Below are 57,015 nucleotides of genomic sequence, written 5' to 3'. Positions count from 1 at the left end.
CGTCAAGGACGGGCGCCGAGATGGTGGCAACCCGGAGCGCATCGCGTGCGCCGTCGCCGGATAGCAGGTTCGCCGATATGAATTCGATGCGCAATTGGTCGACGACGGAGCGCAAGTTGTGGGGCACTGTCTCGGTAGACAGCGTCTCGATCGCATGAGCCGCCTGCGCCAGCGCGGGAGTCATCCAATCGACGTCATAACCGCGGTCGCGCGTCTGAGCCAACACTGCGCGAAGGCGCTCCGCCAGCGACGTGTCTCCGGCCGCGCCGCGCTGAATCCACGATTCCTGTTGGGTTGGGATATCCCATGCGGCGCAGGCGATCCCAAACGGCGGTGCATAGGGGATCCGCTCGAGGGAAGCGACCGGTGCGTTAGACCCGTCGGGACTTTCGAACGCGGTGATCACCAGTTCGTCTCCACTGCGCTCGACCACCGAGGCCGGCGCACCGGTTGCCTCAGTGAGACGGTGGATGGCTTCGCGAGCGACAGCCAGAAGTGGGCGCGCTGCTTCGAACCTCTCCGCGATGAGGGCAATAGTGGGACCAAGATCAAACTTCTTGGAAATGGGATCACGCGTCGCCCAACCGCGGTCACACAACGTCTTGAGTATGGAGTGCGCCGTGGCCTGAGAAAGGCCAAGTTCGCGAGCGACGTCGGAGAAGCGGTGCCCGCCATCCTCCGGCCTGCTGAGAAACTCAACGACATCGAGGACACGCTCGGCCGGTGCTGACGTGACTCCGCGCATCTTGACTCCTCTCGCGCCGCATTCTACGGTCGACTCAGTATTTAGATGAATTATTCTCTAATAGTAGAGAATATCGCATGAGGATGTGGGTGCCGGTGCGTGCCGTAGTGCTGCGAGGCGGGGAGCTTACGGTCCGCGAGACTGCCGATCCCGTTCCCGGGCAGGGCGATTTGCTGCTCAAGACCCTCAGCACCGCGATCTGTGCGTCCGACGTGCACTACATGGACCATCCCGAATTGGCGATCGACGATCCGACGGGTCGGTCGCTCTACGACCCCGACCGCGACGTTGTCCTGGGGCACGAGTTCGTGGGTGAAGTGATCGGCCACGGCCCTGGATGCGGCGAGGCCTTCCCGATCGGGGCCAGGGTGACGTCGATGCCGATCCGGTTGGTCGACGGCGGCGCTGGGGGTCTACGCATTATCGGACAGCACCCCGAGGCGCAGGGCAGTTTCGGAGAGTTGCTTGTGGTACCCGAGGCGACCGCAAGGGTGATAGAGGGCTCGGTGTCCAGCGATGCGGTCGCCGTGGTCGACGCCTTCGCGGTCGGCGAGTTTTATGTCCGCGCCTCGAATCTGCAGCCCGGCGAGATCCCGATCGTCGTCGGCGCGGGCGCAATCGGGCTGTCGGCGGTCGCTGCGCTCAGCGCGCGGGGGGTTGATCCGATCATCGTGTCCGACTTCAGCGCCGACCGCCGCGAACTGGCCCAGTCCGGGTTCGGCGCGCATGTTCTGGTCGATCCGGCACAGCGGTCGGTGTTCGACGCCTTCCGCACGTTGCGCGCCGAACGCCACATGAACGGCTCCGCCGTGGTGTTCGAATGCGTTGGCGCTGCGGGTCTCATCGACAGCATCGTCGCGGAGGCGGAGTTCTCATCGCGCATTTACTGCGCGGGTGGCTGGTACACCGGCGACACCCTCGACATCACCAAAGCCACCCGAAACGGCCTGACTCTCCAGTTCGGTGGAGGACCGCTCCCGCAGGACTGGTACGGCGTTCTGGATGCGGTCGTCGGGGGGAAGCTGAACCCACTGCCCAGCGTCGGCAAGATCATCGGCCTCGACGAGGTGCCCGCGGCGCTGGCGGCGGCGCGGCGATCCGAAGGCCCACCCCGCGTCGTGATCCACCCGAACGGTGACTTCTGATGTCGGACCGCGACGACATTTTCGACCTCACAGTCCGGTATGCAACGGCAATCGACAGCCGGCAATACCGGCTTCTCACGACAGTCTTCGCCGAGGATGCGCGCATCGACTACGGTGTGGTCGGCCAGTGGACCGGTGGCGCAGAGGTTGCGCGGTTCATGGAGGCAGCGCACGTCGGCGCGGCGCACACGATCCATCGAATGACCAACCAGGCCATCTCAATAGACACCGACACCGCGACGATCCGCACCTACGTCGACGCACTGATCCTGATGGAGGACGGCTCGGGCGCGAACCCCGTCGGTTACTACGACGACCACGCCGTACGGACGCCGGACGGTTGGCGGATCGACCGCCGTACCTACACCTCGGTTCGGCTCGCTGCGGTGCCGGGCGCCCATGGGTGACATCGCACGGAGGTACGGACCGTGGGCGGTGATCGTCGGCGCGTCCGACGGATGCGGCGCCTTGTTCGCCGAGAGGTTGGCGCAGGAAGGAGTGAACGTTGCGCTGGTCGCTCGTCGCCGACGCGTGCTCGACACGGTAGCCGAGGCGATTCACGAGCGCACCGGTGTCAAAACCCGGACGCTCGCCATCGATCTCACCGAGCCCGACGCTGCCCAGTCCATCATCGACGCCACCGCAGACCTCGAGGTCGGCATGCTGGTGTACTGCGCCGGCGGGGATCCGAACTACCAGCCTTTTCTTGCCAATCCGGTATCGACAGCCGAAGCCCTGCTGCAACGCAACTGCCTGGTGCTGATGCGGTTGTGTCACCACTTCTCGGGCCTCATGGTCGACCGAGGACGCGGCGGCATCGTGAACTTCACTTCTGGTGCTGCGCTAGCCGGTGGCCGAAACATGGTGGCATACGGAGGAACCAAAGCCTTCGACATGGTTTTCACTGAGGGGCTGTGGGCGGAGTTGCACGACAAGGGCGTGGACGTCCTGGGTCTGGTCCTCGGCATGACCGATACACCGGCTCTGCGGCAACTGGAATTCGAGCGCGGCCGACTGAAATCCGTCGACGAGGTTCCCCAGGGTGCGGTGACAGCCGCGAGCGTGGTGGACGAGGCGTTCGCCAACCTCGGCAACGGACCGACGATCGCCACGGGCGATGACGTCCGGATGGCATTTGAACTTTTCAAGTCCATGACACGCAACGAAGTGGTTCGAATGATCATGCAGGCCAGCGCCGAAGTCATGGGTTCCGACGCACGGCAGCCCGGTTAGCAGCGACCGTGTTCACCCTTCGCTTCGACATGCGAGCGCCCACCATCGGAGCGCCGGCCACCGAGTTATACGCCGCCGCCAGCGAGATGTCGGCATGGGCCGAGCAGCATGGCTGTATCGCCGTCGTGCTCTGCGAACACCACTGCGCGGACGACGGTTATCTGCCGTCGCCGTTACTGCTCGGTGCGGCCATTGCCGCTCGCACGAAGCAACTCTTGGTGAACCTGACAATTCTGCTGCCCTTCTACGATCCGGCACGGCTGGCCGAGGACATCGCCGTGCTGGATCACATCAGCGCGGGCAGAGCCACCTACGTCTTCGGAATCGGATATCGCGCTGAGGAATACGCTCACTTCGGACTCTCGATGTCCGACCGCGGCAGGCTGGCGGACGAGAAGCTCGGCGTGTTACGCCGCCTCCTCGCCGGCGAAGAGATCGAACACGGCGGCAGACGAATGAAAGTCACCCCGCGGCCGCGCACGCCGGAAGGCCCCATGATGAGCTGGGGCGGCGCCAGCCTGGCGGCCGCGCGGCGCGCTGGACGTAACGGTCTCGGCTTGCTCGCCAACGGCGGGGTGCCAGGAATGCGGGAAGCTTACGAAAAAGCATGTCGCGACAACGGCTTCGAGCCCGGCTTTGTCGTCATCCCCGAGCGTGACGCGGCCACCAACTGCTTCGTGGCCGACGATGTCGACGCGGCGTGGGACGAGATCGGCAAGTACCTCCTGCACGATGCAATCGCCTACTCGGAATGGAATCCCGACAACGCGGTATCCGCCAACATCACCACCGCCAGGACCATCGACGAGCTGCGCAACACGTCGTCACACGTGATCCTCTCGGTCGACGAAGCGCGGAAGCGCATCGCAGCAGGTGAAATGTTCAACATTTCGCCACTGTGCGGCGGGATACCGCCCGCGATCGCATGGCCCTACTTGAAGAGATTCGCCGAGCTGCAGTAGTCGAAAGGACACGAGATGAGCCTTGACGGGGGCGCGGCGGAAGTAGGCACGTCTTTGGGATCCGTTCACTTCGACCCCTTCTCGGATGAATTCTTCAACGATCCGTTCGAGATTTACCGCCAACTACGCGATCGGGCGCCGGTCTACCACAGCACGCAGTACGACTTCTGGGCCCTTTCCCGCTATGAGGATGTCGCGAGCGCGATGCGCGATCACGAAAGGTATTCCTCGGCGAAGGGTGTGACGCTCGATCATTTCATCGATCCCGACGCGATGATCCCGCACGGAGTGATCATCATGATGGACCCTCCGCAGCACACCAGAATGCGGTCGCTGGTAAACAAGGTTTTCACCCCGCGTGCGATCGCCAAGCTCGAGCCGATGATCCGGAAGGTGATCGACACAATCGCGCAAACCATCGATGTGACGTCGTTCGACATAGTCGAGGACTTCTCGGCGCTGTTCCCCGTCGAGATCATCACCACGATGTTGGGGGTGCCGCCGGACGGTCGCCAGCAGATCCGGCACTGGCTCGACGCACTGCTGGAACGCGAGCCGGGAAACATCAGCACGACGCCGCACGGCCGCGAGGCGGCGGTGACCATGTGGAGGTACTACTACGACCTTGTCGTCGAGAAACGCGCCAACCCACAGGACGACATGATTTCGCGGCTCACCCAGGTCGAGGTCGAACGCGACGACGGCACCATGACTCGCCTCGACGACACGGAGATTTCGGCCTTTGCGTCGATGCTCGGCGGTGCGGGCGCCGAGACGGTGACCAAGCTGGTCGCAAGCGCCGCAGTGGTGTTTGCGCGACACCAGGACCAATGGCAGGCACTGAGGCGAGACCGAAGCCTCATTCCCGCCGCCTTCGAAGAGCTGCTGCGTTACGAGGGGCCATCGCAATACGACATCCGTTGGAGCAAGGTCGATGTAGAACTTCATGGCACGGTGATACCCAAGCACAATCCGGTGATGCTCATCAATGGTTCGGCCACCAGGGATGAGCGAGCGTTCGTCGATGCAGATCGCTTCGACATCAATCGTCGGCACTCCGGCCACAACCTCGGATTCGGCTACGGAATACACAGCTGTCTTGGCGCGGCACTGGCGCGCATGGAGGGACGCATTGCCATCGATGCCCTGTTGGACTTGATCCCCGAGTTCGAGGTAGACGTCGCGGGCCTGCAACGGGTCAAGATGCCGAATGTCTTCGGATGGGGACGCGTGCCCGTACGTGCGGTAGCGCAATGATCCGTCCTCACGACGAACTCGCTGCTCTCATCGGTGCGCGAAGCGGGTGGAGACGCAAGCCGCGGTCCGGCGCTCTTAGGAAAACGCACATAGGAGATTGAGCAATGGCAACTGAGAAATCCAGAAAGTATCGGGTTGTTCACGTGGGCACGGGATTGACCGGTAAGGAGGCACTCCGGGCAGTCCTCGGTGATCCGGCACTGGAACTCGTCGGAGTCAAAGTGTCCACGCCCGAGAAGGCCGGAGTTGACGCGGGTCGCCTTTGTGGCGAACCGGAGGTCGGTATACCGGCAACCGACGATCTCGACGCGGTGCTGGCTCTGCGGCCCGACTGTGTCACCTACTGTGCCACCGCCGTCCGGCGCGAGAATGACGCGATCACCGACATCATCACTTACCTCGAGGCGGGGATCAACGTCGTGACGATCTCGACGATCCCAATGGTCTACCCGCCTGCGGCGCCACCGGAGTGGCGCGCGGCCGTCGAAGCCGCGGCGGCGAATGGCAATTCGACCTTCTACGCCACCGGCGCCGAGCCGGGCTTCATTAGTCTCAACGTCCCCACCGCCCTGCTTGCCGGCGCCGGAACCGTCGATTCCTACCGGATGGACGAATATGCGATCGACCTGGACAAGTCCTATCCCATTTGGGAGGTGCTGCACGAATCCATGGGCTTTGGAAAGCCGAACGGGCACGTGCCCGCCCGAATCGCATCGGGCAAGGTCACCCACGACTGGGAGACCGTGGTGCGCTACATCGCCGACACCCTAGGCCTGGAACTCGATGGAGTCGAACTGGATTGGGAAACACTTCTCGCGCCAACGGATTTGCAGACTGCCCTCGGCACGATTGCTGAAGGGACGATTTGCGCGCACCGCTGGCAGCTGGCCGGCGTCATCGATGGGCGGTCAGTGGTCGCGGTGCAGTATTTCGCGACGGTGAGTTCCACACCCTGGCCGCAGCGTTGGCCGCGGCCGTCGAGGGAAAACCAAGGCGGCATGGTCATCCGGGTCGAGGGACGGCCCAGTATGTCCCTGGAGCTGTACTTCGAGCAATCGCCCTCGGATCGGGTCAATCCGGGTGTAGCGGTGACAGCGCTGGCCGCGGTCAACTCCATACCCGCGGTCGTGGACGCGGCGCCTGGCGTGCTTGGCTCTCCCTTGGCGGGTCCGGCGATAGTGAGCAGGCAATCGCGAACGCGCCCTGTTTAGTGACCCGCTTGCGCGAATCAGCCTGCCGGCGCGCGAGCGCGCTGTGGTCAATTGCGCCGCAAAACCCGGCGCGATCAGAATCTGGGTCGCGGGTTGCTTTGCGATGAAGGGCATCTCACTTCACCCACACCCGTGACCGAAGCAGCGAAGGACGCGTTGCGCGAGCCTCTCGATGCGCTGACCGGCGAACCGATCAGTTCTGGACAGCCGGTCAAGGCGCCAAACCTCAACCTACAATGCTGCCTTCACGCAGGAAGTTCTCTGTGTACGCCTGATACGTCAGGCTGTCGCGATCGAGGCCGATGAGATCGAGGAAGGGGTGCCACTCCCGGGAATCGACAAACCAGTCCCAACGAGTGATGTGGCCCTCGTCATTGGTCCATACGTAATCCCATTCGTGAAGCTGCAGAACGGTCCCGTCGGCCAGCGTTCCCGCATAGGTGTCGCGGACCGCAAACCCCCAATCGGCGGGCCTGCAGTCGAACGGGGTAACGATTCGAAAGTCGGGCATGTGCTTCCACCACATGCGGAATTCGCAGGTAAGCATGTCACCGTCGGGCGCGTAGCGTTGCATGGCCGCGAGCACCTCCTCGGAGGCGAGGTCGGCCATCACATGATCGGCGCCGCCGTTGAACAGGGGGCACACCATTACGGCGTCTGGCGAGTAGATCCACTCATCGCCGTATGTGATTTTTTTCGTCTCCGGGGCTCTTGCGTACGTCTCCCATTTTGCGCGGGCCAGCCTGTGGTGCAGGGCAACTCGATCGGAGGTCATGCTCCGCGCGTCCTGTGTACGGGCACATTGGACCACCCACAAACATTCGCCATCGCCACCCGCCGCAGTCCACCGCGGTCGACTTCATAGTCAGGGAGGAGATCGAGCAGCGCCTCGAGCGCGATGCGGCTCTCCATCCTTGCCAGCGCCGCCCCCAGACAACTGTGCACGCCATACCCGAAGGCGAGGTTGAAGCCCATTCTGCGCTCCCGGTCGATGTCCAGCCGGTCGGGATCGGGGAACATCCGTTCGTCGCGGGTCGCCGAGCCCGTGACGAGCAGGACTGCGCTGCCCGCGGGAATGGTGCTGCCGTGCAAGGTCACATCGCGGGTGGCGGTGCGTACCTGGTACTGCGAGGGCGCCTCATAGCGCAACAATTCTTCGACGGCGGCGGGCACCTTGCTGCGGTCCTTCCGCAGCTTCTGCCACTGATCCGGAAAGTCGGCGAAGGCGACCACGGCGTTGCCGACGAGTTTCGTCACCGTCTCGGCGCCAGCTCCCCCAAGCATGGTCGCGAATCCGGTGATATCGACGTCGGTGAGCTTCTCCACCTGACCGTCCCGCTCGATCTCGGTTTCGATGAGCCTGCTGATCATGTCGTCACGAGGTTCGGCGCGGCGCTGCTGCACGAGGTCGTAGTAGTAGAGACCGGTTTTCATCGACGCTTCCCGCCCTGCGGCGGTGGTGGCGATCCCACCCGGGTGGCGTTCGAGGAGCAGATCCAGCCAAATGCGGATCTGGTCGCGGTCCTGCTTGGGCACTCCGAGCATGGTGGTGATGACCTCATTCGGGAACAGCGCCGAGAAATCGGCCACCACATCGAACGAGGAGGGGTCGAGCGCGTCGATGCGTTCGTAGACTTTCTCGCGCACCATGTCTTCCAACGCCGCGATGGCACGCGGCGTGAACACGTTGCTCACCAGCCTGCGCATCTTCTGGTGCTCGGGTGGGTCCATCGAGATGATCACTTTGGGCACTGGTATCGCGTCGTCGTGCGCCTGAACCATGTCCAGCGTCGCACCCTTTGCCGACGAATAGGTTTCGTGGTCCTTGGTAGCGGGCGCCACGTCGTCGTAGCGGGTCAGTGCCCAGAAATCCCACTTCGGGTTGTAGTAGACGGGGGCACTGTCGCGCAGGCGTCTGTACGTGTCGTACGCCCCGTTGAAGAAATCTTCAGAGAATGGATCGAATTCGACGTTACCTTCTGAGACCTGCAACGGCGTAGTAGGAGTCATAGAATCGCTCCGGCCTCTTTGTAGGCTTCGATGGTGTCCCAGTCCAGGCCCGCTTCCATCAGCACCTCCTCGGTGTGCTGGCCGTGCTCGGGCGCCCCCGAAGGGGTGACGGCCGTCTCGTCGAATTGGACGGGGTTGGTGGGCAACGAGTAAGGCGCTCCGCTCATCGTCGCGGTCTTCGCGACATAGCCGTTCGCGGTCACCGCCGGGTCGTGGCAGACCTCCCCCGGTGTCTGCACCACACCCCAGGCGCCGGAGAGGTCTGCGAGCGCCTCACGCCATTCGACGAGTGTGCGTTGGGCAAACGCTTCGTCCATCAGCGAGATGAGTTCCGCCCGGTTGGCGAATCGCGTTGCCGCCTCGGCAAATCGCGCATCATCGACGAGTTCGGGTAGGCCGATCACGCGCATCGCTTCCGCATAGAACTTGTCCAGTTGCAACATCATCAGCTGGACGTGGCGATCGTCTTTTGTGCGGTAGGTCCCGACCAAAGGGTTGGGCGCGTCGGCGTGGCGCCAGCTCGGAACCGCGCCGCCGCCATGAATCTGGCTCACTGCGATGTCGGGGCTGAGGTTCCAAGCCGCAAGCCCGAGGAGGGAGACATCCACCACCGATCCCTGACCGGTGGTCGCCTTCCGGTACAGCGCTGCCGCGATACCCCCAGCGATCGTCATTCCGCCGAGCAGGTCGCCGAACGCGGGTCGTGAACGCACCAATTCCTCAGCGTCCTCGGTGAGCATGGCGGCGATGCCGCCGCGCGCCCAGTAAGAGACGCCGTCATAGCCGGGCTTGTCGGCGTCGGGTCCCTTCGGGCCGTGGCCCGACCCGCGTACGTAGACGATGTTGGGGTTGACGGCCCTGATGTCGTCGACGTCGATGCCCATCTTCTTGCGGCGGCTTGGTAGGTAGCTGGTGAGGAACACGTCGCAGGTGGCCGCGACTTTGCGGATGACGTCTTGGCCGCCGGGAGTGCTCAGATCGACGCCGATCGACTTCTTGCCCCGATTCGGTATCTCGATCATGTAGTTGACGGCGCCACCACCCTCGTCGACGATGCCCATCGTCACGAGGCCGCGTTGCGGGTCGCCTCCCTCGCGCGGCTCGACCTTGATGACCTCGGCACCCCATTCCGCCAACACGGCGCCGGCCGACGGTACGAAGGTCCACGCGGCAACCTCCAGCACGCGAACACCGCTGAGTACTTTGTCGACGGAAATGACGGCCTCCATGGGTCACGGCAGTACGGGTGCGAGCGCACCAACAGTTGGGAAACGGCGGTAATGCTCGTTTACACGTTCCGAGAATGTCAGTTTCGAGGGAGTTTGTAAACCGCGGCGGCGCCAACGGGGCAGCGCCGAAGTGCTTACGGACGCGCCGACAGCCGTCCCGGCAAGCCCGGATCACCGTCGGCCCAAAAGGCCCGCCAGGTCGGCATCCGTTGGGGCATAGCCGCACGCAACCGAACGTCGGTCGGCCATCGCATGAACTCGGGACCGGGGCGCTCGGTGACATCGACGGAATACCAGGGATGCTCCCGCCGCTTGACGAAGCACCACTGGCCGTCGCGGCGCTCATAGACGTCGTCGTAGCGCATCGTGATCACATACCATCCGTCGCCGTCCTCGTGTTCGGCGCGGCAGTAAATCGCTCCGGTCGCATGATCGGCGTCGACGAAGTCGAACTGGTGACCGCAGATCAGGTGGATGCTGCGGTAGAACCGTCGGAGCACGCGGTCATACCAGCGCCTCAACGCATCCCTGCCGCGCCCCTCGGCGCCCGCGTCGACATCGTCGACGAACAACGCCACCAATGCATCGAGATCACGGGCATCGAGGGCCATTGCATACTTGCCGGGTAACTGGCTAATCGCGAGGCTCGACTCCACTCGGTCCAACCGGTCATCGCCGGTCGAACCCTTCAATCCTGTGGCCATCGCGGTATTGTAGGCTCACACCGCCTAATGAGAACCGCTGTTCTCGGTTTCGGAAAGGCTACTATTCTGCGCTCATGCCCTTTCCGACGATCTTGCCCACGATCCCTGCACTGGTGAGGTTTTGCGCAGCCCGTTTCGGCGACAGGCCGTTCCTCATCGCCGACGGGCGGAGATTGTCCTACGCCGATCTCGACCGCCGTTCGGCCGCCCTGGCCGCCGCCCTGTTGGCGCAGGGCATCAGCAAGGGCGACCACGTCGGAATCCTGATGCCCAACAGCGTCGACTGGGCACTGGCGTGGTTTGCCACCACACGCATCGGTGCGGTCGCTGTTCCGCTCAACACCTTCTATAAGGCCTCCGAACTGGCCTGGACCGCCCGCCATGCGGACCTGAACGCAATCTTGGCGTGGCCGCGGTTCCGCAATCACGACTTTTTGACCCGGCTGGAAGATGCACTGCCGGGTCTCGCCGGTCAGGACCGGCCAGGGCGCATCATGGTCCGCAAGGCCCCCTTCCTACGGACTGTCGCGGTGTGGGGACCGTCTGATCGGGCCTGGACGACGAGGATCCACGCCGACGGCGCGCTGCCGGCCGCCGACGCCGACTTCCTCGTCGACGTGGAGTCGTGCGTGACCCCGGCCGACGAGGTGATGATCATCTACACCTCGGGCAGCACCGGTGACCCGAAAGGGCCCGTGCACACCCAGGGAACGCTGGTCCGCCACACCTACAACCTCACCTTCATGTACGCCGTCACCCACGACGACGTGATGTTCACGTCCATGCCCTTCTTCTGGGTGGGCGGGCTGATCACCGGATTGCACGCGGTGATCCACCACGGCGCGACGCTGATCACTCAGCCCGCGTTCGATGCAGCAGAGGCGTTGGAGCTGATGGAGCGACACCGCGCGACCATCGCGCTGGGCTGGCCGCAGCAGGGTAAGACGCTGTCCGAGCATCCCGACTTCTCAGCACGCGATCTGAGTTCGGTGCACCGCACCAGCATGCCCGCGATGGTGCCACCCCGGCATCAACCCAAGGGCTCCAGCGGCCTGGGAATGACCGAGCTGTGCGGCAACCACCTCGGCGTCGATCCCTATCTGCCGCAAACGCCCGATCGGTCCGAAACCGGCGGCCCACCAATCGAAGGGCTGCACCACCTGATCGTCGACCCCGACACGGGACAGCCGGCGCCCATTGGCACGCCCGGCGAAATATGGGTTCGCGGATACTCGTTGATGCAGCGGCTGCACAAGTGCGAGCGCGAGGACGTGTTCACGTCGGACGGCTACTACCGAACGGGCGACTGCGGCATCGAGTACGACGACGGTTGGATCAAGTTCACCGGACGGTTGGGCGACCTGATCAAGACCGGTGGGGGCACCAACGTCACACCCAGCGAAGTCGAACTGGCACTGGCCGACTGCGACGGCGTGCTCGAGGCATATGTGGTCGGAGCGGAGAGCGCTGAACACGGAACGGTAGTCGCGGCTGCGGTGGTGCCGCGCGGCGAATCCGCACTCGACGCCGAGTCTTTGCGAGCGCAACTGCGCGACCGGCTGTCGGCGTACAAGGTTCCCAAGCACATTTGGGTCACCGCCAAGCGAGACCTTCCGTTCACCGCGACCGGCAAAGTCAAGAAGCCGGAGCTGGCGCGGCAACTCAGCGAACAGTTGCGCTCGGCTACGAGCTAACCGGTTGCCCGTCGGGCATATTCGTGGTCATCAGGGTCAACGGGATGCCGAACAACGGCTCCAATTTGACTTCGGTCAGTTCGAATCCGTCGCCTTCGTGCCGCTGCCGGAAGTCGGACTTCACGCCGTACCTCGCGGCGATGTCCTCGCCCGCGGCACAATCCGCGGTGCGTACGATGACGGAGAACAGCCCGTCACCGTTGCGCGCGAGAAAGTCCGCCGCGGTACCGGCATCCGTTGGTGCCGCGGCGGTCGGGGCGATGAGCTCGAACCCGCGGTCCCAGTCGAGGCGAACCTGCAGACCAAGGCGCTCTAACTCGAAAGCCTGGAACTGAAAGCCCAAAGCGCTCAGGTAGTCGGCAGCGCGGTCGAGGCGCTCAAGAGCGACGGCGAACACAACGTGGTGCAACTGCGGCAGCTGGGGTGACATGCCAAAGACTCTACGAGCGCATAAAGAGAGATTTCAATTATCGGAAATATCGATTCTCGTTGCGGTAGATTCGCGGCTGCACACCCACACGTCCTGGCGGAGAGGCGCTTTGTGGCACTCGAGCAGTTCAACCTAGACGGTCAAGTGGCGATTGTCACCGGCGCCGGGCGCGGCGTCGGCGAGGGTATCGCCAAGGTCCTTGCGGAAGCGGGCGCCACGGTGGTCGGTACGGCGCGTACGACGTCCGAGGTGGAGCGGACGGTCACGGACATCGAAGAATCGGGCGGCAAAGGACTCGCAATCACCGCCGACGCGCTACAACGCTCCGACAGCGAGCGCGTGGTCCAGACCGCGGTCGACAAGTTCGGCCGCATCGACATCCTGGTCAACAACGTCGGTTTCGCAACTTACGGCCCATTTCTGCGCCTGACCGACGACAACCTCCGGGAAACCTTCGATTATTGCGTCACTTCCGCTTTCATCATGAGCCAGTTGGTCGTGCCGCACATGCTGGCGGTGGGCCGGGGCTCGATCGTGAACATCTCGTCGGGAGCGGGCCGATTCGGGATCCGGGGATTACTGCCCTATTCCGTGGCCAAGGGTGGACTCGAAGCCCTGACCCGCGCCATGGCCCAGGAGCTCGCCCCCAAGATCCGCGTCAATGCGATCGCCCTGGGCGCATTCATGACCACCGGGCTGCAGTCCAGCTTCGACCTGATGCCTGGGTCCGAGGAGAAACTGAAGGAGCTGACGCCGCTGCATCGTATCGGTGACGTCGCGGACCTCGGCCGGCTGACGTTGTACCTGTGCACCCGCGATTGCTATGCGACGAACTCGACCTTCATTGTCGACGGCGGCCTCCAGGGTCCGAATTCCTCTCTGCCCATCCCCGATCTGTAGCCAGACGCAGCCGACAAAGGAGTAACCAGCATGGCAGAGAAGGTTTTACGCGTCGCCGTAATATCGACGGGCGGCGTCGGAAGCATCGCGTTGCGGGCCATCCACCGGCGCGCACACCTCGATCTGGTCGGCGTATGGGTGCACAGCGCCGAAAAGACGGGTCGCGATGCCGGCGACGTTGTCGGGCTGGGCCCTATCGGTGTGACGACCACTGCCGACCTGGACGACATCATCAGACTCAAGCCCGACTGCGTGGTCTACGCGGCTTTGGGGGCCGACATGGATGCGGCCGCGGTGCCCGACTATGTCCGATTTCTGAAGGCCGGCATCAATGTCGTTACGACCAACACACCGGGGATGATGTTTCCCGACAGATGGATTCCCGACCTGGCCGACCAAGTACGAGCGGCGGCGCTCGCCGGCGGCGTCACCATCTACACCTCGGGTATCGAACCGGGATTCGCCGGTGATCAGTTCGCCGTCATGCTGTCGACCTTGTCCAACACCATCCGGTCGGTCCGCGCGCAGGAGATCTTCGACTACTCGGCCTACCCCAACGAGTACTCGATGTTCGACGCGATGGGCTTTGGCCGTCCGCTGGACTTCAGGCCACTGCTCGAACTGGAGGGCGCACAGCGGTTCGCCTGGGGACCACCTATCGGTCTGGTGGCACGAGCTCTTGGCGTCGAGCTCGACGAAGTGACAGAACGCTACGAGCGCGTGCTCACACCACGCGACCTCCACGTCGCGTGCGGGTTGATCCCGGCAGGCACCTGTGGGGCGGTGCGGGCCGAGACGACCGGAATCGTCAACGGCCACCCGGTGATCACCATCGAACACATCAACCGCATGGCGCCCGATCTGGCACCCGAGTGGGCGTCGGCACCGCACGGGACGTACCGCGTCGTCATCGAGGGCGAGCCGCACATCCACTGCGATCTTCGGTTCGGTACCGAACCGACGGCGCAGTCAGCGAACGACGATGCCATGCAGGCGACGGCCATGCGGGTGGTCAACGCAATCCCGTACGTCATCGATGCGGCACCGGGCATCGCCACGTCGTTGGATCTGCCGATCACCGCGCCCCGCAACGCGGTGGATGTGAGCTAGACGGTGAACATCGGCCCGCGGGGAGCGCCCCTTACCTCGTTGCCGCCGTCGATCGCAAAGCTCTGCCCGGTCATCCAACTCGACTCGGGTCCCGCCAGGTAACGGACGCCCGGGGCGATATCGTCAGACACCCCGAGGCGGCCCAACGGGACGCGTTCGAGGAAGCTGCTGGTCAGCTCTTCCAGGTGGATGTAGCCCTGCGTGGTGGCCGCCTCGGTCAGGCCGGGCCGGACGGCATTGACACGAATTCCCCTAGGGCCCAACTCTGATGCCGCGACCCGGATCATCATCTCGAGTGCGGCCTTGCCCGCCGAGTAGTGCCCAAGGCCCTCCATCGGGATCTTCGACGACGTCGAAGAGATGAACACGATCGACCCGCCGTTCGTCATCAGCGGTGCCGAGTAGCGCAGCGCCAAGAAGTTTGACCGCAGATTGCCCATCACGAAGTTGGTGAAGGTCTCGAGATCGAGCCCAGTCAGTGGTCCGGTGCCGCCGGTGGCCACCGTGCCCACGACGATGTCCAGCCGACCCTTGAGGTCATGGGCCGCCTCGGCGGCCGCCGCGACGGTCCCCTCGTCTTCGGGATCGCCCTTCTTGACGACAATTTCGGCATCCGGGACCGCGGCGAGGATGCCGTCGCGGGCCGCGTCCAGGCGCTTGCTCGATCTCCCCAAAAGGTACAGCGCCGCACCGTCAGCGGCGAGCAGCTTGGCGCTCGCCTGGGCAATTCCGGCTGACGCCCCCAGGATGAATGCCGTCTGACCGTCAAGTACGCCCATGCGACCCCGCCTCCATTTATGTATCGGCAGCAGAATACTAATTCTCCTTAATGAGTAAAGGAAGTTCTCAGAACCAGCGCGGTGATGTAACGTACCCGTGTGGCAGACATGAGCGGCAAGGTTGTACTAATCACCGGTGCCGCCCGTGGCCAGGGCCGAGCGCACGCCGCCAGGTTGAGCGCCGACGGCGCCGACACCATCCTCGTCGATATCGCCGGACCGCTGCCGCCGAGCGTCCCCTACGACTCGGCCACTCCCGATGATCTGGCGCAAACCGCCGACCTCGTGGTGGCGAATGGCAGACGTGCCGTCACGGCGATCGTCGACACCCGCGACCATGACGCCCTCTGTGCCGCCGTCGATAAGGCTGTTGCCGAACTCGGCAGGCTTGACGTGATCGTCGCCAATGCCGGCATCTGTTGTCCGGCTCCCTGGGACCGCGTCTCCCCCAGCGATTTTCAGGACACGGTCAACGTCAACCTGGTCGGGACCTGGAACACGGTCATGGCCGGAGCGAAGCACATCATCGCCGGCGGACGTGGCGGGTCGATCATTCTGATCGGATCGGTGGCGGGGGTGAAAGTGGAGCCCTTCATGGTGGCGTACACGGCGAGCAAGCACGGCGTTACCGGCCTCGCCCGCTCATTCGCGGTCGAACTCGGCCGTTACGACATCCGGGTGAACAGCCTCCATCCCGGATCGGTCGCGACACCCATGGGTAGCGGGCGGATGATCGAAGCGATGCAGGAGGCGGCGGAGTCGTATTCGCATCCCCAGTACGGCTTCAGCAAGCAACTCATCCCCACTGCCGTGACGATGCCTGAGGACATCGCGAACGCCGTTGCTTGGCTGGCCTCAGACGAATCGCGGTTCGTCACGGCTTCGGCGATTTCCGTCGATGTCGGGGTCGCTCAGGCTTAGCAGGACGGCGCTCAGTTCGGCCGGTCGGGCGAAAAACGGTGAGTGGCCACCGTCCAACTCGAAGACCCGAGCGCCGATCCGGCCGGCCGCATTGCGCCGGGCCCAGGACCCGCCGACCGCGCGATCATCGCGCATGAGCACGTAGTCCGAGGGCGTGTCGGGCCAGCGGTCGATCGGACAACGTTCGATTAACACCGTAAAGGATTGGTGTCGCAACTCATTGAACGCTTTGCGCCCCAGCGCTTCTGGGCAGTCATGATAGAAGCCTTCCCGCACCGCCTCCCAAGACAGGCCGAACGGTCCCTCACCCTGTTCTTGCGGCTCAGGAAAAGAGATCGCATCGGGGTTGGCGGCCAGGTGGTCGGCGAACGACTCTCCGGGCACGGGCAGGAGGCCACCGACGAACACCATTCTTTGCACCGGGTGGAGCGTGGCGATGACCGGTGCGCACAGCCCCGACAGCGAATGTGCCACAACGACGACGTCCTCGACCATGTCGGGGGACGCGGCACCGACTCGGGCTCCCTCGATCGCGTCGATCGCCACCCGCGCCCATTCCAGGGCACCCGCCGACTCATCATCGACCGGCAGATCCGGCGCAACGACCCGGTGACCACGCCGCGCGAGCTCCACGGCGACCCCGTCCCAGCACGAGCCATCATGCAGCCCGCCGTGCAGCAGCGCGAACAGCGTCATGCTCGGGTCCGCGAGATCCGGGTGGCGAGCTCTGGGCCGGCCAACGGCAACCCGATGACGCGTGTTCGAACTACTTGTTCGGTGTGGCTCACTGGTAGAAGGGTCCCCGTTTGCCCGACCTCTCGAGATGCCCGTAGGGATCGTAGACCTTGATGTTCGGGTACGGGTTCTGTTCGTACGCAGGCTTGGACAGTCCGGCGGTCCGCAGCCCCGCCAGTACCACCAGCGGGACGGCGAACGATACGAGCCCCACCGAGGCCGACACGAGGAGCCGGCGCGTCAGCGCCAGCATGTCGCGGCGCGGTCGCGCCGGTAGCCGGCGGGCGATCCGGTTTATCAGCACCAGCTCGCCGCCTTGGTCCCGGACGCACATCACCGCCACCATCGCGAATATGAACGAGTCATACACCGCCATGATGAGCGGGAAATGAATGTGGCCGATCTGCAGCGTCGGTCCGACCGCCTCGGTGTAGTAGAAGATGCCGAACCTCATCCAGGTGAACTGGACGACTCCGTTGAGCGGCAAGGCGATCACGAACGAGCCGACAAAGACCGCGGCAAGCCGATGGCGCGCCAGCCAACCCATGGGCCGAATCAGGGGCTCGAGGAATCGATTGTGCAGCTGCAGAATCCCCAGACCGGTCAACAAGTAGTACGCCGCGTAACCCCCGAGGAACGACAGCGCGGGTTCCAGGTTCGGCGAGATGTTCACGTACGGCCACGACAACGGGAAGTGCAACATCCGCGGGTCGAAGATCGCGAACGTCGCCCAGTTGGCCAACGGGTCCAGGGCGCCGGTGATCAGCCCCGCGAACGCGATCACCACCGTCCAATGCACCTTGCGTTGTCTTACCGAGAGCCACACCAACGTGGCGATCAGCCCGATGGCCATGGGGACGGAGCTCAGGGCGACCACCAGCGGCCAGTCGTCGAACCCGAGGAACGGCGGATACGGTGCCGGCCCCGGGTATGGGTTGGTGGTGCGCGGATCCCCGTGCGTACCCGATTGCATCGTCGCGACGGTCACGATCGCGAATACCAGGTACCCGGCTATGAACAACGCCCATCCGGCACGGGACAGCGGCGGCGAACTGCCGACCCGAATGGGCCGAGAGGACCCGGAATCGGGGCTGGTGTCCACGACGTCCGTCATGCCAAACCCCGATGTTCCTTTCAACCTCTACAGCCCGGCCCCATGAGAATATGCGTTATCGACAGCGACAAAAAGACTTCGGGACGACTTGGTCCATCTTCAGCCCGCCGCCTCGGCGGGTGTTGCGCTGTTGCCCTTGATGACGGGCATGTTCGTCCACGCGCCACGGTCGTCGCGATACCACCCCGCGGCGGCCAACGCACCGCCATCGGCATGCACCACAGTCCCCGATACCCATGCGGCCAGCGGGCTCGCGAGAAACAAGACGCAGCCCGCGATGTCCTGTGGGGTTCCGAAGCGGCCCAGCGGAATCCAGCGCGGAATATTGTGCCGCTGTGATTGGTGGATCATGCGGTCCAGCGGGACCTGGGCGCTATCCGTGGTTTCCGGCGCCACGGCATTCACCCGGATGCCCTCCGGGCCAAGCTCGAGGGCGAGGCTCATGGTAAAGCCGGTCACCGCCGCCTTGAAGGCTCCGTATACCGCGAAGTGCGGTATACCCCGGAAGCCCTCGATCGACGAGACGTTCGTGATGCTCGCGCCGCCGGCGGCGGCACGCAGCAGCGGCAGCATGGCCCGGCTGACCAGAAAGATGTGCTTGAGATTCACCCGATATATGTCGTCGATCTGCTCGTCGGTGAGCCGCTCGAAAGGTGTCGGCCGCGTCATGAAGTGACCGACGTTGTTCACCAGCGCGTCGAGGCGCCCGTAGCGGCTGCCGATGGCATCGGCGAGCGCCGACACGTCGGCCGCGACGGTCGCATCGCCCGTCACCACGAGCGCCCGATCGCCGAGTTCGCTGCGCAGGTCCTGCGACCGCGCCGGGTCGACCTCGAGTACGACGACCGACGCACCCAGGCCGGCAAAGGCCAGCGCCGTGGCGCGCCCGATGCCCGCGCCACCGCCGGTGACAAGCACCACCTTGTCGTTGAAGTCGATCATTCCGCCTCCTGTTTTGCGTCGCCGAAGCGCAAATGATCCGGCCGCGACGAGAATATCGATTCTCGCATGCGAGAATAGCGGCTAACCTTCAGTTACGGATTCGGCCAGAGGAAAGCGGGCTATGAGCGACCGGCACTCCAACATCGCGGGGACGCGGATGCTGATCATCGGGGCGTCCTCCGGCATTGGACAGGCGTTGGCAATTGCCGCCCACTCCAGGGGGGCTCGCGTCGCGCTCGCCGCACGGCGGGTGGAGCTGCTGTCGGACCTGGCCGATCGGCTGCACGGATCGGCCCACGAGTTGGACGTTTCGGACCCGCGCGCGGTGGAGACCGTCGTCGCCGAGGTCGCCGCGAACCTGGGCAAGCTCGACGCGGTGGTGTTCACCAGCGCCGTGGTGCCCTTCGTGCTGATCGAAGACACCGATGTGGAAACCTGGCTGCATTCCTACGCCGTCAATGCCGTCGGCGCCTCCCACGTGCTTCGGGCGGCCCTTCCCCACTTGACCGACGACGCCACGGTCATCGTCGCATCCAGCCATGACGTCGGTCGCCCCCGCGCCGGCGTGGCCGCCTACCACGCGAGCAAGGCCGCGCTAGACGAGATCTTGCGATCCTGGCGCGCCGAGCATCCCGAACTGGCCGTGATCCGGGTTAGCGTTGGCCCGACCTGTGACACCGAGATCCTGCGCGGCGCCGACCGGGATCTGCTGGCCGATCTATACCGGGCCTGGGCGCGGGCGGGCCAGATTCCTGAGGAAATGTCCACGGTGGACGACGTGGCCAACGCCATGCTGTCCCTGATCGCCATCTCACGCGCGAACCCCACCGTCGTCAGCGAGATCGTGCATCTTGCCCCGCGGATCACCAAGACTCGGTGATACTACGAACCGCGAAGGGCGGATGACTGAATGGATCTTGGTTTTGAGGGCGCGACGGCGGTCGTAACCGGCGGCAGTAAGGGAATGGGGCTGGCGATCGCCGAGAGTCTCGCGGCGGAAGGCGCCTCCGTGGCGATCATGGCGCGCGGTCGGGCGGCGCTGGATTCGGCCGCCAGGCGAATCCGCGCCGCGGGGGCACCCGAAGTACTCACCGTCAGCGTCGACATGTCCGATGGCGATTCCATCACTTCGGGCTTTGCCTGCATTGGTCATTCGTGGGACACCCTGAACGTCCTGGTGCACACCGTGGGTCCGAACGCGGGCGCGTTCGACGATCTGAACGACGACGACTGGCACGCCGCATTCGATCTCGGCACCCTGTCCGCGGTGCGATCCGTGCGGGCCGCGCTGCCGATGCTGCGATCAGCCGAGTGGGCCCGCATCGTCACCCTCTCCGCACACTCCATCCAGCGACAGAGCCCGCGGCTGGTCGCCTACACGGCAGCGAAATCGGCGCTGTCCAGCTTCACCAAGAACTTGTCGAAAAGCCTTGGAGCCGAGGGCATTCTTGTGAACTGCGTCTGTCCGGGAACCATTGTGACGGCAAGCTTTACCGAGGTTCTGCAGGATGCGCTCGCGGCAGACGGGCTCGACTCGTCGGATCCCAGGGACGTGATGAGCTGGGTCGAGAAGACCTTCGGCCATCCGTGCGATATCGGTCGCGCCGGGCTGCCGGAGGAGATCGCCTCCATCACCACGTATCTGGCGTCGCGACGCAACGGCTATGTGACGGGTGCGACCGTCAACGTCGACGGCGGATCGGACTTCATCTGACCCTCCTCGCCCATCCATCCGGCTCTGAAGGGAGTGGAGACTTGACCGTGAATTCCCGGCGTCTTCGAGTCATTCAGTGGGCAACCGGTGCCGTAGGCACCGAGATGATCAAGACCATCCTCGACTACCGGGCCGACCTCGAGCTGGTGGGAGCGCGGGTCTACTCCGATTCAAAGAACGGCGTCGACGTCGGGACGCTGGTGGGCCGGAACCCAGTCGGCGTCAACGCAACCACCGATGTCGCGGACATTCTCGCGATCGAGGCCGATCTCGTGCTCTACGCGCCGTCGTTCACCAGTCTCGACGACGTGTGCGCGCTGCTGGAGAGCGGCAAGAACGTTGCGACCGTCTCGTTCCTTTTCCACCCGCAGCGCATCGGCGATGCGGACCGTCGACGGCTGCTGGCGGCCTGCCGCAAGGGCAACAGCACGATCCACGCGAGCGGTCTCAACCCGGGCAACCTATCTGGCGTTTTGCCGCTCGCGCTGTCGGGTATGAGTCGCTCGATTGACAGGTTCAGTCTGCAGGAGCGCGCAGACTGGTCGCTCTGGGAGAGCACCGAAATAACCTTCGACGGAATGTGGTTCGGACGACCGACCGAGGACATCACCCCGACGGCCAACGAGTTCCTGACATTCAACACCGCCCTGTTCACCCAGCAGACCTGGTTCATCGCCGACACGTTGAACGCTGCCATCGACGATGTCACAGTCACTGTTGACGCAGTGCCCGCCACCAAGGACTTCGAGATCTTCGACCACCGGGTTCGCGCCGGCACGACAGCCGGTCAGCGGTGGAACTTCGTCGGGAACCGTCGCGGCGAGCCGATCATCGAATTCGAGACGCTGTGGACCGTCGGCGGCGAGTATCCGGAGCACTGGCCCACACCGGATGACGGCTGGACCCTCACGCTCGAAGGCGACCCGTCCATGCGCGTGCACTTCTTCTGCCTGGCCAGCTACTCGCGGCCGGCGTCGGTCGCCGAACACGTCCGGGCGGGTCTTGTCGCGGTTGCGCTACAGGTCGTCAACGCCATACCGGCGATATGTGCCGCCCCCGCGGGTTTCGCCACCATGGCGGACCTGCCGCTGATACGCAGTTACACCGGTTTCGGTGATGGACCCACAGTCATCAAGGATTGACATCGGGCCGGCCCGGCGCAGCCGCACACCAAAGATCATTGCGCCAAGGCATCGGTTCGGTCAGGAATTCGGCTGCGACTCAGAAGGAACCGTCGCGAAAACATATTCCATTTCGTCGAAGATACTGCCGGGCACGAAGATATCTGATGGGTCGAGGATACGGTCGAGATTGGCCGCCACGCCCTCGGCGTCGAAGGCACCGTCGGCGGCGAACCAGCCACGGGTCACACCGATCTGCAAAGCGGCCACCCGTCCACGGAAAGCGCTCAGGACCTTTTGTGTCAGGATGCAGCTCTCGCTCGCGAGGTAGGCAACGACCGGTGCCACTTGATCGAGCCGCAGCGTCTGCAGGAAGGCCCGAGCATCGGCCGTGCGGCCGGCCTCCCCCATCAGTGCCATGGCCATTCGCGTGTCGCCCATCGGCATGATGGCGTTGGCGTGTATGCCGTGCGCCGCACCCTCGAGCGCCGCGACGTTCATCAACCCGAGCATCCCCGTCTTGGCCGTGGCGTATCCGGTCAAGCCCGGCTGCCCGAAAACCCCCGCTGCGGAGGAAACGAACACCAGTCGCCCGTATCCGGCGTCCCGCATCACCGCGAAACCCGGTCGGATGACGTGAAAGGCGGCCAACACGTGGTGCCGCAGCAGCGCCTCGAAGCGTTCGGTCGGCCATTCCGGCAACGCGTCGTCGTGGATGATGCCGGCGTTGGCGACGATCGCGTCCAATCGTCCGAATTCGCTGACGGCCAGGTCGACGGCGTCCTGCCCCCCTTCTTCGGCGCTGGCGTCCGAGGCGCACGCCACCGCCCGTCCCCCCGCGGCGCAGATCGCGGCGGCGACGTCATTAGCCGGTTTCGGGTCGCCTCCACTTCCGTCGGTTTCGGCGCCGTTGTCGTGGACCACCAAGGCGGCTCCGCGACGGGCCATTTCATGGCAATACGCCTCGCCGAGGCCGCGGGCACCGCCGGTCACCAGGACGACCCGATCGGTGAACGAGACCAATTTCAGCCTCCCGCAGGCGGCGACGCGGCGGACGCGGCACCACGCTCGGTCCAGTGGGCGACGAACGGGGTGATCGTCGAAAGGTCGTAGAGCCCAGGCTCGGCCGCGACCACGGCCGGGATGGCGTTGACGGCGTGCATGGCGGTGGCCAGGCAGCCTTGCTCGGCGTGATCCTCCTCATGCGAGCCGATCACGAGATGAAGACTCATGTTGGGCTTGCCCTCGAAGGCCACCTGATAGCCAATCTCCGTCGGCCATTCGGGCGCCAGGTCGTCGGCCATCCTGGTGAGATGCTCCACGGCGAGGGTGGTCTCACCGCAGTCGACCACGACGCCGAAGCGCATCGCCCCGACCGTGCCCGCGGGGATCTCTCCAGCCGCCACCGTCAGGGGTCGCGGCGTTGTGGCGACTTCGCGGAAACCCTCGACGGACCGAATCTCGAGCCCGAGGGCCTGCGCCAGGATTGTCGCGCTGCCGATCCACGCGCTTGCCGCGTAGTCGGTGTTCGTCAGCAGCGGGGTGGTGTCGTCCGGCGCATGCCCGAAGCCCATCGCGTTGAAGATCAGGTCGTGGCTGGCGTAGGTCGAGTAGTTCAGCACCTCTCGTACGTTGATCCGGTCGGTGCGCTCGGTGAGGCGGGACAGAATGGGCACCAGCGACTCGCCGACGAAGCCCGGGTAGAGGCCGAGCCCAAGGAATGACGAATCGCCCGCACGACAGGCCTTCTCGATTGCGTCGGCCAGCGATTCGTGCAGCGATCGGGGATGCACGAACCGGCTACCGGTGGCCACCACGTTCTTGCCCGACGCCAAAAGATCGCAGACGTCGGCGAAGCAGCCGGGCGTGTCGGTTTCCACCTTGCCCATGTAGAGAACCACGTCGGCGTCGGTGCCGATCACGGCATCCCGATCCTCGCAAGTGAGCACCCCCGTTTCGGAGGCCCCGCACAGGGCGCCCGCATCGACGCCGGCTTTCGCCGGGTCGTAGACGCGCACCGCGACGAGTTCCAGGTCTGGGCGGCCCAGCACATGGCGAAGCGCCATCATTCCGGTCACCCCGGTCGCCCATTGGATCACGCGAGTCATGTCAGTCGGGTCCGTTCAATCCCAGACCACGTCGAGACGGGGCGGTGAACGGAACATCGTGCCGCTCACATAGGGCGGCGGGGCGTCGGGGTCGAGCCGCAACCCCGGCAATTCGTCGAAGAGCGCGTTGAAGAACTTGGTGCTCTCCAACCGGGCCAGATGCATCCCCAGGCACAAGTGCGCACCGTGGCCAAACCCGATGTGCGGCTTGCGTTCCCGGAAGATATTGAAGGTTTCGGGGTCCGGCCAGCGCGTCTCGTCGTGATTGGCGCTGCCCAGGTTCACCATCATCGTCGATCCCCTCGGGATGTCGAGCCCGAAGAACTCGGTGTCAGTGGTGACCTCCCGGATGAAATTCAGCAGCGGCGTCTCCCACCGGATGCCCTCCTCGATCGCCTGGGGCAACAGGGTGCGGTCGGCGCGAACCGCGTCGAGTTGGTCGGTGTGGGTCAACAGGGCCAGCGCGAGGCTCGCTGTCGATCGCGACGTGGTCTCCGCTCCGGCGGGCAGGAGATTGCGCATGAATCCGTAGATTTGCTCGTCCGACATTTTGACGCCGTCGATCTCGGCCCGCGACAGGATCGTCACCATATCGTCCTTCGGCGACTTGCGCCGGTCGGCCAGCACGCCGATGAAGTACTCCTTCATCTCCGCCGACGCCTTCATGGCGGTCTCCATGTCGGCGCGAAAGCCGAGCAGGTCGATGGCCAGCCGGTGAAACTCCCCGATGTCGGACTCGGGCAACCCGAGAAGGGCCGCGATGATCCGGACCGGGATCGGCATGAACACCGCGGCCACCAGATCGGCACGCTTGCCATCACGAATCTTCGCGATCGTGCGATCCACGAGGGGCCCGACGAGTTCGGTGCCCCAGCGCTTCATCGAGGACTTCGCGAAGGCGAATTCGTGCAACCTGCGGTACGTCGCGTGCTCGGGTTCCTGCATCTCCAGAATCGTCGGACCCTGCAGTGGCCGCACCATATCCTCGTAGACGCGGGTGCTGAACGTGACGTTGTCGGTGAACACGGCCTTGACGGCGTCGAACGAGTACGCGGTGAAGGTCTTCTTGCCGCCGGGTCCGTCACACGGAACCCCCATCTCCGGCCAGCCCGGGTGAACGGGCGCCTTCTGCCGCAGTTCGCGCAGCAGCGGGTACGGGGTCGCGTCGCCGTCGGCGCCCATGCCGGCGTTGAACTTCTCCTGCGCCTCGCGGATGCGCTGCTCGATGTCGTCGTCAACCCTCGACTCCACCACGTGCCACCTCATAAGCCCATCAACCTACATATTGTCGGTTGCAAACCTACATGATGTAGGTTGAATGAACCAGAAGGCTTACATCGCGAAACCGCAACCTGGAGCGTCCGATTGGTTATTCGAGTCGTGCAGTGGGCGACCGGCGCCGTGGGCCGGGCCGCGCTCCGAGAGCTCATCGAGAATCCCCGTTATCAGCTGGTGGGGGTGCTGGTCTACGACCCGGCGAAGACAGGGCTCGATGCGGGCGCGCTGTGTGGTCTCCCGCCGACGACCGGCGTGATCGCGACGGCGGACAAGGACGCGATCGTCGCGCTGGGCGCCGACGTCGTCGTGCACACGGCCAGCAAAGCACACGCGATCGAAACGAACGCCGAGGACATCTGCCGCCTACTCGCCTCGGGTAGCACCGTCATCACTACGACGTCGTATAACCATTTGCCGACCTATGGGGCGGAAACGGAGTCCGCGTTCGTCGAGGCGTGCCGACAAGGTGAGTCGCGTTTCCATGCTGCCGGCGAGAACCCCGGGTTCATGTTCGAGCGACTGGTCGCCACGGTGACGGGGCTGAGCAAGACGATCGACCGGATCGACCTCTATGAGGCCACTGACGTTTCGGCCGTGGACAGCCGGCCGATGCTGGTCGACCTGATGGGCATGGGGAGACCGCCGGAAGACGTCAGCATCGATTCCCCGATCATCAAGAAGCTCGATATGGCGTACCGCCAGGCGCTCAACGCCACGGCCGACGTCCTCGGGATCACCCTGTCGCGCATCGACGTGGCGGTCGACGCCACCACCCTGCCGCACGACATCGAGGTACCCGCCGGCACTATCGAGGCGGGAACGGTTGTCGGGCAGAGGTTTTCCTGGGTCGGGCACTGGTCGGGCCGTCCGCTGCTGGCCATTCACGAGGAGTGGGTCCTCACCCGCGACCTCCCCCAGTGGGGCATGGCGCCGCTGGCGCCCGGCGAGAAGGCGCCCCTCATCCGCGCGGTCATCAAAGGCGAGCCGAGCTTCGAACTCCAGCTCGACGTGGGATTCGACGGCACGGCGCAACCCGGTCAGCACGCCATGCCGGGCCACCTGATGATCGCGATGGGCGCGATTCGCGCGATTCCGTATGTGCTCGCCCAACCGCCCGGCATCGTGACCGCGGCGGTATTCGGCGCGATCCAACTAGCGTGAGGCGCGCGCGACCGCGCGGGCAATGTGGTCGCTCGGCGCCGCGTGGAAGACATGCGCACTGCCGTCCGGCAGCACCCTGCGGGCAATGAGATAGTCGGATCCCATCCAGCCCTGCCGGATGAACCGACCGAACCGCAGGAACGTCCCGGGAGCGCCGCTGGCCGACGGGATCAGCTTGACCTGCTCGAGCCCGTTCTTCACTCCCTCCCCGGTGAGCGGGCGTGCCGCCGCGAGGCCGCGCACGATCACGGTCGCCGCGTCGTGCGACAGGCCCGGCATCGAATGACCAGGCCGACGACCGTATCTGGCTTCAAAGCGGTCCAGGAAGGCCTGACCGACGGTGTTGCGCTCGTCGTAGCTGTCCAGGCCGATCCAGCCGGACAACTGCCGCCTCCATTCCGCGTTGATGTGCGCCATTTCGAAGGCCGTCGTCGTGTACCGCGGGGGGTCCCAGCCGGCGGCCAGCAGCGCGTCCGTGAACCCCCACAGGCCATGTCCGAACCCGACGTGCACCAACGCGTCGGGCTCCGACGCACTCAGCGCGGCGACCGCTTTGGCCTTGTCGGCCTCCACCTGCGGAATTGCCACGGTCGCAACGACCTTCAAGCCGGCGGCGTCGTAGGCTCGTTCGGCGAAGGCGAGGTACTCCTTTCCGATCAGTGACGACTCATAGGCGATCGCGATCCTCGACCGCCCGTCCCCGATCATCACCGCCGCCAGCATCACCGGCTCCTCGGCCATCGAGCCGTTGTTCAGCGCAAAGCACCACTCTCCGAGCGCACCCTCGGACCCCGACAGGGTGACGATCGGAACGCGAGCCGTGGCCTCGACATGGGAGCGCAGCGGCACCACGTTGTCCGATACCCACGGCCCGTAGATGGCCAGACATCCCTCCGCGACCAGCTCGTCGAAGGCACGTTCGACCGCGAGGTAGGTGCCGTTCGGCAAGCCCACCACGTTTCGGGTGACGAGTTCGATCGGCCGGTCGATCAGCCCGGAGGACAACGCTTCATCCATCACCAGCCGCAGGGCGTCGATGCTGTCGTTGTCCGTGTCGCCGGAAGTCGGATAATCGTTGAGCAAGCCGACTTTCAGGGGAGCGACCGAACCGTACGCGCGAACGCCGTCGTCTGCCATAGCGGCAACATACCGGATGAAGGTTGTGTAATCGCCACCATACGGAAACAATGATTCGCGAAACTGCATATTCGGCTTCCGGAGTGCTCGCTCCCATCTGGCCTCACGCGAAGGGGACACCATGACGCTCACATCACCACTGGAATCGAGCGTGTCGGCGGCCGAGAAGAAATATCGCGTGATCCAGTGGGGCATGGGCAATGTCGGGACCTTGGCGCTGCGCCACTTCGCCCACAATCCCCTCTATGAGGTGGTCGGAGTGCTCTGCAACCGCCCGGAGAAAGTTGGCAAGGATGCGGGCGAGCTGGTCGGGGTGGGGCCGATCGGCGTGCTCGCAACCACGGACAAGGCCACCCTGGAGGGCCTTGACGCAGACTGCGTGTTCTACGCGCCCCTCTGGTCGGACGTCGACGAGATCTGCCGACTGCTGCGCGGCGGAAAGAGCGTCGTCGCCTCGGGTGGGGCCTGGTGGCATCGGACCGAAACCAACAGCGCCGACATCGACAAAATCGAGGCGGCGTGCCAAGACGGTGGAACGTCGTTCCACGGAGGCGGCATCCACCCCGGCTACGCGGCGGACCTGCTCGTCCTGACGCTGGCCCGGATCGTCGGCAAGACCGACCACATCCACATCTACGAGGCGGTGAACTTCAACAAGGACACGCTGAAGTACTTGGACGAGATGGGATTCGGAAAGACACCGGACGAGTTCGCCAAGGGCAATCTCTTTCAAGATGCATGGTCGTTGTTCGCGCAATCGCTGACGATGGTGGTCGAAGGTTTGGGCAAGAGTGTCGACAAGTTCACGACAGATGTCGAACTGGGCCTGGCCACCCGCGACATCCCGTACGAGGGCACTGCGGACATGGACATGCCCGGCCTGCGAGGTGTGATCAAGACGGGCACCGTCGCATCCCAACATCACCTCTGGACAGCGTGGGTGGACGGCAGGCCGTTCATCACCTTGCACGAGCTCTACTCGTTCATCGAGCACGACGCCATCGACCCGAGGCCCGATTGGGAACCGTATTACCACTACCGCGTGGTGATCGAGGGTGACCCCGGCACCGAGCTCATCCTGCGCGGCAGCCCGCAGGCGCGCGAGCACGCGAAGCCCGGTTACATAGGCTACGCATGGACCGCGATGGAGCCCGTGAACTCCATCCCCGCCATCTGCGATGCGCCGCCGGGTTTCAAGTCGCACGCCGATCTTGGACTCATGACGGTTCGCGGGATCGTGCGCTGAGGCGGCCCGTCCCGACGCTCAACATTCAAACTGAAGGTTGCTACGATCGTCGGCATGGCGAAGCGTGGCGGGGCGGACGAGGATCGACGCGCCCGGGGCGAGCAGACCCGTCGCGACCTGATCGACGCGGGTCGCGAGCTGTTCGTTGAACACGGATTCTTCAACACGAGCATCAGCGACATCGTGACGAGGTCGGGCGTCGGAACGCGCGGCGCCTTCTACCACCACTTCAAGGACAAAGCCGAGCTCTTTCGAGCGGTATTCGAAGATGTCGAAAACGATCTCACCCTCCGGTCCATTGCCGCTCCCCCGCCGGGCGCGGACGCCTGGGAACGGCTCACGCGTGGATTGCACGGATTCCTTGAAGCCGCAATGGAACCCGCGGTGCAGCGGGTGATACTTGTCGACGGACCGGTGGTGCTGGGCTGGCAGACCCTGCGCGAAATCCAGAATGGCAACAGCATCGCCCTGATCAACGAGGTGGTCCGCGAGGCGATCGCCGAGGGCACCATCGACGATCAACCCGTCGGGGAACTGACGCACATGCTCATCGCCGCGCTCGAGGAGGCCTCGCTGCTCGTCGCGCACTCCGCAAACCCCAAGAGCGCGCGTCGCCGGGCCGCCAGGATCCTGGACCGGCTACTGCTCTCGTTTGCCGTCGAGCCGCACGCGACGCCGCGGCGCTGAGCGTTGCCGAAGTGTGGAGGCCACGTCCGTCACCAGTGGAAATGAATATTTCCGGAAATCGAAATAGTTACTCTGCCTATCTGATAGCCTCGTTCTCAACCTCTGTGCAAGGAGACTCATGCAGCCCGAAGACATGATCTTGGTCAGCGTCGACGATCACCTGGTGGAGCCGCCGAACCTGTTCGAGGGCAGGCTAGCAAGCAAGTACGCGGACGCGGCGCCCCGGGTCATCCGCCGGCCCGACGGCTCGGAGGTGTGGACTTTCAACGACGCCATCATTCCCAACATCGGGCTCAACGCTGTGGCGGGACGCCCACGCGAGGAGTATGGCGTCGAGCCGACCGCTTTCGACGAAATGCGGCCCGGGTGCTACGACATTCATGAGCGGATCAAAGACATGGATGCGGGCGGCGTGCTGGGATCGATGTGCTTCCCGTCCTTCCCCGGCTTCGCGGGCCGGCTGTTCGCCACCCACACCGACAAGGACCTCGCCCTCGCCGTCACCCAGGCATACAACGACTGGCACATCGACGAATGGTGCGGCTCGTATCCCGGGCGCTTCCTGCCCATGGGGCTGCCCGTGCTGTGGGATCCCGAATTGTGCGCCAAAGAGATCCGCCGCAACGCCGCCAAAGGCTGCCACTCAGTCACCTTCACCGAAAACCCCGCGACGCTCGGCTTCCCGAGCTTCCACGACGAGTATTGGGATCCGATGTGGCGGGCTCTGTCGGACACCAACACGGTGCTCTCGGTCCACCTGGGGTCCTCCGGCAAGATCACGATGACCGCCGACAACGCGCCCGTCGACGTAATGATCACCCTGCAACCGATGAACATCTGCTCGGCGGCCGCCGACCTGCTGTGGTCCCGCGTCATCAAGGAGTTTCCCGACGTCCGCTTCGCACTGTCCGAGGGTGGCACCGGCTGGATTCCCTATTTCATCGACCGCCTCGACCGAACCTACGAAATGCATCACCTGTGGACCGGCCAGGACTTCGGAAACAAACTGCCCAGCGAGGTGTTCCGGGAGCGCTTCCTGACCTGCTTCATCGCGGACCCGATTGGCGTCAAACTGCGCCATGACATCGGCATCGACAACATCGCCTGGGAGTGTGACTACCCGCACTCGGACTCGTCGTGGCCCGCGGCAGCCGAGGAGCTTGCCTTGGTCATGGTTGACCTCCCCGACGACGAGATCAACAAGATCACGTATGAGAACGCATGCCGTTGGTACTCATTCGACCCGTTCCAGCACCGCACCCGAGAACGATGCACGGTCGGCGCCCTGCGCGCCGAAGCCGGTGACCACGATGTCGAGATCCGTAGCTTCGACCACGGCCGGTTCGAACGCACCGCGGGCGCGACCCTCGGCACTATGAGCGCCAAGCTCGATGTCTGACAACGGACAAAGCCCGCTGCGGGTCGCTGTCGTCGGTGCCTCCGCCGGCCTCGGACGATGCATCGGCATAGGGCTTGCCCAGCGAGGCGCACATGTCGCGCTGCTGGCGCGGCGATACGACAGGCTGGTCGATGCCGCCGGGGAAGCCGGCAACGGCGCGGTGGCCGTCGCCTGCGACGTCACCGTCGCCGACAATTGCCAGGCGGCGATGTCCGAGGTGGTCGGCGCGCTCGGCGGGCTCGACGCCCTGGTCTACACGACCGGCATGGGTGTGCTCGCGCCGCTGCGCGAGGTGACCGCGGAACAGTGGGCGCAACTGTTCGCCACCAACGTCACCGGCGCCTCACTCGTCACCGCCGCGGCCGCGCCCCATTTGGCCGCGGCGGCGGGCGGTGCCGTTTACCTCTCGTCGCTCAGCGCGTCGTACACGACGCCGTGGCCGCTGCTCGGCGCATACGCGGTGTCCAAGGCGGCGCTGGACAAGCTTGTCGAGGCCTGGCGCATCGAGCATCCGGAGATCGGCTTCACCCGTCTGGCCGTCGGCGACAGCCTGGGCGGCACCGGCGACGCGCAGACTGAGTTCAACAAGGCGTGGGACCCCGACGCCCTGGAAGCGGCTATCAGATACTGGATGGATAACAAATACATGCTCGGCGGCCTCGTCGACGTCGAGCACCTGGTTGACGTTGTCGATTCCGTTATCCGTTGCGGCAAAAGCAGTTTCATCCCACATCTGACTCTGGCCCCACGCGCCTCTGATGCAGTGAAGGAGCTTCGGAATTGGTGAACCACGAACCGCGCATGCTCATCGACGGCAAGCTCGTCGAGTCCGTATCCGGGCGGCGATTCGACAACGTCAATCCGGCGACCGAGGAGGTGCTCGGCACCACCTGCGACGGCACCCACGCCGACATGGAACGCGCCATCGCCGCGGCACGGCACGCGTTCGACAACGCGGCGTGGTCACGCGATGGCGAGGCGCGAGCCGCCGGCCTGCGGCAGCTGCAGGCGGCGCTGGAAGCCGAACGTGAGGACTTACGCGGCGAGCTCGTCGCGGAGGTCGGCTGCCCCGTGCTGTCCACCTACGGACCGCAGCTCGACGTCCCCCTCCGCGAAGCGCTTACCTGGCCTGCGGACATGATCGGTGAATTCGCTTGGGAACGGCCGCTTCCCGACAAGGACGCCTTCGGCCTGGGCAGCCTGACGGCCCGCGAAGTCTGGAAGGAGCCGATCGGAGTCGTCGGTGTGATCACGCCCTGGAATTTTCCTTTCGAGATCATCCTGAACAAGATCGGCCCCATCCTGGCGATGGGTAACACCTGCGTGCTCAAGCCCGCCCCGGACACACCGTGGAACGCCACCAGAATCGGCCGCATCATCGCCGAACACACCGACATCCCGCCCGGGGTCATCAACATCGTCCCGTCGTCCGATCATTCCGTCGGAGAGGTGATTTCGACCTCGCCACTGGTAGACATGGTGGCGTTCACCGGCTCGACCGCTACCGGCAGGCGCATCATGGCGGCGGCCGCCGAGACCATCAAGTCCACCTTCCTCGAACTCGGGGGCAAGTCCGTGTACCTCGTCCTCGACGAGGAGGGAGACATCGGCGGCGCGGTCGGCGGCAGCGCCTTCATCTGCATGCACGCCGGGCAGGGCTGCGCGATGCCCACCCGACTGCTGGTCCCCAACTCGCGCTACGACGAAGCGGTCGAAATCGTCAAGACAGCGATGGAGAACAACAAATACGGTGACCCCACGGACCCGTCGGTGCTGCAGGGTCCACTTGTCTCCAAAAGGCAGCATGACCGCGTGCTCGGCTACATCGAGAAGGGTAAGCAGGAAGGCGCCCGACTGGTCACCGGCGGCGGGGTGCCCAAGCATCTCCCCAAGGGCTATTACGTCGAGCCAACGGTATTCGCCGACGTCGACAACAAGATGACGATCGCCCAGGAGGAGATCTTCGGGCCGGTGCTGTCGGTCATCGGGTTCGACGGCGACGACGACGCCGTGCGCATCGCCAACGATTCGATCTATGGCCTGTCGGGCGTGGTGTTCGCCGCTGATCTAGATCGCGCGAAATCCGTCGCACGCCGGATCAGAACCGGCACCCTGGGCATCAACGGCGGACTCTGGTACGGCGCCGACGCGCCGTTCGGCGGCTACAAGCAGTCCGGTGTCGGACGACAATGCGGCATCGAGGGGCTCGAAATCTTCACCGAGACAAAGACCGTCGGCTGGCCTGCCGCCTGACTCCCAACTGAAAGAAGCGACAATGAAGTCCAAAGCAGCGGTGTTACGCGGCGTCGGTATCGATTGGGAAGTCACCGACGTCGAGCTCGATCCTCCGCACGCCGGCGAGGTTCTGGTCAAGATGGCCTACGCCGGCATCTGCCATTCTGACGAGCACTTCTACACCGGCGACAGTGTGCCGACGGCCGAGATGGAAGAAATGATGCGGGCGTCCGGCATTCCGGTACCCGAATGGTTCCCGATGCTCGGCGGCCACGAGGGCTCGGGTGTCGTTGAAGAGGTCGGTCCCGAGGTGAAGACACTCAAACCTGGCGACCATGTGGCGATCTCGTTCCTGCCTGCTTGCGGTAGCTGCCGATGGTGCGCCACCGGGCACACGTACCTGTGCGACATTGGCTCCGACATTTACAGCAAGGCAATGACCACCGACGGCACCCGGCGACGCCACCTCGGCGACGAGGATCTGATGGCGATGATGCAGGTCGGCACGTTCTCCGAGTACGTGGTGGCGTCCGAGCGTTCGCTGGTGAAGGTGAATGACTGGATCCCCTTGGAGGCCGCATCCCTGGTGTCCTGTGGTGTGACAACGGGATTCGGCTCGGGATCCGTCGCGGCAGGCACGGGAGCGGGTGACACCGTCGTGGTGATTGGTGTCGGCGGGATCGGCATGAACGCGGTGCAGGGCGCGAAGGTCGCGGGCGCCAAGCACATCGTCGCCGTCGACCCCAACGAATTCAAACGTCAGATCGCGCCGACGTTCGGCGCAACCCACACCGCCGTCGATGCCGGTGCGGCGGTCGAACTTGTCAAGGAGATCACCTGGGGAGTCATGGCCGACCGCGTCGTTCTCACCCCCGGGGTGGTGCCGGCCGACCTGATCTTTACGGCGATGATGTTGTTGCGCAAGGGCGGAACCTGTGTGCTGACCGGGATGGCCAAGATCACCGACATGATGGTCCCGATGATGCTCGGCGACATGGTCAACTCGTGCAAGACCTTCAAAGGGGCGCTCTACGGCGAGATGAACCCGCGCGAAGCGATGCCCAAGCTGCTATCGATGTACGAGGCGGGCCTGATCAAGCTCGACGAGTTGGTCACGCAGAAGTACAAGCTCGACGACATCAACGAGGCCATGAAAGACCTTCGCGCCGGCAAGAACATCCGGGGCGTCATCGCTTTCGAGTAGTTGGACGGCGACGGGGAGCCGATGGGCCCGCGCATGCCGCGCGTTGCGAAGCAAGCACCCGACCCCTAAAAGCTGCCATTGACTAATGTCACCATTTGGTATTGACTTCCCGGCATGGCGGACGGTGTTCCGACCCGCGGGTCATTGCGGTCCCGCGGCGCGGCAGCGGTAAGTGCTTACACCCTGCGGCCCGTCACCGGCCTGCTACCGCCCGAGCGGGCGTGGGGCCTGTGGCTGTCGCGCCAAATCGTCGCCCGGATCATGGGCACCTTCGGGCCCTCACTGGCGGGCACCCGAGTCGAACACGTCGACACGAGGCTGCCGGACGGTCGCCGGGTCAAGGGCGAATGGGTTTACGGGCCCCGCACGCCGACAAGCGATACCGCGCGGTCGTCCACCTCCGCGGGCGCCGTCTACTACGTGCACGGCAGCGGCTTCGCCGTGTGCTCGGCCAAGACGCACCGCCGGTTGACATCCTGGCTGTCGTCACTGACCGGTCTGCCGGTGTTCGGCATCGATTATCGACTCGCGCCCCGCCACCGCTTCCCCACCGCGGCCGACGACGTGCGCTCGGGCTGGGACTGGCTGGTGGACTCGTGCGGTTTGTCGCCGAAAGGGCTTGTCGTCGCCGCGGATTCGGCGGGCGGCCATCTGGCCGTCGACATGTTGCTGCAACCCGAGGTGGTGGCCGATCACCCCGCCGCACTGACGTTGTTCTCCCCGCTGTACGACCTCAGCTTCGAGTTGTGCCTCGCCCGAGAACGACTGCGCCGCGATCCCGCGATCCGGGCGGCCGACGCGGCCCGCCTGGTCGGCATGTATCACGCCGGCGTCGATCCCGCGCACCAGCGGTTGACGCTCAACGTCGCCGGCGGCCCTCCGCTTCCCCCGACATTGATCCACGCCGGGGGCGCGGAGATGCTGCAAGACGACGCCCGTCAGCTCGCCGCCGACATCGAAACCGCCGGCGGCCGTTGCGAATTGCAGATCTGGCCACACCAGGTGCACGTCTTTCAGGCGCTGCCCCGGATGACGCCCGAAGCCGCCGCGGCCATGGGCTACGTCGCGCGCTTCGTCACCCACGCGTTGCAGGATGCACGCGTCACAACGCAGGAGGTGCGCTGAGCGATGCTGGACAGACTGCTGGGCAGGCCGAAGACCAGCCGCGGTGCGTCCGCGGTGGTGACCGGCGCCGGAAGCGGCATCGGGGCGGCCTTCGCCATCGAACTCGGCCGCCGTGGCGGCAGGGTCGTCTGCAGCGACATCGACGAAGCGGCCGCCCAACGGACGGCCGACGCGATCACCCAACTGGGCGCCAGTGCGACGGCGATCCGCTGCGACGTCTCGCACTTCGAGGACGTGCGGGCGCTGGCCGGGCAATCACAGGCCTGGTTTTCCGGATGCCCGACGCTGGTGATCAACAACGCCGGCGTCGGCGCCGGCGGCGCGGCCATCGGTGATACGCCCCTGGACGATTGGGCATGGACCATCGGAATCAACCTGTGGGGCCCCATTCACGGCTGCCACGTCTTCGCACCGATCCTCCGGGAGCCGTCGCCCGCCCCCCGCGGCATCATCAACGTCGCGTCGGCGGCGGCGTTCGGCGCGGCGCCGGGAATGGCCCCCTACAACGTCAGCAAGGCCGGCGTGCTGTCACTGTCCGAGACCCTGGCCGCCGAATTGGCAGGCACCGGCGTGCGAGTAACCGTGCTGTGTCCGACCTTCGTCAAGACCAACATCGTCGAATCCGGCCGCATCAGCGAGGAATCCAGCGAACTGGCCAACAAGCTGATGCGCTGGACCGGATTCTCGGCGGACAAAGTCGCGCGGATCTGCCTGGACGCGCACGACCGCGGCGACCTCTACTGCATGCCACAGCTCGACGCCAAAATCGGCTGGAGCATCAAACGCCTGGCACCACACGCCTATACACGTGCGGCCGGTCTGGCCTCGCGGATCAACCTGCCCTGACCAAAGCAAAGGAGCTCCCAGTGGCCATCGACATGGAAGCCATGCTCGCCAAGATCAAGGACCGCCAATGGGCGCTCGCCGACATCGATTGGGACGCGCCCGGCGCCGACACCATCCGGGAGGAATTCCGGCCCAAGCTCAAGGCTTTCATGGCCGACCTGTGCTGGATCGAGAACGTGGGCGCCCGCGGATTCGCGGCCCTGGCCAAGAAGGCGCCCAACCCGACACTGGCCGAGATCTACCGGTACTTCCACGCCGAGGAGCAACGGCACGCCAACGCCGAGATGGCGCTGATGAAGCGCTGGGGCATGCTCGACGACGGCGAAGTTCCCAAGCCGAACGTCAACATCCGGCTCGCCATCCAGTGGCTCGACGCCTACTCCGACGACATGCCGTTGTCCGTGCTGGGCACCGTGATACCGATGCTGGAGGTCGCCCTCGACGGCGCGTTGCTGAAGTTCTTGCTCGACACCGTTGCAGACCCGGTGTGCCATCAAGTCTTCGAGAAAATCAACAACGACGAATCACGCCACATCGCCGTCGATTTCGCGGTGCTCGACATGATCGGCCACGCGAGGGCCCGCAAACTTGCCATCGAATTCGTCGGGACAGTCGCGTCGCCGGGCGTGATCGTCGGCACCCTGATGTATATCCCGCTGCTCAATCGCGTCCGCAACGAGATGGCCGGCATGGGCATGGAGCCCGAGCGCCTCTACAACGCGGTCAAACGCTTCAAGCAGCTCGGCGAGCGGGGTGAGCGCACCTCGCGGGTGCCGGCATACCAACTGCTCAAGCGACACGCCGCGATGGTCGTCAACCCCGCCCACCCCTACCACCTGCTGGCCAATTCGATGGTGTGGCTGTCGGACCGCTATCCCAAGCCGTTGCTCAAACCCGTGCCCAGCTGGTTCAAGGAACTCACCTACCGGCCGGCCGCGTGATGATGGCCGCCGACCGCGCCCACGCGGTGCTCGTCATCGGAGCCGGCTTCACCGGACTGGGAGCGGCGATCCGGTTGGCCGACGCCGGGGTCGACGACGTCGTGATCCTGGAACGCGGCGACCGGGTGGGCGGAACCTGGCGCGACACCACCTATCCCGGCGCCAGCTGTGACGTGCCCTCGCTGCTGTATTCGTATTCGTTCGTCAAGAACCCGAGCTGGTCGCGGACGTACTCCCCCGCCCCGGAGATCTGCCGCCATCTCGAGGACATGGCGACCAGATTCGACATCCGTCGCCACATTCGATTCGGCCAGGAGGTCAGCGGTCTGGCCTTCGACGAGAACAGCGGGGTGTGGACGGCAACCACCAAAGGCCGCAAGCGATTCCGCGCGCGCACCGTCGTGCTGGCCTCCGGACCGCTGTCGGACGTCAGGTTCCCCGACATTCGCGGCCTGGACAGTTACCGCGGACACAAGATTCACAGCGCCCGCTGGGACCACGACTACGACTTCTCGGGCAAACGGGTCGCCGTCATCGGTACCGGCGCCAGCGCCATTCAGATCATCCCCGAGCTGGCGAAGCGGGCCGGGTTGGTCAAGGTGTTCCAACGCACGCCATGCTGGGTGTTGCCGCGCCTGGACGTCGCCACCCCGCCCGCCCTGCAGACCCTCTTCGCCAAAGTGCCCGCCGCCCAGCAACTTGCGCGGCAGGCGTTGTTCTGGGGCCACGAGGCCAGCGCCACGGCCCTGGTGTGGGACACGCCGCTGACCTCGTTGGCCGCCCGGCTGGGGCGGGCGCATCTGCGCGCTCAGGTGAGGGACCCGTGGCTGCGCCGCCAGCTGACGCCGGACTTCCGCCCGGGCTGCAAGCGCATGCTGGTCTCCAGCGACTACTACCCCGCCCTTCAGCGCGAGAACTGCAAGCTCATCGACTGGCCGATCGCCACCCTGAGCCCGGTCGGCATCCGCACCAGCGACGGCATCGAACATCACCTGGACTGCATCGTGTTCGCCACCGGCTACGACGTCCATCTGACCGGACCGCCCTTCCCGGTCACCGGCCTGCGCGGCCGCTCGCTGGGTGACGAATGGGCCGATGGCGCACAGGCTTACAAGAGCATCAGCGTGCACGGATATCCGAATCTGTTCGTCATGACCGGGCCCAACTCCGGGCCTGGCCACAACTCGCTGCTGGTCTACATCGAGGGTCAGCTCGAGTACGCGGTTCGCGGCATCACCGCCATTCTCGACAACGACCTGCGTTATCTCGATGTGCGCGAAGAGGTTCAGCGCCGCCACAACGACAGCCTGCAGCGCCGCCTCACGAAGACGACGTGGATGTCCGGTTGCCGCAGCTGGTACCTGACCAAGGACGGATACAACGGGTCGATGTACCCGGGTTTCGCGACGCAGTATCTTCGCCAGATGAAAGATTTCCGCTACGGGGACTACCAAGCGGTGGCGCGCGACTCCACGCCGCTTGCCGCCGCGTCGGGCTGACGCATGGCACCCGACCGTTCTTCGAGACCCGAACCCGGCACCATCGCCAGCGTGCTGCACAACGTGCGGCGCGCGCCGAGGCGCGTGCGGCGCCAGTCGCGGGAGTACCGGCAGTTGATCGAGACCGCGGTCTCACAACTGTTCGACGCAGCGGTCCGCCACCCGCAAGGTGCCCCCGCGTCCGGTGAGTACCGGATCGACGACCTGGCGCGGCTGGCCGGCACGACCACCCGCAACATCCGGGTCTACCGTGACCGCGGGCTGCTTCCTCCGCCGTTGCGCGTCGGGCGCATCGCCCTGTTCAACGACACGCACCTCACCCGCCTGCGGCTGATCACCTCGATGCTCGACCGCGGATACAACATCGCCCACGTGCGCGAAATGCTCAGCGCCTGGGAAGAAGGCAAGAACCTGGGCGACGTGCTGGGCCTCGAGACGGCGATCGTGGGCACCTGGACGACGGAGAAGCCTGAGACCATGCCGCTGGCCGATGCGCAGCGACTCGTTGACGACCCCGAAGCGTTCGACCGCCTGGTGGCGCTGCAGGTCATCCGGGTCGACGGGGCGAGAGCCACCGTCACCCGCCCCAAACTGATCGAGGCGTTCAACGAAATACGGGGCTACGGCGTCAAATTGGAGAAGCTCGTCGACTTACACGAGCAGATCGTGCCCGAAATAGACAAGATCAGCGACATGCTGGTGCGCGCCGGCGCCGAGCATGTCCTGGACCGCATCAAGCCGGGGGAACCCTTGCCGGCGGATGCCGAGATCGCCGAGCTGATCACCATGCTGGTGCGCTTCCGGACTCAGGCCGTGGCAACGGTCGCCGCCACGCTCGCGTCGTCGATCGAGTCGAATATCGAGTCACTGGTGAGCCGCATACTCGCCGATTACCTCGAGTCCAACGCGACCGCCGACTGGGCCTGAGCGGGGCCGGTCCCGGGGGTAAGCCCCCTGACCGTCGGTTTGCGGGTCGAATCGGAAACGCTACGCGATCAGTCGGGGCCGGTGAGCGAGAGGACGCGCCGTCGGCCCGCCCTGGCTCACCGGATCCCGCGCCTCTCGACGATTGGCAAAGCCGTAGATGATGCCCAACTGCGGGGTGGACACAGCCGCTAGCTTGCCGAGAAACAGAAACCAATCTTCCTTGAAGCGGTCGATACGTGCGCTAAGCATGGGACTTCCTGATCTTCACAATATGAGGGGCATGCAGGAATTCCCCGCCCAGCCGGGGTTCAAACTCCCCAATCAGGCGAAGCGCCGGAGTTCAGTCCTCAGCCAAGACGCGCTCGGAGGGCGCAGCGGCTTAGATCGCCCGCCCCCGGCGGAACTGACACATTTCGAGCGCAGCGAACGCTGCCGTCAGGCTGCTGGGACAGGAACCCCGCGCACCCGGACCTCGTCAGTGGCCGCTCAAGGTCAGCGTGCCTTCCGTTTGGAGCACCTTGCTGGCCGTGATTCGTTCGGTCTTGCGGGCCTCACGCTCGAGATAACGCTGCTTGGACTCCTCGAACTTGTCGGAGGCCTGCTCGAGCTCCTTGACCAACACGGCGAGATCGTCGCGCATCCGCGCGGCGTCGCCGGTGAAGTCTTCGCGTTCGAAGATGCGCCACTTCCTCAGCACGGGCATCACCACCTCGTCGAGGTGGATGCGCGGGTCGTAGACGCCGCCAACGGCGATGATCACCGCCTTACGCCGGAACTCCGGCACCGTGAATCCCGGCATCTTGAAGTTGCGCAGGATCTTGTGGACCGACTTCATCGCCTGGTTCGGGGCGATGTCCAGACCCGCCGCGCTGACGTCCCGGTAGAAGATCATGTGCAGGTTTTCGTCGTGCGAGACTCGGGCCATCAGCTGCTCGGCGATCGGTTCTTGCGAGGCCTTGCCGGTGTTGCGGTGGGAGACCCTGGTAGCCAGTTCCTGAAACGAGACGTACATGACCGAGTCGAACAGACTCTCGGCAAACATGTCGCCCTGCTGATTCTGTCCCGGGCTGAAGCCCCGAGTCATTTGCTCGAGCCGCAGCTGCTCGAGCGCCACCGGGTCGACGGCGCGGGTGACCACAAGGTAGTCGCGCAGCGCGGTGCTGTGCCGGGCCTCCTCGGCCGTCCACCTGTTGACCCACTGACCCCACGGGCCGTCCATGCTGAAGTTCATCGCGATCTCGCGGTGATAGGACGGCAAATTGTCCTCGGTCAGCAGGTTTTGCACCATCGCCACCTGCGCGACGTCGGGGAGCCGGCTCTGCCCGGGTTCCCAGTCCTGACCGTCCAGCGCGTAGAAGTTCTTGCCGTCCGACCACGGGACGTAGTCGTGGGGATTCCACTCCTTGAACATCGAAAGATGGCGGTTGAGCAGGCCCTCGACCACAGGCTCGAGCTCGTGTAGTAGCTGCAGATTAGTCAGGTCCTCGGACACGAAGCCCTCCAGTTATGTGTGCCGTCCAGTAACGCGCAATGTATCTGTGTCATTGGGTTACATAAAGATGACACGCGGGAAACTCGACCAACTAGGGCCAAAGGTCCCTACGCCGAGGGACGCCGCTCACAGCGCCCTCGACCGACCGGACGGGCTACTGCCGCGCAACCAGATAGGGCGCGAGTGTGGACAGCTTTTCGCAGGTCTCTTCGAATTCACGCTCGGGGGTGGACTCTTCGATGATGCCCGCCCCCGCGCGCAACCACGTCCTGCCATCGCGCTCGTATGCCGCCCGCAGCGTCAACGCCGCGTCCAGGCCGCCGTCGGCCGAAAACATCACGACCGCTCCGGAATACAGGCCGCGCGGACCCTCGTCGAGGCGCAGGATCGCTTCGACGCCGCCCGCTTTCGGGATGCCCGACGCGGTGACGGCCGGGAAGAGCGCTTCCAGCGCGTCCATCCGGTCGTTCGACGGGCCCAGTCGCCCGCTGACCGTGGAGCCCAGGTGCTGCACGCTGCCGCGTTCGCGCACCGTCATGAAGTCGGTGACCACCGCGCTACCGGGTTCGGCTATCTCGGTGATCTCCTGCAGCGAGCTGCGCACCGAGATCGCATGTTCGACAATTTCTTTGGAATTCGACTCCAGGTCGTCGCGGGCCTGCCGGTCGAGTGCCACACCGCGACCCAGCGCGCGGGTGCCCGCCAGGGGCTCGGTCAACACGATGCCGTCATCATGGACCGCCGCGACCAGCTCGGGGCTGTAACCGACAGCGCGAATTCCCCCCAGACGCAACAGGAATGACCGCACCGGGGTGTTGTGGCGGCGACCGAGCCGATAAGTCGACGGGAAGTCCAGGGGGAAAGGCACTTCCAGCGAACGGGACAGGATCACCTTGTGGTAGCGGCCCCCCGCGATCTCGCGGACGGCCGATGCCACCCGGTCGCGATAGTTGGACGGGTCGGCGATGACGTCGACGGGGCGCGCCTGGCGCACCTCGGGCATGCCGTCGCCCAACAGGCCGAGAACCATGTCGCGATGCGCCGCCGTCGCGCCCCAGAGCTGGACGTGCTCCCGGGTCACCACGATGCGAGTGCGCGGCCAGAACACGCGGGCCAGCGGGGTTCCCGGCGACAACCGTTGCTCCAGCCCGTACCGGTAGACGCCGAACTCGAAGGCGATCCAACCGAAGAGCTGGTCGGTCTCCAGCAACAGCCTGTCAATGGCTTCACCCAGGACCGGCCCGGGCCGCCCCGACCACCGTTGGCGCTGAGTCACGCCGTCCCGGACGACCCGCATCTCGTCGCTGTCCAGCTCGACCATCGCGCGCACGCCGCTGGCGAGTACCCATTGACCGCCGCGCTCGTAGACCAGGTACTCCTCGCCGGCTTGTTCGGGCAACCGCGTGGCGAGCTCGGCGGCCAGGTCGGCCGGGTGCACGTGTGCGGGAAGTGGAATCGGCGATGACGTGGAGCCGGCGGAACTCGTCTGAACGCTGACCTCGGTCACGGTTAGTAAATGTAGCCTAACCTATCTAAGGACGCGCAAGCTGTCCCAGCCGCGGCCCGGCATATTCGCTCCGTCCTGCCGAGAACTTCGTCAAGCCGGGGCGGCGGCCCGTCCCCGCTCGTGCCGCAACTCGATCCCACGCCGGCCCGCCGACTCTGCCAGTTAGCGCAGGTACACGGAACGCGACGACCCGCCCGGTCGGAGCCCTGCACGGCCCATGCGACGTGACCTCGCCTGAACTCCGGGCGAGATCGTGCGAACCCGCCGGCCGGGAGATTTAATGGGAGGCGGCAGGCCCCAGCGGCGTGAGTGAAGGAGTGGCGGTGAATTCCGGCGAGCACGATCGTGCCGATTCGAAAGCGACGTCATGTTCGTGATCCGGCTGGCGAACGGCGAAGAGATCCAGGGCAGCGAGAGTGACGGGCTTGAAATCAATCAAGAGACCGGCGTGCTCACAGTCTCGAGGGTCGACGGCTTCGAGGAAATCACCACCTATTACTCGCCGATGGCATGGCTGTCGGTGACACACCGCAAGAAGGGCGTCGGGGTCAGGCCCTCGGTAATTTCGTCGGCCCGCTGATTCCTGTGCTAGCCACACAGCAAATGCACAGCATATTCCCACCAAACCCACGCCTGCGGTGTCGGTGGCCCGCGGCCGGAAGGCAGTCGGCAGAAACCGTCTGAACAGCGCTTTTGCCCGTCATCGGCGCGTCGGCATCGATTCGACACGCCTGTACTTCATGCTTTGCATTCGAGTGGCGGTTTGACATCGCCGGGGATAAGTTTTCCACGGTCGTCGGGATGTTCGTGGTGGCTCCGCTTGCGGACGGTGCTTTCCCTGATCACCGCACTCATCGAGGAAGGCATCAAATGCTGCAAGAGTTTTGGCAGAACTTCACCCACAACCTGTTCAAGCCGCTCCTGCTGTTCTTCTACTTCGGCTTTCTCATTCCGATCCTGAAGGTGCGCTTCGAATTCCCCTACGTCATCTATCAGGGCTTGACCATGTACCTGCTGCTGGCCATTGGTTGGCACGGGGGTGAAGAGCTCGCGAAGATCAGCGCCGGCAGCATCGGGATGATCGTCGGCTTCATGGTTTTGGGATTCGTGCTGAACTTCGTAATCGGCGGCATCGCCTACCTGCTGCTGAACTGGCTGACCACCCTCCGGCGAGTCGACCGAGCGACCGTTGCCGGCTATTACGGGTCAGACTCAGCGGGAACGTTCGCCACCTGCGTGGCCGTGCTGACGGCCGTCGGCATGGCCTTCAACGCGTACATGCCGGTCATGTTGGCCGTCATGGAGATTCCCGGCTGTCTGGTGGCCCTGTATTTGGTGGCGCGGCTGCGTCACCGCGGGATGGACGCGGCGGGGAACATGGTCGACGAACCGGGCTACACAGCGCCGGTGCGGGTTTCGGTCGGGCCGGGCACCGCGGCCAAGCCACCGCACGGCCAGAGCCTGGCGGCCGAGCACGAGCGCGGCATCGAAGAGGAGCTGGAATTCTCCCTGGAAAAGCTCGACCACCCGGACTGGGAGCCCGACCAGAGCACTGCCGGCCCGGCGCGCAAGCGGGCGCCGATCTTCTCGCGGGAGCTGTTCCAAGAGGTGTTCCTCAACCCCGGACTTGTCCTGCTGATGGGGGGCATCATCATCGGCCTGGTCAGTGGGCTACAGGGGCAGAAGGTGGTCGCCGATGACGACAAGTTCTTCGTCATGGCGTTCCAGGGCGTGCTGTGTCTGTTCCTGCTCGAGATGGGCATGACGGCTTCCCGGAAGCTGAAGGACCTGCGCAGCGCCGGCCCCGGGTTCATCGTCTTCGGCCTGTTGGCCCCGAATATCTTTGCCCCGCTTGGCATCCTGGTCGCGCACATCTACTCGTCGCTCACCCACGCCGACTTCAAGCCCGGCACCTATGTGCTTTTCGCGGTGCTCTGTGGCGCCGCGTCCTACATCGCCGTCCCGGCGGTCCAGCGGCTCGCCATCCCGGAGGCCAGTCCCACCCTGCCGCTTGCCGCGTCGCTCGGCTTGACGTTCTCCTACAACGTCACCATCGGCATCCCGCTGTACATCGAGGTCAATCGGCTGATCGCCCACTGGTTCTAGTTTCGCCAACCACGCGGTCGCGCAGGCCGGTGAATCATGGTGGGCGACAGTTCGTTTGACGGGCCGCGCCAAGGTCCCAATCGGCCACTTGTTAATTGTTCGTAAAGACGCGATGGTCGGCTCGCTCAAGCCCGCGAGGTTCCACTAAGTTCAGGGGCGCCGCGAGTCGCCTGCTGCCACCCGCCGGGCTGTACTGCGTCGCCAGGAGGCGCCCATGCTTCAAGAGATGTGGCAGAACTTCATCCACAATCTGTTCAAGCCGCTGCTGCTGTTCTTCTACTTCGGTTTCCTCATTCCGATCCTGAGGGTGCGGTTCGAATTCCCGTACGTGATCTACCAGGGTTTGACGATGTATCTGCTGGTGGCCGTCGGCTGGCAGGGTGGCGAAGAGCTGGCGAAAGTGAAACCCGCCGATATCGACAACATCGCCGGATTCGTCGCGCTGGGCTTGGTGCTGAACTTCGTGATCGGAGTGCTCACCTATGTCTTGCTGAGGTACCTGACGCGGCTGCGACGCGTCGACAGGGCGACGGTCGCCGGTTACTACGGGTCGGACTCGGCGGGCGCCTTCGCCACCTGCGTGGCCGTGTTGACCAGCGTGAAGATCGCCTTCGACGCCTACATGCCGGTTCTACTCGCGTTCATGGAGATTCCCGGCTGCCTGGTTGCCCTATACCTGGTGGCCCGGCTGCGACACCGCGGGATGGACGAAGCCGGGTACATGCCGGACGAGCAGGGTTACACCGCCCCCGCAAGGGTAGGTCCCGGCGCTGCCGCCCAGGCCGAGGGCGTTGACGACGGGGTCGAGCGCGGAATCGAAGAGGAGCTGGAGTTCTCGCTGGAAAAGCAGGAGCACGCGTGGTACGGGAACACCCCGCAGCGCGAGAAGGCACCGCTGATGTCACGGGCGATATTGCAGGAAGTGTTCCTCAATCCCGGCCTCATCCTCCTCGTCGGCGGCATCGCCATCGGCTTCATCAGCGCGCTGCAGGGCCAGAAGGTTGTGCACGACCAAAACGAGCTCTTCGTTGCGGCGTTTCAGGGCGTGCTCTGCCTGTTTCTGCTCGAGATGGGCATGACGGCGTCCCGCAAATTACGGGATCTGAAGTTGGCCGGTGGCGGGTTCATCGCCTTCGGCCTGTTGGCGCCCAACCTGTTTGCGGCACTTGGCATCCTGGCCGCCTACGCCTACGCCAACCTGACCGACACGCACTTCCAGCCGGGCACCTACGTCTTGTTCGCGGTGCTGTGCAGTGCGGCGTCCTACATCACGCTGCCCGCGGTCCAGCGGCTGGGGATCCCAGAGGCGAGCCCAACCCTGCCGCTGGCGGCCGCGCTGGGTCTGACCTTCTCCTACACCGTCACGATCGGGATCCCGCTGTACATCGAGATCAATCGCGCAGTCGCGCATTGGTTCCCGAACAGCTGAGGACTACCCCAACACGGTGCGCACCACGGCGTCGGCCAGCAGGCGGCCGCGCGGCGTGAGGATGAAGCGATCTGCGTCGGACACCAGCAACCCGTCGGCGACCGCGCCTTCGGCCCGCGCCCCCTCGGCAGAATTCAGCACATCGCGCGGAAGGCCCTGTCGCAGACGAGTTTTCAGGAGTACGTCTTCGGTGTGCACGGCGTCGGAGTCGAGCCGCTCGAATCCCCCCACCGGTAATACGCCGGCGGCCAGCTTTTCCGCGTAGGCGTTGGGGTGCTTGACGTTCCACCACCGCGTGGCACCGACATAGCCATGGGCCCCCGGTCCGGCGCCCCACCACTGGCCACCATCCCAATAGCCGAGGTTGTGTCGGCATTCACCGCCCGGCCGCGCCCAATTGGACACCTCGTACCAAGACATTCCGGCTTCGGAAAGCCGGGCGTCGACCAGCTCGTAGCGGTGCGCCAGGATGTCGTCGTCGGGGGCGGCGAGCTCGCCGCGCCGGACCCGTCGGGCCAGCGCCGTGCCTTCCTCGACGACCAGGGCGTAGGCGGACACGTGATCGACGCCGGTGTCGATCGCCGTGTCGACCGAGCGCAGCAGATCGTCGTCGGATTCCCCCGGCGTTCCATAGATCAGATCGAGGCTGACGTGTTCGAAGCCGGCGTCCAAGGCCTCTCGGGCGGCCGCCGCCGATCGGTTCGGCGTGTGAATGCGGTCGAGAACCCCCAGCACTCGCGGGGACACCGACTGCATGCCGAGCGAAACCCGCGTGTAGCCGGCCGCGCGAATGGCGTCGAAAAAGTCCGGCCAGGCGGACTCCGGGTTGGCCTCGGTGGTGATCTCGGCATCGGGCGCCAGCGTGAAATGCTCGCGCACCATCTCCAGCACCGACGCCACGCGGGCGCCACCGAGCAGTGACGGCGTCCCTCCCCCGACGAACACCGTGGCCACGGTCGGCCCGGGCAGACGCTCTGCCGCCAGCTCCAACTCCGTCCGCAGCGCCGCAAGCCAGGCGTCGGGATTGACACCGCCCAACTCGGCCGGCGTGTAGGTGTTGAAATCGCAATAGCCGCAACGGGTTATGCAGAACGGGACGTGAATGTAGATCCCGAACGGCCGCTCGGGGACGGGCTGGAGGTCGGGCAGCTCGACGGCTTCCTCGCGAAGGGCCATGCCAAATCATCCCACGGTGTGCGGTACCCGGCCGCGGCGTCGATCCACAGTGCCCGCGCCGATGTCGGCCGCACACGCTTTTCCTGGGTTTTCTTACCCGCGCGACCAGCTTAATCGGGAATTCCGCTCATCGTGAGCCGATGTTTGACCTGGTTACATCGCCGGCTGACGGGCGTGGCACAATGGTGGCGTGACCGTCGCTCAGCCCAGCCTTCGCATTGCGCTCGTGGCTCGTCGGCACATTGATCTCAAGCGTGTTTGCAGCTGTTGCTGTCTCCCTTGATGTCGTAGACCCGCCCACCTGTACGTCCAGCTGGCATCGGATCTGCGCCGCCGATACCACCGGTGAGCTGCGCTTTCATGCCTGCGATGTTCGAAGGAGACCTCCGAGATGACCACAGCCCGTCCCGCCAAGCCCCGTAACGAGGGCCAGTGGGCGCTGGGAGATCGGGAACCGCTCAACCCCAACGAAGAGATGAAGCACGCCGGCGCCCCGCTCGAGGTGCGCGAACGCATCGAGAACATCTACGCGAAGGCCGGCTTCGACAGCATCGACAAGAGTGACCTGCGCGGCCGCTTCCGCTGGTGGGGGCTCTACACCCAGCGCGAACAGGGCTATGACGGCACCTTCACCGGTGACGAGAATGCCGATCTGCTGGAAGCCAAGTACTTCATGATGCGCGTGCGCTGCGACGGTGGTGCCCTGTCGGCCGCGGCGTTGCGCACGGTCGGCCAGATCTCGACGGAGTTCGGCCGCGACACCGCCGACATCTCCGACCGGCAGAACGTACAGATGCACTGGATCGAGGTCGAAAACGTCCCCGAAATCTGGCGGCGGCTCGCCGGGGTGGGACTGCAGACCGCCGAGGCGTGCGGTGACTGCCCCCGCGTGATCCTCGGTTCGCCGCTGGCCGGCGAGTCGCTCGACGAGGTGCTCGACCCGACCTGGGCGATCGACGAAATCGTGCGCCGCTACATCGGCACGCCGGACTTCGCCGACCTGCCGCGCAAGTACAAGACGGCGATTTCGGGTCTGCAGGATGTCGCGCACGAGATCAACGACATCGCCTTCATCGGCGTCAACCATCCCGAGCACGGGCCCGGCCTCGACCTGTGGGTCGGCGGTGGTCTGTCCACCAACCCGATGCTGGCCCAGCGGGTCGGCGTCTGGGTGCCGCTGAACGAGGTGCCCGAGGTCTGGGAGGCCGTGACGTCGATATTCCGCGACTACGGCTACCGCCGGCTGCGGTCGAAGGCCCGGCTGAAGTTCTTGATCAAGGACTGGGGCATCGAGAAATTCCGCGAGGTCCTCGAAACGGAGTACCTCAAACGGCCGCTGATCGACGGGCCGGCCCCCGAACCGCTCAAACATCCGATCGACCACATCGGGGTTCAGCGGCTCAAGAACGGGCTCAACGCGGTCGGGGCGGCGCCGATCGCGGGGCGGGTCTCGGGGTCCATCCTCTCTGCGGTGGCGGATCTGATGGACAAGGCGGGCTCGGACCGGGTGCGGTTCACCCCGTACCAGAAGCTGGTCATCCTCGACATCGCCGACGACAAACTCGACGAGGTGCTCGCCGGGCTGGAGGCGCTCGGGCTGCAGACCAGACCGTCCCATTGGCGCCGGAACCTGATGGCGTGCACAGGGATCGAGTACTGCAAGTTGTCGTTCGCCGAAACGCGCGGAAAGGCCCAGGTCTTGGTGCCGGAGCTGGAGCGCCGGCTCGAGGACATCAACTCCTCGCTCGACGTGCCGATCACGGTCAACATCAACGGTTGTCCGAACTCATGCGCCCGAATTCAAGTGGCCGATATCGGCTTCAAGGGCCAAATGGTGGACGACGGTCACGGGGGCTCGGTCGAGGGCTTTCAGGTGCACCTGGGCGGCAGCCTCGGGCTCGACAGCGGATTCGGGCGCAAGCTGCGCCAGCACAAGGTGACGAGCGACGAACTGGGCGACTACATCGACCGGGTGGTAAGGAACTTCATCAAACACCGCAGTGCGGGAGAACGGTTCGCGCAGTGGGCGATTCGGGCGGATGAGGACGATTTACGATGAGTGGACAAGCAACGAAACGAACCGAAGCAGAACTGCGCGACCTGGCGGCGCGGGGCGCCGCGGAACTCGAGGGCGCCAGCGCGATCGAGGTGTTGCAATGGGCCGACGAGACCTTCGGCGGGGTCAACGGGCCGCGCGGCTGGGCCACCTGCAACTACGTGCTCACCTCCAGCATGCAGGAGGCGGTGTTGATCGATCTTGCCGCCAAGGTTCGCCCGGGTGTGCCGGTGGTCTTCCTGGACACCGGCTACCACTTCGCCGAGACCATCGGAACCCGGGACGCGGTCGAATCGGTCTACGACATCCACGTTCTCAACATCACCCCCGAGCAGACGGTGGCCGAGCAGGACCAGTTGCTGGGGAAGAACCTGTTCGAGCGCGACCCGGGCGAGTGCTGCCGGCTGCGCAAAGTCGTGCCCCTGCGCCGCGTCCTGAGCGGATATTCCGCCTGGGTGACCGGGCTGCGCCGAAGCGAAGCGAAGACGCGCGCCAACGCCCCGGTGATCGGCTTCGACGAGGGCTTCAAGCTGGTGAAGATCAACCCGCTTGCGACGTGGACCGACGAGGACATGCAGAACTACATCGACGAGCACGGCGTGCTGGTGAATCCGCTTGTCTACGACGGGTATCCGTCGATCGGCTGCGAGCCCTGCACCGCCAAGCCGCTCGCCGGGGCCGACCCGCGCAGTGGGCGTTGGCAGGGGCTGGCCAAGACCGAGTGCGGGCTGCACGCTTCCTGAGCGCGGCCTTGGGTCATGCCGACGTCAGCGTGGTCTGATTCTCACCGGCCCGGCCGGAACGGCTGCCGCCGTCGCCGGCGTCCTCGGCGGGAAGGGACGGCATTCGGGTGGCGCGGACGTAGACGGTGTCGCCCTCGCGTAGGGCCAGGGCCTCGGCGTCGCCTCGGGTGATCTGAGCGGTGAAGTGTCCCCCGGTGGCGGCGCTGGTCAATTCGACTCGCACCTCGAAGCCCAGCACGACCACGCGATCGACCGTGGCGCGCACCACCCCGATCGACTCCGCGGTGCCGTCGCCGCCCGCGATGGCCATCTCGGGGTTGCGGCCCACCCGGATGTCATGCGGGCGAACCAGATTGCCGTTCAAGGTGGACACCGCCCCGAGAAACGACATGACGAAGGCCGTCGCCGGGGCGTCGTAGACCTCGGTCGGCGATCCCACCTGCTCGATGCGTCCGTGGTTCAGCACGGCGATTCGGTCGGCGACGTCGAGCGCCTCCGCCTGGTCGTGGGTGACCAGGACCGTGGTGACATGCACCTCGTCATGCAGGCGGCGCAGCCACGCGCGCAGGTCCTCCCGCACCTTGGCGTCCAGCGCCCCGAACGGCTCGTCGAGCAGCAGCACCTGGGGGTCGACCGCCAGCGCCCGCGCCAGCGCCATCCGCTGTCGCTGACCGCCGGACAGCTGATTGGGATAGCGGTTCTGAAAGCCGCTCAGCCCCACGACTTCCAGCAGATTGTCGACCTTGGCCTTGACCTCCGCCTTGGGACGCTTGCGGATCTTCAGCCCGTACGCCACGTTGTCGCGAACGGTCAGGTGCTTGAACGCCGCGTAGTGCTGGAACACAAACCCGATGCCCCGTCTCTGCGGCGGGATCCGCGTGACGTCATTGCCGTTGATAGTGATCGTTCCGCTGTCGGGCTGGTCGAGCCCGGCGATGGCGCGCAACAGGGTCGACTTGCCCGACCCGCTGGGACCCAACAGTGCCGTCAACGAGCCGGACGGTACGACGAAGTCGACGTTGTCGAGCGCCACGAAGTCGCCATAGCGCTTGTGGGCGTTCCGCACGATGATGGCGTGGTCGCGGTTGTGCTTGTCGGTCATCTACAAGTCTCCATATCGAGCCTATCTGTCCGCCCGTGCCCGGCGAAGGTCGAGAATTACCTGGAAGATCAGCACCAACACCGCAACGCCCATCAACAACGTCGACAGCGCGTACGCGCCGTACTCGGCCCCGCGGTTGTATCGATCCGAGACCAGCAATGTCAGCGTCTGGGACTTACCCGGCAAGTTCGACGACACGATGATGACGGCGCCGTATTCGCCGAGGGTGCGGGCGACGGTCAACACGATGCCGTAGGTCAAACCCCACCGGATGGATGGCAGGGTGATCCGCCAGAAGGTCTGCCACCAACCCGATCCCAGGGTCGCGGCGGCCTCTTCCTGGTCGGTGCCCAATTCGTGCAGCACCGGCTCCACCTCGCGCACGACGAACGGCAGGGTGACGAAGATGCTCGCGAGCACGATGCCGGGCAGCCCGAAGATGATCTTGAACCCGAGGTCCCTCTCGACGAATCCGAACGCGCCTGCCGATCCCCACAACAGAATCAGTGCGACGCCCACGATGACGGGCGACACCGCGAACGGCAGATCGATGACGGCCTGCAACACGCCCTTACCGCGAAAACGGTTGCGCGCCAACACTAAAGCGGTCGGGATGCCGAACACCACGTTGAGTGGCACTACGATCGCGACGACCAGCAACGTCAGGTTCAGCGCCGAGACCGCCGCGGGCGTGCTGACCCAGTCGAAGAACTGGCCGAAGCCCGGCCGGAAAGTCCGCCACAGGATCAGGGCCACCGGGACAACGAGCAACACGAAAACGTATGCCAGCGCCACGAATCGGATCAGGTAGCGAACCCCGCGCGACGACGTCACGGTGCCAGCTCCTCACGCTTGGCCGCGCGGCCGCCCACGATCCGCAGGATGAACAGCACGACAAACGAGATGGACAGCAGCACGATGGAGATGGCGGCGGCGCCGGTCCGGTCGTCGTTCTCGATCAGGGTCCGTATCCATTGCGACGACACTTCCGTCTTGCCCGGCACCGCTCCACCGATCAGCACCACCGAACCGAATTCGCCGATCGCACGCGAAAACGCCAGCCCCGCACCGGACAGCAACGACGGCGTCAGCGACGGCAACAGCACGGAAGTGAAAATCTTTGGGCCACTGGCGCCCAGCGACGCCGCCGCCTCCTCGGTCTCCCGGTCGATTTCCAGCAGCACCGGCTGCACCGCGCGCACCACGAACGGCAGCGTGACGAAGGCCAGCGCCACCGCCACGCCCCACGCGGTGTGCTGCAGGTGCAACCCCACCGGACTGTTGTTGCCGTAGAGGGCCAGCATCACCAGGCTGGCGACGATGGTGGGCAGCGCGAACGGCAGGTCGATGATCGCGTCGACGAGCCGCTTGCCGACGAAGTCGTCGCGCACCAGCACCCAGGCGATCACCAGGCCGAACACCAGGTTGGCCACGGTGACCCCGGCGGAAATGGTCAGGGTCACCCGGAACGACTCCAGCGCCGCGTTGGAGCTGACGGCCAGCCAGAAGGCGTGCCAGCCGCCGCCGGCGGCCTGCCAGGCGATCGCGGCCAGCGGCAGCAGCACGATCACCGACAGCCACAGCGTCGCGACGCCGACGCGCAGCGACGTGGTGCCGCGGGCCCGCCGCGCCTTGACCGGCCCGCGCCCGGGGTAACCGGCGGGATCGCCGAGCTCGGGCCTGATCGCCTGGGGGTCGGGCGTGATCGCGGCCGTCATCCGGTGGCCTGCGTGTAGATCTTGGTGATGCTGCCGGTGCTCTTGTCGAAAAGCTGCGGGTCGACCGCGGTCCAGCCGCCGAGGTCGGCGATCGTCCACAGTTTCGCCGGGGCCGGAAACTGGGCGCGGAATTCGGCGGCGACGGCCGGGTCGACGGGCCGAAAACCGGCCTGTGCCCACACCTTCTGCGCGGCGGCCGTGTACTGGAAGTTCTTGAAGGCGACCGCGGCGTCCAGGTGGGGACTGGTGGTGACCACCGCCACCGGGTTCTCGATCTTGAACGTCTGCGGCGGGTTGATGTGCTCGACCGGCTTGCCTGCGCGCTCGGTGGCGATCGCCTCGTTCTCGTAACTGATCAGCACGTCCCCACTGCCCTGGACGAAAACATCGGTGGCCTCCCTCCCCGAACCGGGACGCAGCTTGACGTGTTCATGCACCAACTTGCTGATGAACTCGACGCCGGCCTGGGCGTTGCTGCCCCCTTCGCTCTTGACCGCGTACGGCGCCAGCAGGTTCCATTTGGCCGATCCCGAACTAAGTGGGCTGGGCGTGATGACCTCCACCCCCGGCCGCAGCAGGTCGTCCCAGTCCCTGATGTTCTTCGGGTTGCCCTTGCGCACCACCAGGGTGACGACCGAACCGAACGGAATTCCCTTGGTGGCGTCGGTATTCCAGTCTTTGGAGACCTTGCCCGCCTTCACCAATCGGGTGATGTCGGGTTCGACGGAGAAATTCACGACGTCCGCGGGCTTGCCGTCGACGACTCCGCGCGATTGGTCGCCCGAGGCACCGTAGGAGGTGATCACCTGGACGCTCTTGCCCTCCTCGGCGGCGTTGAACGCCGGAATCACCTTGCTCCAGCCGGGTTCTGGGACCGAGTAGGCGACCAGAGTGATGCTCGTGCGCGCGTTGTTCGGGCCGCTCCCCCCCACGACGTCACTGGGCCCACCACTACACCCCGCGATGACCGCCACGACGAGGGCGAAGATGGTCGCCGGTCGCCAACGCCTTGCGATGTGGTTGGGCATTCGGGCCTTCCAGGACGGGGACTTACGGACGATTGTCCCGTTGCTGCGGAAAGGCGCCTTTAAACGGAGGGAGACCTCACGAACCCCATACCAGACCGCACACGGGTTTGGCAGTCAGCGACAACAGTGCACGAAGACATGGCGTTCCACACCGGATGTCACATGCATGGCGGGAAGCCTAACAGGAATCGGCATGCCCGCCACCGCTCGAGGGGCCGAGCCGGCAAACCGCGCTCAGTGCGTCAGCCACCACGCGACGATGACCAGCACCACGAGCGCGACCAGAATCAACGTCACGTGCGACCGAGGCATGCGGGTTACCCGGGCGCCTCACCGGCGTGGCGGGCCCGGCGCATCAGGGCGATGCTCTTGCCAAGCAGGCCGTCGAGCAGCCCCGCCGTGACCGCGGCCACGACGAGCACGACCGGCATCACCACCATGGCTTGCAGCACGAAAGCGAGCCCGGAAAGCCACAGCTCGTTGCCGTCCCACCAATTCAGGAACGCGGTCACGCGGCTCACCCTATTCGGCCGTGCAGTGGAATTCCAATGTGCCAAGATCGGCGCATGTCCGCCCCGCCACCCGCGCCCGGGGCGACGGCCTGCCTGATCGTCGGTGGCGGCCCGGCGGGGATGGTGCTGGGACTGCTGCTGGCCCGCGCCGGCGTTGACGTCACGGTGATGGAAAAGCACGCCGACTTCCTGCGCGACTTTCGCGGCGACACCGTGCACGCGAGCACGCTGCGCCTGCTCGACGAGCTGGGCTTGGGCGCGCGGTTCGCGCAGATCCCGCATCGCCTCATCGACACCGTCCGCATGGAGATACAGAACGAACCGGTGGCGCTCGACCTGACCCGCCTGCCCGGCGCCCACAAGCACATCGCCCTGGTGCCGCAATGGGACTTCCTGGAGTTGGTGGCCACCGCGGCCGAGGCCGAGCCGAGCTTCCGGCTGCTGCGCAGCACCGAGGTGACCGGCGTGATCCGGGACGGAGACCGGGTCGTCGGCGTCACTTACCGCAACCAGACCGGCGAGGTTGGGAGCATGCGCGCCGAGCTGACCGTCGCCTGCGACGGCCGCTCCTCCACGGTGCGTTCGGCGGTCGGCCTCGAACCGCACAGCTTCGGCGCGCCCATGGACGTGTGGTGGTTCCGGTTGCCCCGCCATCCCGGGGATCCGCGGGGGCTGGGCGGGGTGCTGCGAGCCGGGCACGCGGTCATCGTGATCGATCGCGGCGACTACTACCAGATCGCCTACATCATCCCGAAGGGAACCGACACCCAGCTGCGGGCCGAGGGCATCGAGGCGCTGCACCGGGTGCTGGTCGCCATGGTGCCCTGGCTGGGTGACCGCGTGCGGACGCTGACGTCATTCGACGACGTGAAACTGCTTGATGTGCAACTGAATCGGCTTCGCCGCTGGTATGCCGACGGCGTCCTGCTCATCGGCGACGCCGCGCACGCGATGTCGCCGGTCGGCGGGATCGGCATCAACCTCGCGGTGGCCGACGCGGTGGCCGCCGCCCGCATCCTGGCCGGCCCGCTGCGCACGGGTCGGGTGCCCGTCTGGCGGCTGGCCCGGGTGCAGGCGCGCCGCTGGCTGCCCACCGCGCTGCTGCAGGCCGCGCAACGGGGGATCCACGCCAACGTGATCGCCGCGGCGGTGGCCCGGAACGAGGACCGCGCGCCACCGGGCGTGCGGCTGGTGGGCCGCTCCACAGCCCTGCGGAGACTGCTCGGCTACCTCGTCGCAATCGGCCCGCTGCCCGAGCACGCCCCGAGGTTCGCCCGACGCCGCGGTTGACACAGAGTGACGCCACGTCGGCGAAAAAATGGACGGGGGACCGCTCCACAGATGATGATGTCGGGATGGTCCTGCACGCTCAGCCCGACGACCAGCCCGCCGACGCCATGCCCGAGGAGGCATTCGAAACGGCCCCGGCGACGTTGCCGTCACCCATCGACTTCAGCGCGCCGGCGCCCCTGGCTTCCAGCGGGGCACTACGGAACCCGTTTCCGCCGATCGCCGACTACGCGTTCCTGTCCGACTGGGAGACGACGTGCCTGATCTCGCCCGCCGGATCCGTCGAATGGCTGTGCGTGCCCCGGCCGGACTCCCCCAGCGTGTTCGGCGCGATCCTGGACCGCAGCGCCGGCCATTTCCGGCTCGGCCCCTACGGCGTCTCGGTGCCCTCGGCCCGCCGCTACCTGCCGGGCAGCCTGATCATGGAGACCACGTGGCAAACCCACACCGGGTGGCTGATCGTGCGCGACGCGCTGGTGATGGGGCCCTGGCACGACATCGAGCGCCGGTCGAGGACGCACCGCCGCACCCCGATGGACTGGGACGCCGAGCACATCCTGCTGCGCACGGTGCGCTGCGTCAGCGGCACGGTCGAGCTGATGATGAGCTGCGAGCCCGCGTTCGACTACCACCGCGTCGGCGCCACCTGGGAGTACTCGGCCAATGCGTACGGCGAGGCGGTGGCCCGGGCGACCAAGCAGCCCGACGCCCACCCGACACTGCGGCTCACCAGCAACCTGCGGATCGGGCTGGAGGGTCGCGAGGCGCGGGCGCGCACCCGGATGAAAGAGGGCGACGACGTGTTCGTCGCGCTGAGCTGGACAAAGCATCCGGCGCCGCAGACCTACGAAGAGGCCGCCGACAAGATGTGGCAGACCACCGAATGCTGGCGGCAGTGGATCAACATCGGCAACTTCCCTGACCACCCGTGGCGGGCGTACCTGCAGCGCAGCGCGCTCACGCTGAAGGGGCTGACCTACTCGCCGACCGGGGCGCTGCTGGCGGCCAGCACCACGTCGCTTCCGGAAACGCCTCAGGGCGAACGCAATTGGGACTACCGCTACGCGTGGGTGCGTGACTCGACGTTCGCGTTGTGGGGTCTCTACA

At 65.4% G+C, this 57,015-nt stretch carries 54 protein-coding genes and 1 pseudogene (2 of these 55 running past the window's edge); 33 read left to right on the top strand and 22 right to left on the bottom strand.

Features of this window, described 5'->3' with window-relative positions:
- Positions 1-745: the 5' portion of a helix-turn-helix domain-containing protein gene (locus A5691_RS23395; protein WP_067747633.1), read on the bottom strand. 161 nt of this gene lie to the left of the window's left edge; the window shows 745 of its 906 coding nt (coding positions 1-745); it begins with the start codon at positions 743-745; its stop codon lies off the left edge, out of view.
- A 77-nt stretch (positions 746-822) separates the two neighbouring features.
- Between A5691_RS23395 and A5691_RS23390 the strand changes: the two genes are divergently transcribed.
- The 6 genes from A5691_RS23390 to A5691_RS23365 all read left to right on the top strand — a co-directional run bounded on the left by A5691_RS23390 (position 823) and on the right by A5691_RS23365 (position 6,553).
- Positions 823-1,890, top strand: coding sequence for a zinc-binding dehydrogenase (locus A5691_RS23390; protein ID WP_231972741.1), 1,068 nt, complete (start codon positions 823-825; stop codon positions 1,888-1,890).
- Positions 1,890-2,297 (top strand): nuclear transport factor 2 family protein, encoded by a 408-nt coding sequence (locus tag A5691_RS23385; RefSeq protein ID WP_067747629.1) that lies wholly within the window; start codon positions 1,890-1,892, stop codon positions 2,295-2,297. The genes A5691_RS23390 and A5691_RS23385 overlap by 1 nt, the downstream gene beginning before the upstream one ends.
- Positions 2,290-3,123 carry an SDR family oxidoreductase gene (locus A5691_RS23380; protein WP_067747627.1) on the top strand — a complete coding sequence of 278 codons (834 nt, stop codon included), beginning with the start codon at positions 2,290-2,292 and terminating at the stop codon, positions 3,121-3,123. The genes A5691_RS23385 and A5691_RS23380 overlap by 8 nt, the downstream gene beginning before the upstream one ends.
- An 8-nt stretch (positions 3,124-3,131) precedes the next feature.
- Positions 3,132-4,085, top strand: coding sequence for an LLM class flavin-dependent oxidoreductase (locus A5691_RS23375; protein ID WP_067747625.1), 954 nt, complete (start codon positions 3,132-3,134; stop codon positions 4,083-4,085).
- A 15-nt stretch (positions 4,086-4,100) separates the two neighbouring features.
- On the top strand, positions 4,101-5,342 hold the full coding sequence (locus A5691_RS23370) for a cytochrome P450 (protein WP_067747622.1): 1,242 nt from the start codon (positions 4,101-4,103) through the stop codon (positions 5,340-5,342).
- 104 nt (positions 5,343-5,446) lie between these two features.
- Positions 5,447-6,553: a dihydrodipicolinate reductase gene (locus tag A5691_RS23365; protein ID WP_369807374.1), complete on the top strand. Its 1,107-nt coding sequence runs from the start codon at positions 5,447-5,449 to the stop codon at positions 6,551-6,553.
- Positions 6,554-6,779: 226 nt separating this feature from the next.
- On the opposite strand, the gene A5691_RS23360 is transcribed toward A5691_RS23365, so the two are convergent.
- The 4 genes from A5691_RS23360 to A5691_RS23345 all read right to left on the bottom strand — a co-directional run bounded on the left by A5691_RS23360 (position 6,780) and on the right by A5691_RS23345 (position 10,457).
- Positions 6,780-7,328 carry a hypothetical protein gene (locus A5691_RS23360; RefSeq protein ID WP_067747620.1) on the bottom strand — a complete coding sequence of 183 codons (549 nt, stop codon included), beginning with the start codon at positions 7,326-7,328 and terminating at the stop codon, positions 6,780-6,782.
- A complete protein-coding gene (locus tag A5691_RS23355; protein WP_068014881.1) occupies positions 7,325-8,563 on the bottom strand; it encodes a cytochrome P450 in 1,239 nt (412 codons plus the stop codon). The genes A5691_RS23360 and A5691_RS23355 overlap by 4 nt, the downstream gene beginning before the upstream one ends.
- Positions 8,560-9,792 carry a CaiB/BaiF CoA-transferase family protein gene (locus A5691_RS23350; RefSeq protein ID WP_068014878.1) on the bottom strand — a complete coding sequence of 411 codons (1,233 nt, stop codon included), beginning with the start codon at positions 9,790-9,792 and terminating at the stop codon, positions 8,560-8,562. Before A5691_RS23350 ends, A5691_RS23355 begins: the two co-directional genes overlap by 4 nt.
- Before the next feature lie 134 nt (positions 9,793-9,926).
- The gene (locus A5691_RS23345; protein WP_067747662.1) at positions 9,927-10,457 is read right to left on the bottom strand and encodes a nuclear transport factor 2 family protein; all 531 of its coding nucleotides are present in this window, start codon (positions 10,455-10,457) and stop codon (positions 9,927-9,929) included.
- Positions 10,458-10,570: 113 nt separating this feature from the next.
- Between A5691_RS23345 and A5691_RS23340 the strand changes: the two genes are divergently transcribed.
- The gene (locus tag A5691_RS23340; protein WP_068014875.1) at positions 10,571-12,190 is read left to right on the top strand and encodes a class I adenylate-forming enzyme family protein; all 1,620 of its coding nucleotides are present in this window, start codon (positions 10,571-10,573) and stop codon (positions 12,188-12,190) included.
- Here A5691_RS23340 and A5691_RS23335 read toward each other — a convergent pair.
- On the bottom strand, positions 12,180-12,620 hold the full coding sequence (locus tag A5691_RS23335; RefSeq protein WP_067747613.1) for a VOC family protein: 441 nt from the start codon (positions 12,618-12,620) through the stop codon (positions 12,180-12,182). The two genes, A5691_RS23340 and A5691_RS23335, sit on opposite strands and share 11 nt — an antisense overlap.
- A gap of 111 nt (positions 12,621-12,731) precedes the next feature.
- Between A5691_RS23335 and A5691_RS23330 the strand changes: the two genes are divergently transcribed.
- Positions 12,732-13,520 (top strand): SDR family NAD(P)-dependent oxidoreductase, encoded by a 789-nt coding sequence (locus tag A5691_RS23330; RefSeq protein ID WP_067747611.1) that lies wholly within the window; start codon positions 12,732-12,734, stop codon positions 13,518-13,520.
- A 30-nt stretch (positions 13,521-13,550) separates the two neighbouring features.
- A complete protein-coding gene (locus A5691_RS23325) occupies positions 13,551-14,630 on the top strand; it encodes a dihydrodipicolinate reductase (RefSeq protein ID WP_067747609.1) in 1,080 nt (359 codons plus the stop codon).
- On the opposite strand, the gene A5691_RS23320 is transcribed toward A5691_RS23325, so the two are convergent.
- Positions 14,627-15,409 carry an SDR family NAD(P)-dependent oxidoreductase gene (locus A5691_RS23320; protein WP_067747607.1) on the bottom strand — a complete coding sequence of 261 codons (783 nt, stop codon included), beginning with the start codon at positions 15,407-15,409 and terminating at the stop codon, positions 14,627-14,629. The two genes, A5691_RS23325 and A5691_RS23320, sit on opposite strands and share 4 nt — an antisense overlap.
- 108 nt (positions 15,410-15,517) lie before the next feature.
- Here A5691_RS23320 and A5691_RS23315 point away from each other — a divergent pair, with 108 nt between their 5' ends.
- Entirely contained in the window at positions 15,518-16,330 is an 813-nt protein-coding gene (locus A5691_RS23315; protein ID WP_067747605.1) for a mycofactocin-coupled SDR family oxidoreductase, read from the top strand.
- Here A5691_RS23315 and A5691_RS23310 read toward each other — a convergent pair.
- From A5691_RS23310 to A5691_RS23300, 3 genes are all read right to left on the bottom strand, one after another.
- The gene (locus tag A5691_RS23310; RefSeq protein ID WP_067747603.1) at positions 16,265-17,026 is read right to left on the bottom strand and encodes an alpha/beta fold hydrolase; all 762 of its coding nucleotides are present in this window, start codon (positions 17,024-17,026) and stop codon (positions 16,265-16,267) included. The two genes, A5691_RS23315 and A5691_RS23310, sit on opposite strands and share 66 nt — an antisense overlap.
- 88 nt (positions 17,027-17,114) lie before the next feature.
- On the bottom strand, positions 17,115-18,179 hold the full coding sequence (locus tag A5691_RS23305) for a spirocyclase AveC family protein (RefSeq protein ID WP_067747601.1): 1,065 nt from the start codon (positions 18,177-18,179) through the stop codon (positions 17,115-17,117).
- Between the two features lie 99 nt (positions 18,180-18,278).
- A complete protein-coding gene (locus tag A5691_RS23300; RefSeq protein ID WP_067747599.1) occupies positions 18,279-19,121 on the bottom strand; it encodes an SDR family NAD(P)-dependent oxidoreductase in 843 nt (280 codons plus the stop codon).
- A gap of 121 nt (positions 19,122-19,242) precedes the next feature.
- Between A5691_RS23300 and A5691_RS23295 the strand changes: the two genes are divergently transcribed.
- The 3 genes from A5691_RS23295 to A5691_RS23285 all read left to right on the top strand — a co-directional run bounded on the left by A5691_RS23295 (position 19,243) and on the right by A5691_RS23285 (position 21,977).
- The gene (locus A5691_RS23295; RefSeq protein ID WP_067747597.1) at positions 19,243-20,001 is read left to right on the top strand and encodes an SDR family oxidoreductase; all 759 of its coding nucleotides are present in this window, start codon (positions 19,243-19,245) and stop codon (positions 19,999-20,001) included.
- 30 nt (positions 20,002-20,031) lie between these two features.
- Positions 20,032-20,835, top strand: a complete 804-nt coding sequence (locus A5691_RS23290; protein WP_068014871.1) for an SDR family NAD(P)-dependent oxidoreductase — start codon at positions 20,032-20,034, stop codon at positions 20,833-20,835.
- A gap of 104 nt (positions 20,836-20,939) precedes the next feature.
- Positions 20,940-21,977 carry a dihydrodipicolinate reductase gene (locus A5691_RS23285; protein ID WP_068014868.1) on the top strand — a complete coding sequence of 346 codons (1,038 nt, stop codon included), beginning with the start codon at positions 20,940-20,942 and terminating at the stop codon, positions 21,975-21,977.
- 60 nt (positions 21,978-22,037) lie between these two features.
- Here A5691_RS23285 and A5691_RS23280 read toward each other — a convergent pair whose 3' ends face one another.
- From A5691_RS23280 to A5691_RS23270, 3 genes are read right to left on the bottom strand one after another with little or no spacing between them, the layout of a single operon-like run.
- Complete coding sequence (locus A5691_RS23280; RefSeq protein WP_197694358.1) at positions 22,038-22,949, bottom strand: SDR family NAD(P)-dependent oxidoreductase; 912 nt, start codon at positions 22,947-22,949, stop codon at positions 22,038-22,040.
- A 32-nt stretch (positions 22,950-22,981) separates the two neighbouring features.
- Positions 22,982-24,064 carry a dihydrodipicolinate reductase gene (locus A5691_RS23275; protein ID WP_068014860.1) on the bottom strand — a complete coding sequence of 361 codons (1,083 nt, stop codon included), beginning with the start codon at positions 24,062-24,064 and terminating at the stop codon, positions 22,982-22,984.
- Positions 24,065-24,079: 15 nt separating this feature from the next.
- Entirely contained in the window at positions 24,080-25,246 is a 1,167-nt protein-coding gene (locus A5691_RS23270; protein ID WP_231980948.1) for a cytochrome P450, read from the bottom strand.
- 198 nt (positions 25,247-25,444) lie between these two features.
- Between A5691_RS23270 and A5691_RS23265 the strand changes: the two genes are divergently transcribed.
- Positions 25,445-26,503: a dihydrodipicolinate synthase gene (locus A5691_RS23265; protein WP_067747585.1), complete on the top strand. Its 1,059-nt coding sequence runs from the start codon at positions 25,445-25,447 to the stop codon at positions 26,501-26,503.
- On the opposite strand, the gene A5691_RS23260 is transcribed toward A5691_RS23265, so the two are convergent.
- Positions 26,495-27,640, bottom strand: coding sequence for an ABC transporter substrate-binding protein (locus A5691_RS23260; RefSeq protein ID WP_067747583.1), 1,146 nt, complete (start codon positions 27,638-27,640; stop codon positions 26,495-26,497). The genes A5691_RS23265 and A5691_RS23260 overlap by 9 nt on opposite strands.
- A gap of 121 nt (positions 27,641-27,761) precedes the next feature.
- Here A5691_RS23260 and A5691_RS23255 point away from each other — a divergent pair, with 121 nt between their 5' ends.
- From A5691_RS23255 to A5691_RS23205, 11 genes are all read left to right on the top strand, one after another.
- Positions 27,762-28,886 (top strand): dihydrodipicolinate reductase, encoded by a 1,125-nt coding sequence (locus tag A5691_RS23255; protein ID WP_068014855.1) that lies wholly within the window; start codon positions 27,762-27,764, stop codon positions 28,884-28,886.
- A gap of 54 nt (positions 28,887-28,940) precedes the next feature.
- Complete coding sequence (locus A5691_RS23250; protein ID WP_067778687.1) at positions 28,941-29,573, top strand: TetR/AcrR family transcriptional regulator; 633 nt, start codon at positions 28,941-28,943, stop codon at positions 29,571-29,573.
- Positions 29,574-29,691: 118 nt separating this feature from the next.
- Complete coding sequence (locus tag A5691_RS23245; protein WP_068014852.1) at positions 29,692-30,972, top strand: amidohydrolase family protein; 1,281 nt, start codon at positions 29,692-29,694, stop codon at positions 30,970-30,972.
- A complete protein-coding gene (locus A5691_RS23240; protein WP_067778681.1) occupies positions 30,965-31,759 on the top strand; it encodes an SDR family oxidoreductase in 795 nt (264 codons plus the stop codon). Before A5691_RS23245 ends, A5691_RS23240 begins: the two co-directional genes overlap by 8 nt.
- 14 nt (positions 31,760-31,773) lie before the next feature.
- Positions 31,774-33,225: an aldehyde dehydrogenase family protein gene (locus A5691_RS23235; protein WP_067747660.1), complete on the top strand. Its 1,452-nt coding sequence runs from the start codon at positions 31,774-31,776 to the stop codon at positions 33,223-33,225.
- Positions 33,226-33,247: 22 nt separating this feature from the next.
- Positions 33,248-34,411, top strand: a complete 1,164-nt coding sequence (locus tag A5691_RS23230; protein WP_068014849.1) for an NDMA-dependent alcohol dehydrogenase — start codon at positions 33,248-33,250, stop codon at positions 34,409-34,411.
- A 114-nt stretch (positions 34,412-34,525) separates the two neighbouring features.
- Complete coding sequence (locus tag A5691_RS23225) at positions 34,526-35,536, top strand: alpha/beta hydrolase (protein ID WP_082950462.1); 1,011 nt, start codon at positions 34,526-34,528, stop codon at positions 35,534-35,536.
- 3 nt (positions 35,537-35,539) lie between these two features.
- Complete coding sequence (locus A5691_RS23220) at positions 35,540-36,382, top strand: SDR family oxidoreductase (RefSeq protein ID WP_067891219.1); 843 nt, start codon at positions 35,540-35,542, stop codon at positions 36,380-36,382.
- A 20-nt stretch (positions 36,383-36,402) separates the two neighbouring features.
- Complete coding sequence (locus A5691_RS23215; RefSeq protein WP_067747569.1) at positions 36,403-37,323, top strand: reductase; 921 nt, start codon at positions 36,403-36,405, stop codon at positions 37,321-37,323.
- Complete coding sequence (locus A5691_RS23210; protein WP_067747567.1) at positions 37,320-38,822, top strand: NAD(P)/FAD-dependent oxidoreductase; 1,503 nt, start codon at positions 37,320-37,322, stop codon at positions 38,820-38,822. The genes A5691_RS23215 and A5691_RS23210 overlap by 4 nt, the downstream gene beginning before the upstream one ends.
- 3 nt (positions 38,823-38,825) lie before the next feature.
- Positions 38,826-39,749, top strand: a complete 924-nt coding sequence (locus tag A5691_RS23205) for a MerR family transcriptional regulator (RefSeq protein WP_067747565.1) — start codon at positions 38,826-38,828, stop codon at positions 39,747-39,749.
- Positions 39,750-40,224: 475 nt separating this feature from the next.
- Here A5691_RS23205 and A5691_RS23200 read toward each other — a convergent pair whose 3' ends face one another.
- Together A5691_RS23200 and A5691_RS23195 are read right to left on the bottom strand one after the other, a co-directional pair.
- Complete coding sequence (locus tag A5691_RS23200) at positions 40,225-41,241, bottom strand: acyl-ACP desaturase (protein ID WP_067747563.1); 1,017 nt, start codon at positions 41,239-41,241, stop codon at positions 40,225-40,227.
- A gap of 154 nt (positions 41,242-41,395) precedes the next feature.
- Complete coding sequence (locus tag A5691_RS23195) at positions 41,396-42,748, bottom strand: salicylate synthase (protein ID WP_067747561.1); 1,353 nt, start codon at positions 42,746-42,748, stop codon at positions 41,396-41,398.
- Positions 42,749-43,115: 367 nt separating this feature from the next.
- Between A5691_RS23195 and A5691_RS23190 the strand changes: the two genes are divergently transcribed.
- The 3 genes from A5691_RS23190 (at position 43,116) to A5691_RS23180 (ending at position 46,283) form a co-directional block, all read left to right on the top strand.
- The gene (locus A5691_RS23190; protein WP_067747559.1) at positions 43,116-43,328 is read left to right on the top strand and encodes a hypothetical protein; all 213 of its coding nucleotides are present in this window, start codon (positions 43,116-43,118) and stop codon (positions 43,326-43,328) included.
- Positions 43,329-43,618: 290 nt separating this feature from the next.
- Positions 43,619-44,854, top strand: a complete 1,236-nt coding sequence (locus A5691_RS23185; RefSeq protein ID WP_067747557.1) for a sodium-dependent bicarbonate transport family permease — start codon at positions 43,619-43,621, stop codon at positions 44,852-44,854.
- A gap of 214 nt (positions 44,855-45,068) precedes the next feature.
- Positions 45,069-46,283, top strand: coding sequence for a sodium-dependent bicarbonate transport family permease (locus A5691_RS23180; protein WP_067747555.1), 1,215 nt, complete (start codon positions 45,069-45,071; stop codon positions 46,281-46,283).
- Between the two features lie 3 nt (positions 46,284-46,286).
- Here the strand turns inward: A5691_RS23180 and hemW are convergent, their stop codons facing one another.
- Positions 46,287-47,459, bottom strand: coding sequence for a radical SAM family heme chaperone HemW (hemW, locus tag A5691_RS23175; protein WP_068014846.1), 1,173 nt, complete (start codon positions 47,457-47,459; stop codon positions 46,287-46,289).
- 190 nt (positions 47,460-47,649) lie between these two features.
- Between hemW and A5691_RS29230 the strand changes: the two genes are divergently transcribed.
- The 3 genes from A5691_RS29230 (at position 47,650) to A5691_RS23165 (ending at position 50,258) form a co-directional block, all read left to right on the top strand.
- On the top strand, positions 47,650-47,742 hold the full coding sequence (locus tag A5691_RS29230; RefSeq protein WP_368664890.1) for an Ms4527A family Cys-rich leader peptide: 93 nt from the start codon (positions 47,650-47,652) through the stop codon (positions 47,740-47,742).
- 108 nt (positions 47,743-47,850) lie between these two features.
- Positions 47,851-49,518 carry a nitrite/sulfite reductase gene (locus A5691_RS23170; protein WP_067747549.1) on the top strand — a complete coding sequence of 556 codons (1,668 nt, stop codon included), beginning with the start codon at positions 47,851-47,853 and terminating at the stop codon, positions 49,516-49,518.
- A complete protein-coding gene (locus A5691_RS23165) occupies positions 49,515-50,258 on the top strand; it encodes a phosphoadenylyl-sulfate reductase (protein WP_067747547.1) in 744 nt (247 codons plus the stop codon). Before A5691_RS23170 ends, A5691_RS23165 begins: the two co-directional genes overlap by 4 nt.
- A gap of 13 nt (positions 50,259-50,271) precedes the next feature.
- Here A5691_RS23165 and A5691_RS23160 read toward each other — a convergent pair whose 3' ends face one another.
- The 5 genes and pseudogenes from A5691_RS23160 to A5691_RS23140 all read right to left on the bottom strand — a co-directional run bounded on the left by A5691_RS23160 (position 50,272) and on the right by A5691_RS23140 (position 54,618).
- Positions 50,272-51,360, bottom strand: a complete 1,089-nt coding sequence (locus A5691_RS23160) for a sulfate/molybdate ABC transporter ATP-binding protein (protein ID WP_068015747.1) — start codon at positions 51,358-51,360, stop codon at positions 50,272-50,274.
- A 21-nt stretch (positions 51,361-51,381) separates the two neighbouring features.
- Complete coding sequence (cysW, locus tag A5691_RS23155) at positions 51,382-52,194, bottom strand: sulfate ABC transporter permease subunit CysW (protein ID WP_067785167.1); 813 nt, start codon at positions 52,192-52,194, stop codon at positions 51,382-51,384.
- Positions 52,191-53,026 (bottom strand): annotated as a pseudogene (gene cysT / locus A5691_RS23150) (sulfate ABC transporter permease subunit CysT). The gene cysW and the pseudogene cysT overlap by 4 nt, the downstream one beginning before the upstream one ends.
- 48 nt (positions 53,027-53,074) lie before the next feature.
- Positions 53,075-54,106: a sulfate ABC transporter substrate-binding protein gene (locus A5691_RS23145; protein ID WP_067747539.1), complete on the bottom strand. Its 1,032-nt coding sequence runs from the start codon at positions 54,104-54,106 to the stop codon at positions 53,075-53,077.
- A 317-nt stretch (positions 54,107-54,423) separates the two neighbouring features.
- Positions 54,424-54,618, bottom strand: a complete 195-nt coding sequence (locus tag A5691_RS23140; protein ID WP_066952819.1) for a hypothetical protein — start codon at positions 54,616-54,618, stop codon at positions 54,424-54,426.
- A 54-nt stretch (positions 54,619-54,672) separates the two neighbouring features.
- On the opposite strand from A5691_RS23140, the gene A5691_RS23135 reads away from it, so the two are divergent.
- Entirely contained in the window at positions 54,673-55,908 is a 1,236-nt protein-coding gene (locus A5691_RS23135; protein WP_067747537.1) for an FAD-dependent oxidoreductase, read from the top strand.
- 65 nt (positions 55,909-55,973) lie between these two features.
- Positions 55,974-57,015, top strand: the 5' portion of a protein-coding gene (locus tag A5691_RS23130; protein WP_067747535.1) for a glycoside hydrolase family 15 protein. 995 nt of this gene lie beyond the right edge of the window; the window shows 1,042 of its 2,037 coding nt (coding positions 1-1,042); it begins with the start codon at positions 55,974-55,976; the stop codon falls past the right edge of the window.

The sequence above is a fragment of the Mycobacterium sp. E183 genome (genome assembly GCF_001667735.1).
In the GTDB taxonomy this organism is placed as follows: domain Bacteria; phylum Actinomycetota; class Actinomycetes; order Mycobacteriales; family Mycobacteriaceae; genus Mycobacterium.
This window is presented reverse-complemented; position numbering and strand designations above follow the sequence as displayed.

What these genes read in the sequence shown, in the direction of transcription:
- A5691_RS23390 (WP_231972741.1), top strand. Translation starts at nt 823, where the DNA reads ATGAGGATGTGGGTGCCGGTGCGTGCCGTAGTGCTGCGAGGCGGGGAG.
- A5691_RS23385 (WP_067747629.1), top strand. Translation starts at nt 1,890, where the DNA reads ATGTCGGACCGCGACGACATTTTCGACCTCACAGTCCGGTATGCAACG.
- A5691_RS23380 (WP_067747627.1), top strand. Translation starts at nt 2,290, where the DNA reads ATGGGTGACATCGCACGGAGGTACGGACCGTGGGCGGTGATCGTCGGC.
- A5691_RS23370 (WP_067747622.1), top strand. Translation starts at nt 4,101, where the DNA reads ATGAGCCTTGACGGGGGCGCGGCGGAAGTAGGCACGTCTTTGGGATCC.
- A5691_RS23365 (WP_369807374.1), top strand. Translation starts at nt 5,447, where the DNA reads ATGGCAACTGAGAAATCCAGAAAGTATCGGGTTGTTCACGTGGGCACG.
- A5691_RS23360 (WP_067747620.1), bottom strand. Translation starts at nt 7,328, where the DNA reads ATGACCTCCGATCGAGTTGCCCTGCACCACAGGCTGGCCCGCGCAAAA.
- A5691_RS23355 (WP_068014881.1), bottom strand. Translation starts at nt 8,563, where the DNA reads ATGACTCCTACTACGCCGTTGCAGGTCTCAGAAGGTAACGTCGAATTC.
- A5691_RS23350 (WP_068014878.1), bottom strand. Translation starts at nt 9,792, where the DNA reads ATGGAGGCCGTCATTTCCGTCGACAAAGTACTCAGCGGTGTTCGCGTG.
- A5691_RS23340 (WP_068014875.1), top strand. Translation starts at nt 10,571, where the DNA reads ATGCCCTTTCCGACGATCTTGCCCACGATCCCTGCACTGGTGAGGTTT.
- A5691_RS23335 (WP_067747613.1), bottom strand. Translation starts at nt 12,620, where the DNA reads ATGTCACCCCAGCTGCCGCAGTTGCACCACGTTGTGTTCGCCGTCGCT.
- A5691_RS23325 (WP_067747609.1), top strand. Translation starts at nt 13,551, where the DNA reads ATGGCAGAGAAGGTTTTACGCGTCGCCGTAATATCGACGGGCGGCGTC.
- A5691_RS23320 (WP_067747607.1), bottom strand. Translation starts at nt 15,409, where the DNA reads ATGGGCGTACTTGACGGTCAGACGGCATTCATCCTGGGGGCGTCAGCC.
- A5691_RS23315 (WP_067747605.1), top strand. Translation starts at nt 15,518, where the DNA reads ATGAGCGGCAAGGTTGTACTAATCACCGGTGCCGCCCGTGGCCAGGGC.
- A5691_RS23310 (WP_067747603.1), bottom strand. Translation starts at nt 17,026, where the DNA reads ATGACGCTGTTCGCGCTGCTGCACGGCGGGCTGCATGATGGCTCGTGC.
- A5691_RS23305 (WP_067747601.1), bottom strand. Translation starts at nt 18,179, where the DNA reads ATGACGGACGTCGTGGACACCAGCCCCGATTCCGGGTCCTCTCGGCCC.
- A5691_RS23300 (WP_067747599.1), bottom strand. Translation starts at nt 19,121, where the DNA reads ATGATCGACTTCAACGACAAGGTGGTGCTTGTCACCGGCGGTGGCGCG.
- A5691_RS23295 (WP_067747597.1), top strand. Translation starts at nt 19,243, where the DNA reads ATGAGCGACCGGCACTCCAACATCGCGGGGACGCGGATGCTGATCATC.
- A5691_RS23290 (WP_068014871.1), top strand. Translation starts at nt 20,032, where the DNA reads ATGGATCTTGGTTTTGAGGGCGCGACGGCGGTCGTAACCGGCGGCAGT.
- A5691_RS23285 (WP_068014868.1), top strand. Translation starts at nt 20,940, where the DNA reads ATGATCAAGACCATCCTCGACTACCGGGCCGACCTCGAGCTGGTGGGA.
- A5691_RS23275 (WP_068014860.1), bottom strand. Translation starts at nt 24,064, where the DNA reads ATGACTCGCGTGATCCAATGGGCGACCGGGGTGACCGGAATGATGGCG.
- A5691_RS23270 (WP_231980948.1), bottom strand. Translation starts at nt 25,246, where the DNA reads ATGGGCGCCGACGGCGACGCGACCCCGTACCCGCTGCTGCGCGAACTG.
- A5691_RS23260 (WP_067747583.1), bottom strand. Translation starts at nt 27,640, where the DNA reads ATGGCAGACGACGGCGTTCGCGCGTACGGTTCGGTCGCTCCCCTGAAA.
- A5691_RS23255 (WP_068014855.1), top strand. Translation starts at nt 27,762, where the DNA reads ATGACGCTCACATCACCACTGGAATCGAGCGTGTCGGCGGCCGAGAAG.
- A5691_RS23250 (WP_067778687.1), top strand. Translation starts at nt 28,941, where the DNA reads ATGGCGAAGCGTGGCGGGGCGGACGAGGATCGACGCGCCCGGGGCGAG.
- A5691_RS23245 (WP_068014852.1), top strand. Translation starts at nt 29,692, where the DNA reads ATGCAGCCCGAAGACATGATCTTGGTCAGCGTCGACGATCACCTGGTG.
- A5691_RS23240 (WP_067778681.1), top strand. Translation starts at nt 30,965, where the DNA reads ATGTCTGACAACGGACAAAGCCCGCTGCGGGTCGCTGTCGTCGGTGCC.
- A5691_RS23235 (WP_067747660.1), top strand. Translation starts at nt 31,774, where the DNA reads ATGCTCATCGACGGCAAGCTCGTCGAGTCCGTATCCGGGCGGCGATTC.
- A5691_RS23230 (WP_068014849.1), top strand. Translation starts at nt 33,248, where the DNA reads ATGAAGTCCAAAGCAGCGGTGTTACGCGGCGTCGGTATCGATTGGGAA.
- A5691_RS23225 (WP_082950462.1), top strand. Translation starts at nt 34,526, where the DNA reads ATGGCGGACGGTGTTCCGACCCGCGGGTCATTGCGGTCCCGCGGCGCG.
- A5691_RS23220 (WP_067891219.1), top strand. Translation starts at nt 35,540, where the DNA reads ATGCTGGACAGACTGCTGGGCAGGCCGAAGACCAGCCGCGGTGCGTCC.
- A5691_RS23205 (WP_067747565.1), top strand. Translation starts at nt 38,826, where the DNA reads ATGGCACCCGACCGTTCTTCGAGACCCGAACCCGGCACCATCGCCAGC.
- A5691_RS23190 (WP_067747559.1), top strand. Translation starts at nt 43,116, where the DNA reads ATGTTCGTGATCCGGCTGGCGAACGGCGAAGAGATCCAGGGCAGCGAG.
- A5691_RS23185 (WP_067747557.1), top strand. Translation starts at nt 43,619, where the DNA reads ATGCTGCAAGAGTTTTGGCAGAACTTCACCCACAACCTGTTCAAGCCG.
- A5691_RS23180 (WP_067747555.1), top strand. Translation starts at nt 45,069, where the DNA reads ATGCTTCAAGAGATGTGGCAGAACTTCATCCACAATCTGTTCAAGCCG.
- hemW (WP_068014846.1), bottom strand. Translation starts at nt 47,459, where the DNA reads ATGGCCCTTCGCGAGGAAGCCGTCGAGCTGCCCGACCTCCAGCCCGTC.
- A5691_RS23170 (WP_067747549.1), top strand. Translation starts at nt 47,851, where the DNA reads ATGACCACAGCCCGTCCCGCCAAGCCCCGTAACGAGGGCCAGTGGGCG.
- A5691_RS23165 (WP_067747547.1), top strand. Translation starts at nt 49,515, where the DNA reads ATGAGTGGACAAGCAACGAAACGAACCGAAGCAGAACTGCGCGACCTG.
- A5691_RS23160 (WP_068015747.1), bottom strand. Translation starts at nt 51,360, where the DNA reads ATGACCGACAAGCACAACCGCGACCACGCCATCATCGTGCGGAACGCC.
- A5691_RS23145 (WP_067747539.1), bottom strand. Translation starts at nt 54,106, where the DNA reads ATGCCCAACCACATCGCAAGGCGTTGGCGACCGGCGACCATCTTCGCC.
- A5691_RS23135 (WP_067747537.1), top strand. Translation starts at nt 54,673, where the DNA reads ATGTCCGCCCCGCCACCCGCGCCCGGGGCGACGGCCTGCCTGATCGTC.